The organism is Arthrobacter sp. TJ-238 (assembly GCF_058269215.1).
In genome coordinates this window covers 111,264-168,121 of the sequence record NZ_JBZCNH010000002.1, presented here as the reverse complement: position 1 = coordinate 168,121, position 56,858 = coordinate 111,264, and the positions used below count along the sequence as shown (strand labels likewise).

50 protein-coding genes (2 of these 50 cut by a window edge) are annotated in these 56,858 nt (G+C 69.4%); 23 read left to right on the top strand and 27 right to left on the bottom strand.

What is annotated here, in order from left to right:
• From AC4D2O_RS04105 to AC4D2O_RS04080, 6 genes are all read right to left on the bottom strand, one after another.
• Positions 1–313, bottom strand: the 5' end (the start) of a protein-coding gene (locus AC4D2O_RS04105; protein ID WP_490905331.1) for an NAD(P)/FAD-dependent oxidoreductase. 839 nt of this gene lie to the left of the window's left edge; only the first 313 of its 1,152 coding nucleotides appear in the window; it begins with the start codon at positions 311–313; its stop codon lies off the left edge, out of view.
• Positions 314–500: 187 nt separating this feature from the next.
• Positions 501–884 carry a hypothetical protein gene (locus AC4D2O_RS04100; RefSeq protein ID WP_490905330.1) on the bottom strand — a complete coding sequence of 128 codons (384 nt, stop codon included), beginning with the start codon at positions 882–884 and terminating at the stop codon, positions 501–503.
• A 119-nt stretch (positions 885–1,003) separates the two neighbouring features.
• Entirely contained in the window at positions 1,004–1,738 is a 735-nt protein-coding gene (locus AC4D2O_RS04095) for a glutamine amidotransferase (protein WP_490905329.1), read from the bottom strand.
• Positions 1,739–1,747: 9 nt separating this feature from the next.
• Positions 1,748–2,017 (bottom strand): Sec-independent protein translocase subunit TatA, encoded by a 270-nt coding sequence (gene tatA / locus AC4D2O_RS04090; protein ID WP_490905328.1) that lies wholly within the window; start codon positions 2,015–2,017, stop codon positions 1,748–1,750.
• Positions 2,014–4,212 (bottom strand): alpha-xylosidase, encoded by a 2,199-nt coding sequence (gene yicI, locus AC4D2O_RS04085; protein ID WP_490905327.1) that lies wholly within the window; start codon positions 4,210–4,212, stop codon positions 2,014–2,016. Before yicI ends, tatA begins: the two co-directional genes overlap by 4 nt.
• Positions 4,213–4,218: 6 nt before the next feature.
• Positions 4,219–6,288, bottom strand: a complete 2,070-nt coding sequence (locus AC4D2O_RS04080; protein WP_490905326.1) for a beta-galactosidase — start codon at positions 6,286–6,288, stop codon at positions 4,219–4,221.
• A gap of 40 nt (positions 6,289–6,328) precedes the next feature.
• Here AC4D2O_RS04080 and AC4D2O_RS04075 point away from each other — a divergent pair, with 40 nt between their 5' ends.
• Positions 6,329–7,363 (top strand): LacI family DNA-binding transcriptional regulator, encoded by a 1,035-nt coding sequence (locus AC4D2O_RS04075; protein ID WP_490905325.1) that lies wholly within the window; start codon positions 6,329–6,331, stop codon positions 7,361–7,363.
• Positions 7,364–7,386: 23 nt separating this feature from the next.
• On the opposite strand, the gene AC4D2O_RS04070 is transcribed toward AC4D2O_RS04075, so the two are convergent.
• From AC4D2O_RS04070 to AC4D2O_RS04060, 3 genes are read right to left on the bottom strand one after another with little or no spacing between them, the layout of a single operon-like run.
• On the bottom strand, positions 7,387–8,334 hold the full coding sequence (locus tag AC4D2O_RS04070) for a carbohydrate ABC transporter permease (RefSeq protein ID WP_490905324.1): 948 nt from the start codon (positions 8,332–8,334) through the stop codon (positions 7,387–7,389).
• Positions 8,331–9,389 (bottom strand): ABC transporter permease, encoded by a 1,059-nt coding sequence (locus AC4D2O_RS04065; RefSeq protein WP_490905323.1) that lies wholly within the window; start codon positions 9,387–9,389, stop codon positions 8,331–8,333. Before AC4D2O_RS04065 ends, AC4D2O_RS04070 begins: the two co-directional genes overlap by 4 nt.
• An 11-nt stretch (positions 9,390–9,400) precedes the next feature.
• Positions 9,401–11,092: an extracellular solute-binding protein gene (locus tag AC4D2O_RS04060; RefSeq protein WP_490905322.1), complete on the bottom strand. Its 1,692-nt coding sequence runs from the start codon at positions 11,090–11,092 to the stop codon at positions 9,401–9,403.
• 194 nt (positions 11,093–11,286) lie between these two features.
• On the opposite strand from AC4D2O_RS04060, the gene AC4D2O_RS04055 reads away from it, so the two are divergent.
• Both AC4D2O_RS04055 and AC4D2O_RS04050 read left to right on the top strand, forming a co-directional pair.
• A complete protein-coding gene (locus tag AC4D2O_RS04055) occupies positions 11,287–14,103 on the top strand; it encodes a glycoside hydrolase family 3 C-terminal domain-containing protein (RefSeq protein WP_490905321.1) in 2,817 nt (938 codons plus the stop codon).
• A 90-nt stretch (positions 14,104–14,193) separates the two neighbouring features.
• A complete protein-coding gene (locus AC4D2O_RS04050) occupies positions 14,194–16,524 on the top strand; it encodes a glycosyl hydrolase family 95 catalytic domain-containing protein (protein WP_490905320.1) in 2,331 nt (776 codons plus the stop codon).
• 139 nt (positions 16,525–16,663) lie between these two features.
• On the opposite strand, the gene AC4D2O_RS04045 is transcribed toward AC4D2O_RS04050, so the two are convergent.
• Entirely contained in the window at positions 16,664–18,466 is a 1,803-nt protein-coding gene (locus AC4D2O_RS04045; protein WP_490905844.1) for an MFS transporter, read from the bottom strand.
• Between the two features lie 83 nt (positions 18,467–18,549).
• Positions 18,550–19,116: a MarR family winged helix-turn-helix transcriptional regulator gene (locus tag AC4D2O_RS04040; RefSeq protein ID WP_490905319.1), complete on the bottom strand. Its 567-nt coding sequence runs from the start codon at positions 19,114–19,116 to the stop codon at positions 18,550–18,552.
• 297 nt (positions 19,117–19,413) lie between these two features.
• Here AC4D2O_RS04040 and AC4D2O_RS04035 point away from each other — a divergent pair, with 297 nt between their 5' ends.
• Positions 19,414–21,834 (top strand): FdhF/YdeP family oxidoreductase, encoded by a 2,421-nt coding sequence (locus tag AC4D2O_RS04035; protein ID WP_490905318.1) that lies wholly within the window; start codon positions 19,414–19,416, stop codon positions 21,832–21,834.
• Positions 21,835–22,014: 180 nt separating this feature from the next.
• Complete coding sequence (locus AC4D2O_RS04030) at positions 22,015–23,313, top strand: MFS transporter (protein ID WP_490905317.1); 1,299 nt, start codon at positions 22,015–22,017, stop codon at positions 23,311–23,313.
• A gap of 10 nt (positions 23,314–23,323) precedes the next feature.
• Here the strand turns inward: AC4D2O_RS04030 and AC4D2O_RS04025 are convergent, their stop codons facing one another.
• Positions 23,324–23,638 (bottom strand): DUF6457 domain-containing protein, encoded by a 315-nt coding sequence (locus AC4D2O_RS04025; RefSeq protein ID WP_490905316.1) that lies wholly within the window; start codon positions 23,636–23,638, stop codon positions 23,324–23,326.
• 218 nt (positions 23,639–23,856) lie between these two features.
• On the opposite strand from AC4D2O_RS04025, the gene AC4D2O_RS04020 reads away from it, so the two are divergent.
• A complete protein-coding gene (locus AC4D2O_RS04020) occupies positions 23,857–25,752 on the top strand; it encodes a pectate lyase-like domain-containing protein (protein WP_490905315.1) in 1,896 nt (631 codons plus the stop codon).
• Positions 25,753–25,904: 152 nt separating this feature from the next.
• Here the strand turns inward: AC4D2O_RS04020 and AC4D2O_RS04015 are convergent, their stop codons facing one another.
• Positions 25,905–26,885, bottom strand: coding sequence for a LacI family DNA-binding transcriptional regulator (locus AC4D2O_RS04015; protein ID WP_490905314.1), 981 nt, complete (start codon positions 26,883–26,885; stop codon positions 25,905–25,907).
• A 37-nt stretch (positions 26,886–26,922) separates the two neighbouring features.
• Positions 26,923–27,984, bottom strand: a complete 1,062-nt coding sequence (locus AC4D2O_RS04010) for an AraC family transcriptional regulator (RefSeq protein ID WP_490905313.1) — start codon at positions 27,982–27,984, stop codon at positions 26,923–26,925.
• A gap of 70 nt (positions 27,985–28,054) precedes the next feature.
• On the opposite strand from AC4D2O_RS04010, the gene AC4D2O_RS04005 reads away from it, so the two are divergent.
• From AC4D2O_RS04005 to AC4D2O_RS03980, 6 genes are all read left to right on the top strand, one after another.
• The gene (locus AC4D2O_RS04005) at positions 28,055–29,575 is read left to right on the top strand and encodes a flavin-containing monooxygenase (protein ID WP_490905312.1); all 1,521 of its coding nucleotides are present in this window, start codon (positions 28,055–28,057) and stop codon (positions 29,573–29,575) included.
• The gene (locus AC4D2O_RS04000) at positions 29,572–30,423 is read left to right on the top strand and encodes an SDR family NAD(P)-dependent oxidoreductase (protein ID WP_490905311.1); all 852 of its coding nucleotides are present in this window, start codon (positions 29,572–29,574) and stop codon (positions 30,421–30,423) included. The genes AC4D2O_RS04005 and AC4D2O_RS04000 overlap by 4 nt, the downstream gene beginning before the upstream one ends.
• A complete protein-coding gene (locus AC4D2O_RS03995; protein WP_490905310.1) occupies positions 30,420–31,319 on the top strand; it encodes an alpha/beta fold hydrolase in 900 nt (299 codons plus the stop codon). Before AC4D2O_RS04000 ends, AC4D2O_RS03995 begins: the two co-directional genes overlap by 4 nt.
• 50 nt (positions 31,320–31,369) lie before the next feature.
• Complete coding sequence (locus AC4D2O_RS03990; protein WP_490905309.1) at positions 31,370–31,936, top strand: dihydrofolate reductase family protein; 567 nt, start codon at positions 31,370–31,372, stop codon at positions 31,934–31,936.
• Positions 31,937–31,997: 61 nt separating this feature from the next.
• Positions 31,998–32,342, top strand: coding sequence for a cupin domain-containing protein (locus AC4D2O_RS03985; protein ID WP_490905308.1), 345 nt, complete (start codon positions 31,998–32,000; stop codon positions 32,340–32,342).
• A gap of 165 nt (positions 32,343–32,507) precedes the next feature.
• Positions 32,508–32,891 carry a hypothetical protein gene (locus AC4D2O_RS03980; RefSeq protein WP_490905307.1) on the top strand — a complete coding sequence of 128 codons (384 nt, stop codon included), beginning with the start codon at positions 32,508–32,510 and terminating at the stop codon, positions 32,889–32,891.
• Positions 32,892–32,910: 19 nt separating this feature from the next.
• On the opposite strand, the gene AC4D2O_RS03975 is transcribed toward AC4D2O_RS03980, so the two are convergent.
• Positions 32,911–33,438, bottom strand: a complete 528-nt coding sequence (locus tag AC4D2O_RS03975) for a GNAT family N-acetyltransferase (RefSeq protein ID WP_490905306.1) — start codon at positions 33,436–33,438, stop codon at positions 32,911–32,913.
• Between the two features lie 5 nt (positions 33,439–33,443).
• The gene (locus tag AC4D2O_RS03970) at positions 33,444–34,427 is read right to left on the bottom strand and encodes an alpha/beta hydrolase (RefSeq protein ID WP_490905305.1); all 984 of its coding nucleotides are present in this window, start codon (positions 34,425–34,427) and stop codon (positions 33,444–33,446) included.
• A gap of 159 nt (positions 34,428–34,586) precedes the next feature.
• Between AC4D2O_RS03970 and AC4D2O_RS03965 the strand changes: the two genes are divergently transcribed.
• Both AC4D2O_RS03965 and AC4D2O_RS03960 read left to right on the top strand, forming a co-directional pair.
• Complete coding sequence (locus AC4D2O_RS03965; RefSeq protein WP_490905304.1) at positions 34,587–36,389, top strand: bifunctional metallophosphatase/5'-nucleotidase; 1,803 nt, start codon at positions 34,587–34,589, stop codon at positions 36,387–36,389.
• Positions 36,390–36,489: 100 nt separating this feature from the next.
• The gene (locus tag AC4D2O_RS03960; protein WP_490905303.1) at positions 36,490–37,044 is read left to right on the top strand and encodes a GNAT family N-acetyltransferase; all 555 of its coding nucleotides are present in this window, start codon (positions 36,490–36,492) and stop codon (positions 37,042–37,044) included.
• A gap of 10 nt (positions 37,045–37,054) precedes the next feature.
• Here AC4D2O_RS03960 and AC4D2O_RS03955 read toward each other — a convergent pair whose 3' ends face one another.
• From AC4D2O_RS03955 to AC4D2O_RS03945, 3 genes are all read right to left on the bottom strand, one after another.
• Positions 37,055–37,375 (bottom strand): putative quinol monooxygenase, encoded by a 321-nt coding sequence (locus tag AC4D2O_RS03955; RefSeq protein ID WP_490905302.1) that lies wholly within the window; start codon positions 37,373–37,375, stop codon positions 37,055–37,057.
• Positions 37,376–37,471: 96 nt separating this feature from the next.
• Positions 37,472–39,814 carry a YhgE/Pip family protein gene (locus AC4D2O_RS03950; RefSeq protein ID WP_490905301.1) on the bottom strand — a complete coding sequence of 781 codons (2,343 nt, stop codon included), beginning with the start codon at positions 39,812–39,814 and terminating at the stop codon, positions 37,472–37,474.
• Positions 39,815–39,817: 3 nt separating this feature from the next.
• The gene (locus AC4D2O_RS03945) at positions 39,818–40,657 is read right to left on the bottom strand and encodes an ATP-binding cassette domain-containing protein (protein ID WP_490905300.1); all 840 of its coding nucleotides are present in this window, start codon (positions 40,655–40,657) and stop codon (positions 39,818–39,820) included.
• Between the two features lie 64 nt (positions 40,658–40,721).
• Between AC4D2O_RS03945 and AC4D2O_RS03940 the strand changes: the two genes are divergently transcribed.
• The gene (locus AC4D2O_RS03940; protein WP_490905299.1) at positions 40,722–41,363 is read left to right on the top strand and encodes a TetR/AcrR family transcriptional regulator; all 642 of its coding nucleotides are present in this window, start codon (positions 40,722–40,724) and stop codon (positions 41,361–41,363) included.
• Positions 41,364–41,472: 109 nt separating this feature from the next.
• Positions 41,473–42,501: an isopenicillin N synthase family dioxygenase gene (locus AC4D2O_RS03935; protein WP_490905298.1), complete on the top strand. Its 1,029-nt coding sequence runs from the start codon at positions 41,473–41,475 to the stop codon at positions 42,499–42,501.
• A 90-nt stretch (positions 42,502–42,591) separates the two neighbouring features.
• On the opposite strand, the gene AC4D2O_RS03930 is transcribed toward AC4D2O_RS03935, so the two are convergent.
• Entirely contained in the window at positions 42,592–44,448 is a 1,857-nt protein-coding gene (locus AC4D2O_RS03930) for a glycoside hydrolase family 2 protein (protein ID WP_490905297.1), read from the bottom strand.
• 72 nt (positions 44,449–44,520) lie between these two features.
• Positions 44,521–45,585 (bottom strand): LacI family DNA-binding transcriptional regulator, encoded by a 1,065-nt coding sequence (locus AC4D2O_RS03925; RefSeq protein WP_490905296.1) that lies wholly within the window; start codon positions 45,583–45,585, stop codon positions 44,521–44,523.
• Positions 45,586–45,775: 190 nt separating this feature from the next.
• Here AC4D2O_RS03925 and AC4D2O_RS03920 point away from each other — a divergent pair, with 190 nt between their 5' ends.
• From AC4D2O_RS03920 to AC4D2O_RS03910, 3 genes are read left to right on the top strand one after another with little or no spacing between them, the layout of a single operon-like run.
• Positions 45,776–47,104, top strand: coding sequence for an extracellular solute-binding protein (locus tag AC4D2O_RS03920; RefSeq protein ID WP_490905295.1), 1,329 nt, complete (start codon positions 45,776–45,778; stop codon positions 47,102–47,104).
• 15 nt (positions 47,105–47,119) lie between these two features.
• Entirely contained in the window at positions 47,120–48,085 is a 966-nt protein-coding gene (locus AC4D2O_RS03915; protein ID WP_490905294.1) for a carbohydrate ABC transporter permease, read from the top strand.
• A gap of 1 nt (position 48,086) precedes the next feature.
• On the top strand, positions 48,087–49,013 hold the full coding sequence (locus AC4D2O_RS03910; RefSeq protein WP_490905293.1) for a carbohydrate ABC transporter permease: 927 nt from the start codon (positions 48,087–48,089) through the stop codon (positions 49,011–49,013).
• A gap of 66 nt (positions 49,014–49,079) precedes the next feature.
• On the opposite strand, the gene AC4D2O_RS03905 is transcribed toward AC4D2O_RS03910, so the two are convergent.
• The 6 genes from AC4D2O_RS03905 to AC4D2O_RS03880 form a co-directional block, all read right to left on the bottom strand.
• The gene (locus AC4D2O_RS03905) at positions 49,080–49,589 is read right to left on the bottom strand and encodes a DUF3253 domain-containing protein (RefSeq protein WP_490905292.1); all 510 of its coding nucleotides are present in this window, start codon (positions 49,587–49,589) and stop codon (positions 49,080–49,082) included.
• A complete protein-coding gene (locus tag AC4D2O_RS03900; RefSeq protein ID WP_490905291.1) occupies positions 49,582–49,986 on the bottom strand; it encodes a 2-polyprenylphenol hydroxylase in 405 nt (134 codons plus the stop codon). Before AC4D2O_RS03900 ends, AC4D2O_RS03905 begins: the two co-directional genes overlap by 8 nt.
• A gap of 6 nt (positions 49,987–49,992) precedes the next feature.
• Positions 49,993–50,451 carry a DUF3817 domain-containing protein gene (locus tag AC4D2O_RS03895; protein ID WP_490905290.1) on the bottom strand — a complete coding sequence of 153 codons (459 nt, stop codon included), beginning with the start codon at positions 50,449–50,451 and terminating at the stop codon, positions 49,993–49,995.
• An 88-nt stretch (positions 50,452–50,539) separates the two neighbouring features.
• Positions 50,540–50,743, bottom strand: a complete 204-nt coding sequence (locus tag AC4D2O_RS03890) for a cold-shock protein (protein WP_026533290.1) — start codon at positions 50,741–50,743, stop codon at positions 50,540–50,542.
• A gap of 211 nt (positions 50,744–50,954) precedes the next feature.
• Positions 50,955–51,944 carry an LLM class flavin-dependent oxidoreductase gene (locus AC4D2O_RS03885; protein WP_490905289.1) on the bottom strand — a complete coding sequence of 330 codons (990 nt, stop codon included), beginning with the start codon at positions 51,942–51,944 and terminating at the stop codon, positions 50,955–50,957.
• 71 nt (positions 51,945–52,015) lie between these two features.
• Positions 52,016–52,765, bottom strand: coding sequence for a FadR/GntR family transcriptional regulator (locus tag AC4D2O_RS03880; RefSeq protein WP_490905288.1), 750 nt, complete (start codon positions 52,763–52,765; stop codon positions 52,016–52,018).
• A gap of 224 nt (positions 52,766–52,989) precedes the next feature.
• On the opposite strand from AC4D2O_RS03880, the gene eat reads away from it, so the two are divergent.
• The 4 genes from eat to AC4D2O_RS03860 form a co-directional block, all read left to right on the top strand.
• Positions 52,990–54,423, top strand: a complete 1,434-nt coding sequence (gene eat, locus AC4D2O_RS03875; RefSeq protein ID WP_490905287.1) for an ethanolamine permease — start codon at positions 52,990–52,992, stop codon at positions 54,421–54,423.
• A gap of 67 nt (positions 54,424–54,490) precedes the next feature.
• Positions 54,491–55,864 carry a glutamine synthetase family protein gene (locus AC4D2O_RS03870; RefSeq protein WP_490905286.1) on the top strand — a complete coding sequence of 458 codons (1,374 nt, stop codon included), beginning with the start codon at positions 54,491–54,493 and terminating at the stop codon, positions 55,862–55,864.
• Between the two features lie 7 nt (positions 55,865–55,871).
• Positions 55,872–56,639 (top strand): gamma-glutamyl-gamma-aminobutyrate hydrolase family protein, encoded by a 768-nt coding sequence (locus AC4D2O_RS03865; RefSeq protein WP_490905285.1) that lies wholly within the window; start codon positions 55,872–55,874, stop codon positions 56,637–56,639.
• Positions 56,636–56,858 carry the 5' portion of an aldehyde dehydrogenase family protein gene (locus AC4D2O_RS03860; protein ID WP_490905284.1) on the top strand. The gene runs 1,160 nt beyond the window's last position, so only the first 223 of its 1,383 coding nucleotides appear in the window; it begins with the start codon at positions 56,636–56,638; the stop codon falls past the right edge of the window. The genes AC4D2O_RS03865 and AC4D2O_RS03860 overlap by 4 nt, the downstream gene beginning before the upstream one ends.

Below are 56,858 nucleotides of genomic sequence, written 5' to 3'. Positions count from 1 at the left end.
TCGCCTCCTTGAGCCCGGGGATGGCCGTCCAGTCGTTCTGGATGCCGGGGCAGACGACGAGGTGGTCGTACGTGACGGCCGAGCCCGACTCGAGCAGCACCGTCCGGGAATCCGTGCTGACATCGGTGGCCTTGTCCTGGATCCAGGTGACCCCCTTGGGCATCACCGCGGACTGCAGCCGCACGGCCTCGAGGGCGTCGGCCGTTCCTCCGGCGATGTGGGAGAACAGCGGCTGGTACAGGTGCCGGCTCCGCGGCTCGATCACCGCGATGTCCTTCACCCGGTACCGGCGGAGGCGTGCCGCAAGGGACACGCCTGCATTGCCGCCACCGATGATGAGTACCTGGTGATGATGTTTCTCGCCTGCGGCGGGGACGACGGGGACCGTGCGGGCCGCCGGACTGGTGCTGGTGCTGGAACCGATGGCAGCTACCTCTTTCCGTGTCGACCTGGGCCTGTTCCTCGAACAGTACAGCGCACCACCGACGCACGACAGGCACCTACAGGACGCCGGCGTCGACCTCGACGAACGATGCGGACTGCTGGGTGGAGCCGCTGGACGTTGCTGTGACCGCATCCGCCGGGGTCCCGTTGGCCAGGGCGACGAGCAGCAGGTAGAACGCGACGAACCACAGGCCGACGGCGACGCCCCGCGTCCGCTCGCCACTCCGACGGGCCCTACCGCGGCGTACATCGGGAGCAGGAGACGATGCGCACTGCCGCGTACTCCGTGCGGCCCCGCGTTCGAAGAATTCGAGGTCGATCCGCGCCCGGGTCAGCTCGGCCCGCAGCTGTTCGGCGTGCTCCGCCGCCTGAAGAGTCTGCAGCGCCTTCAGCTCCTTCTCCTGCTGCGCCTGGCGCGCTCGGGCTGCAGTCGTCGTCATCGTTGATCCCCCACTCCACGATCGTAGGACGGCGGGGTGCCGGATGACCCTCAGGTTTGCGGCAGGATCAGCACAGGCGGGATCAGCGCAGGCGGAACGAGCGGGGGCGCCGCCCCGCGTCAGTCCCTCGCGTACCTGGTGACGAACGCCCGCAGGATGAGCTCCGGCCGGTCCACGACGGTGGCACGCGCGCGCGCCATGTACTCGTCGGCCTCCTCGGGCGGGAAGTAGCCGGCGTGACGGTAGGTGTCGATGCGGCCCACGAGTGCCTCGACGTCGAGCTCGGGATGGAACTGCGTGGCGTACACATTCCGCCCCACCCGGAACATCTGCACCGGGCACGTGACCGACGATGCCAGCAGCACAGCCGACGCCGGCAACGTGGCACATGCCTCCTTGTGCCCCACGTACGCCGCGAACGACGACGGCAGCCCGGCGAGCAGCGGGTCGGCGGTACCGTCCGCAGTCAGCGTGACCTCGACGGTGCCCACCGACTCGGCATAGGTGGTGTCGATGACGGCTCCCTGGTGCCGGCCCAGGGTGCCGACGCCGTAGCACGCACCGAGGAACGGGTAGTCCTCCGCGACCACCCGATCCAGCAGCAGACCGAGCTCCTGCTCCACCCGCACCTGGACCCCGCTCTTCGACTCCTGCGGATCCGAGGAGTTGAAGGGGCTCCCGCCGAGGAAGATGCCGGAGTAGTCCGCGAGGTCCAGCTCGGGCAGGGGCTCCGCCTCCACGCGGATCCGGCGCAGCTCGCCCTCGGCGAGCCCGCCGAAGCGCAGGAAGCTGCGGTATTCGGCGTCCGCCGCGTAGTTCTCGGCACGGGTACCCAGCAGGAGGAACGGTTTCACCCTCCGATGCTACTGGCCGGTCGGGCTGGTATCACCCCGCTGCGCCGGCGCGGGATAGGGAGGGTGCGCCTGGGGTGCAGGGCTCGCGACCCCCGGATCCGTTGCCGGGTCCGCTCCGGCGTCGGGCGTGCCGTTCTCCTCCTTCATCTGCTTCACCTCGGACCTGAAGATCCGTAGCGACTGTCCAACGCTGCGCGCCATACCCGGCAGTCTCCGAGCACCGAAGAGGACGATCGCCAGGACGATGATGATGACGATGTGCCAGCCTTCGAGCCTCACGGCCGCTCTCCTTCGGTCGGCTCGACCACGACGGCGGAGACGTGGCCGCCGCTGATCGCCACGTCGAACACGGTGGTGGAACCATCCGGCGAGGGCACGGCCATGCGGCGGGTTCCCTCTGCCGCCTCGAAGGCCTGGAACCGCATGTCCCGCGCCCAATCGTAGGTCGGGCGGTCGGATACTGTGCCGATGGGCAGCACCGCCCCCTCCCTGACCCAGGTCGCCGCCTGCATGAAGGAGTACTCCTTGCGGTGCCAGCGCGGGCCGGCGAGTTTCTCCCCGGTCTCCAGATGGGTCCAGCTGCCCTCGGGCAGATAGAAGGAGACGGATCCCGAGGGGTCCATGACGGGCGCCACCAGGAGGTCGGGGCCCAGCATGTACTGCCGGTCCAGGTGCGCGCAGCCCGGGTCCTCGGGGAACTCCATGAACAGTGGACGCATCAGGGGGATGCCCTCCGCGTAGGCCTCCTCGGCCGCCATCTGCAGGTAGGGCATCAGCCGCATCTTCTGCTCCGTGAAATGGCGGAGGACGTCCACGGACTCCTCGTCCACGAGCCAGGGGACGCGGTACGAGTTGGAGCCGTGCAGCCTCGAATGCGAGGACAGCAGCCCGAAAGCGATCCAGCGTTTGAAGATGTCCGGCTCCGGGGTGCCTTCGAAGCCGCCGATGTCGTGGCTCCAGAAGGAGAAGCCCGACGAGGCCAGGGACAATCCGCCGCGCAGCGATTCGGCCATCGCCGCGAAGGTGGACTCGCAGTCGCCGCCCCAGTGGACCGGCATGGTCTGACCGCCGGCCGTGGCAGAACGGGCGAAGACCACTGCCTCACCCTCGCCCAGTTCCTTGGACAGCAGGTCGAACACGGACCTGTTGTACAACTGCGAATAGTAGTTGTGCATCCTGGCCGGATCGGACCCGTCGTGCCAGACGACGTCGGTGGGGATCCGCTCGCCGAAATCGGTCTTGAAGGAATCGACGCCCTGCCCCAGCAGGCCGCGCAGCTTCTCCTGGTACCAGAGCACGGCTTCGGGGTTGGTGAAGTCCACCAGCCCCATGCCGGCCTGCCACATGTCCCACTGCCAGACCGAGCCGTCCGCGCGCTTGACCAGGAATCCCCGCTCGAGACCCTCCCGGAACAGGTGCGAGCGCTGCGCTATGTACGGGTTGATCCAGACGCAGACCTTGAGGCCGCGATCATGGAGCCGGGCGAGCATGCCCTCCGGGTCCGGGAAGGTAGCGGGGTCCCAGATGAAGTCGCTCCAGTGGAAGGACCTCATCCAGTGGCAGTCGAAGTGGAAGACGGACAGCGGGAGCTTCCGCTCCTCCATGCCATCGATGAAGGAGTTGACGGTCTTCTCGTCGTAGTCGGTGGTGAAGGAGGTGGAGAGCCACAGGCCATAGGACCAGGCCGGGATCCGTGACGGCCTGCCCGTCAGCTCCGTGTAGCGGCGGATGATGTCCTTGGGTGAGGGGCCGTGGATGACGAAGTACTGCAGCCGCTCGCCCTCCACGCTGAACTGCGTGCGGGAGACGACTTCGGAGCCCACCTCGAAGGACACCTTGTCCGGGTGGTTGACGAACACCCCGTACCCGTCGTTCGTGATGAAGAACGGGACGTTCTTGTAGGCGAGGTCGCTGGACGTGCCGCCGTCCTCGTTCCAGATATCGACCGACTGCCCGTTCTTGACGAATGCGCCGAAGCGCTCGCCCAGACCGTAGATGTTGGTCCCCACGCCGAGGCTCAGTTGCTCGTGCACGAACGTCCGCCCGGCGTCGTCCGTGATGACGCCGACGCTCCGTGGGGTGGAGCTGGTCAGGAGCACGCCGTCCCCGAGGAAATCGACCCCCCAGTCCCCCGAGGTGCTGACCCGCGCTGTCAGGTTTCCCGAGGTGATGCTGGCGGTGCCCTCGTCCCTGTCGAATTGAGGTGCTGAGATCGTCCGGTTCACCTCGAAATGCGGTCCGTTGTCGAGACGGCCCTGGAAGTGCTCGATGGTGACGCTGATGACGTCGGGCATCGGGGCATCGAAGGTGACCGTCAACTGGGGAAGATTGAGCGCGTCGCCACGGGAGGCGATGCGTTTGGTCGGTGCGTACACGGTCATGGTCGTGTCGTCCACCACCACCTCGGACACATCGCGGGGATGAAGCGCGGAGAAGCCCTTGCGGTACAGCCAGTAGCCATCGGTGAATTTCATGGAGTCTCAGTTTCCGTTCTCGGCGTGGTCGGCGCTGCTTTTCAGGACCAGGGCGTCATAGGGTTTCAGGGTCAGTTCGGTTCCGTGGGCGTCTCCGCCGAGCAGGTCCACGGACGGCCCGGTGAGGGTCACGGCCCGCGGCTCGGGGCTGTGGTTGAGCAGGAAGTGGTAGCCGCCCCGGGTGGCGAGCTCGACGTCGTCGGGCAGTTCGCCCGCCACCGGCGAGCTCAGTCCGGCGTCCGCCACCGCGGCGCCCACGATGCGGCTCAGGAGTGCAGGAGGCGCATCGCAGCCGATGTACCAGGCCGTGCCTTTCCCGTGGCTGTTGCGCACCGCGGCGGGCTTTCCCGCGAGGGCGCCGGAAGCGAAGGTCGCCACCGCTGTGGCGCTCGGGCCGTGGAGCCGGAGATCCTCGGACCAGGCGGAGGCCGCGTATCGTTCGGCCGGTCCTGTTTGGTCAGCGCGGCCTGCAGGGTCGAAATCCGTCACCTCGAGGCCGACCTCGGCCGCCAGGGGGCGCCACTCCTCGCCGCTGACCCCCACCACGGCGGCCAGCACCGAGGGGAACCGTCCCTGCCGCAGATGCCCCTGGGCGTCCGCGACCCCGCTGAAGGGCCCGACGACGGCGGTGCCACCCTGGTGCACCCGGTGGGCCAGCGCTTCGGCGTGGTCCTCGCGGAGGAGGAAGAGGCTCGGGACGAGCACCAGGTCGAAGCGGTCAAGGGCTGCGCCTGGATGGACCACCTCCACCGAGAGCCCCCGCCGCAGGAGCGGCCGGTAGTAGGCCTGCAGTTGCTCCAGCACGCCGAGCCTGTCGCTCGGGACGTCGGGGGCCTCGGCCGCCCACCAGCTGTCCCAGTCGAACAGCACGGCTATCCGGGACGGAGCTGCAGAACCGGCAACAAGCCGCAGGTCCTGCAGGCGGGCTCCGAGGGCCGCGACCTCGCGGAACACCCGGGTGTCCTCCCCTGCCAGCGGCACCACGGCCGAGTGGAAGCGCTCGGCACCGAAGGCGGACTGACGGAACTGGAAGAAGCAGATGCCGTCGGATCCGCGGGCGATGGCGGACAGCGAGTCCACCATCAGCGCTCCCGGCTCCTTGGCGCTGTTGTGCGGTCGCCAGTTCACGGCGGAGGTAGCGGATTCCATCAGCAGCCAGGGCCGTCCTTCGGCCAGACCGCGGCACAGGTCGTGGGTGAGGGCGCCCAGTCTCCAGCTCTCGGGCTCCGCCGGGTCCGTGTACCAGTTGTTGCCGATCAGGTCCGTCTCGCCTGCGAAGCTGAAATAGTCCGCACCGCGGAAGAAGCCCATCAGGTTGGTCGTCACCGGGACATCCGGCGAATACTGCCGGATGATGTCCCGCTCGGCCGTGTAGAGCTCGAGCAGTGCGCTCGAGACGAAGCGCTTGAAGTCGAGCACCTGCGTCGGATTGTGCAGGTACGGGGCCGTCCGCGGCGGGAGGATCTCCTCCCAGCTGCTGTACCCCTGGCTCCAGAACGTGGTGCCCCACGCCGTGTTCAGCTTCTCGAGCGACCCGTAGCGCTGCAGGAGCCAGGTGCGGAAGGTACGGGCCGTCTCGTCGTCGTAGCTGATCTGTCCCAGTTCGTTGCCGACGTGCCACAGCACGACGGCGGGGTGGCCGCCGTAGCGCTTCGCCAGTTCCGAGACGACCCGCCCGGCCGCGCTTCGATAGACGGCCGACGACGGCGAGAACTGGTTACGGGATCCGTACCAGAGTGTCGTCCCCGACGCGTCGGTCGGCAGCGTATCCGGGTGACGGTGGCCCAGCCAGGGCGGCGGGGATGCTGTCGGTGTCGCCAGGCAGACCCTGATACCCCCCTCGTGCAGGAGTGCGATGACGCGGTCCATCCAGCCGAAGTCCCATTCGTGCTCGGAGGGTTGCAGCCGGGCCCAGCTGAACACACCGAGGGTCACGACATTGATTCCCGCCTGCTGCATCAGCCGGATGTCCTCCGGCCAGCTCTCCTCCGGCCACTGTTCCGGGTTGTAGTCGGCACCGAACAGCAGCCCGGTCCGCTCGGTTACCGCGTTCATGCCGTGGCTGCGAGATTGCATGGGAATCCTTGATTCAATAGTCGGTGATTCAATAGTCGGTATGAATAATCGAAAGGCTTCAACGGCGGCCACGATCGTGGATGTGGCCCGGGAGGCCGGGGTTTCGACGAGTACGGTGTCCTATGTGATGAGCGGGAACCGCCCGATATCGAAAGAAACCCGCGATGTAGTCGAAGCGGCGATGCTCCGCCTGAAGTACAGCCCCAGGTCCAGCGCCCGCGCCCTCGCGTCCAGCCGGTCCGATGTCCTGGGTCTCGTGGTGCCGCTGCGCGCGGACGTCAACGTCGGTGTGGTGATGCAGTTCGTCACGGCCGTGGTCACCACCGCCCGCACGTTCAACAAGGACGTCCTGCTCCTCACGCAGGACGATGCGGGCGGTATCAAGCGGGTGACGTCGCAGTCCATGGTGGACGGCCTCCTCATGATGGACATCGAGGCCCGGGACCCCCGCATCGCCGTCCTGGCCACGCTGGACAAGCCCGCGGTGCTCATCGGCATGCCCGATGATCCGCGGGGCCTCAGCTGCGTCGACTTCGACTTCGCCGGCGCCTCCCGCACCGCGGTCCGCCATCTGGCAGATCTGGGGCATCGCGGTATCGCCTTCATCGGTTCTCCCCCGGCATCGCTGCGACGCCACGCGACCTACGCGGACCGCGCCCTGAGCGGATTCCAGGAGGCGTGCCGGTCGCTCGGGATCGGCCACGTCGCAGTGGCCTGTGAGGCGAATTCCAAGGATCTGGTCGAGGCGCTGGACACCGTGTTCTCCGGCCCTGAAACGATCAGCGCCCTCCTTGTCCACAACGAGGGACTGCTGCCCATCCTGCGCGAGAACCTCGCGGAGCGGGGCCTCTCGGTTCCGGAGGACGTCTCCGTCGTGGTCATCGCGCCGGAGGACGTGGCTACGGCAGCTGTCCGTCCATGGACCGTGGTCGCCATTCCCGCCATGGATATCGGCCGCGCCGCCGTCGAGATGGTGATCGACCGGTTGACCCTGGCCAAACCTGCCGAACTCCGTCTCATCGCCCCCACCCTGACGCAGGGGGACACGACCTCGGCGAGCAACGGACGGGTTTGATCGCTGGACCGGGGGCAGGGTGATCATCCCTTGACCGCACCGATCATCACGCCTTTGGTGAAGTGCTTCTGGACGAACGGGTAGACGATCAGGATGGGGATGGTCGCCAGGACGATCACGGCCATCTGCAGTGCCGGTCCGGCCGCGGCTCCCGTGCCGACATCCATCTGTCCCGGTACCGAGACCCCCTGGAGCACGTAGGACCGCAGGACCACCTGCAGGGGATTCTTCGAACTGTCGTTGATGTAGAGGACCGCGTTGAAGAATGCGTTCCAATATCCCACTCCGTAGAACAGCGCGATCACGGCCGTGACGGCCTTGGACATGGGCAGCACGATCTGGGTCAGCGTGCGCCACTCGCTCGCGCCGTCGATCCTCGCGCTGTCCAGGATCCCCCTGTCGATCCCCATGAAGAAACCGCGCAGGATGATGATGTTGAACACCGAGATGCTGCTGGGCAGGATGAGCGCCCAGTAGGAGTTGATCAGCCCCAGTCCGGAGACCAGGAGGTAGGCCGGGATGATGCCTGCGCTGAAGAACATGGTGATGAGCAGCGTGAAGAGGATGGGTGTGTGGGCGAAGGACCCCGGCCGGGACAATCCGTAGGCACAGAGGATGGAGACCACCATGCTGATGGCCGTGCCGGTCGCCGTGACCCCCACGCTCACCAGGACCGCCCGCGTGACGACGCCGCCGTTGAGGATCTGCTGGTAGGCGGCGAAGGAGATCTCGCCGGGGATCAGGACGAGCCCCCCGGCGCGTGTGATGGTCGCCTGCGAGGAGATGCTCGTGAGGACGATGGTGTAGAGCGGCCCGAGGACTGCCAGGACGACGACCGCGAGGATGATGATCTTGCCGAGCTTGCCGAGAGGTCCGAGCTCCTCGTCCCAGACGGGACGCCCCTCCGCCGGACGCCTGGGCCGGAGGTTCGCCGTGCTGCTTGCCCGCACCCTGCTGATGAGACTGCTCATTTGGAGTACACCCCGCTCTCTCCGAAGATGTGTGCGATCTTGTTGGCCGCGAGGATCAGGGCAAGGCTCACCAGTCCCTTGATGAGTCCGGCCGCGGCCCCGTAGCTCCAGTCACCGTTCTGGACGCCCGTGTAGTACACGAAGGTGTCGAGCACCTCCGAGGCCTCCACGCCCACCGCGTCCCGTTGAAGGATCATCTGCTCGAAACCGACGGTCAGCGAATCGCCCAGCCGCAGGATCAGCAGGAGCACGATCACGCTGCGGAGTCCGGGGAGGGTGACGTGCCACATGCGCTTCCAGCGTCCTGCGCCGTCGACCGCGGCTGCTTCGTACTGGGCGGGGTCGATGGCGCTGAGGGCCGCGAGGAAGACGATGATGCCCCAGCCCGCGTCCTTCCAGACGGCCTGGGACGTCAGCAGGAACAGGAACGTATCCGGATTGGTCATGATGTCCACCGCCTGCCAGCCGTTCGCGCGGAGCGACTGGTTGAGCAATCCTGCCCCTCCGAAGATCTGCTGGAAGATCGACACCACCAGGACCCAGGAGAAGAAGTGCGGCAGATAGACCACTGCCTGGACCGCTGACCGCAGGCGGGAACTGACGAGGGAGTTCAGCAGCATGGCCAGGGCGATGGGGATCGGGAAGAAGAACACCAGTTGGAACGCCGTGATGATCAGCGTGTTCCGCACCGCGTGCCAGAAGTCCGGGTCTGCCAGGACCCGTGAGAAGTTCTCGAACCCCACGAACGGGCTGTTGGAGATGCCCACGTAGGGCGAATAGTCCTGGAACGCCACCACGTTTCCGAGCATCGGCACGTAGGCGAAGACGGCGAGGAGGACCACGGCCGGCAGGGCCATGAGGACGAGCGACCGGTCACGCCTGAAGCGCAGCCGCCGGTTGGCTCGGGGCCTCGGTGCTGCCGGTACGGCGTTCGACGCCGGTCGGCCGGGAGCCGGCGATGATCCCGGCGGCCGATCTCCTCCTTTCGGCGCCGTGGCGAGGGAGCCGGCGCCCTCTCGTGGTGCGATGTGCTTGCGTTCGATCCCGGTGGCCATGCCCGTATCCCCTAGACCAGGAACTCGGCGTAGAAGTCCCTCAGTTCGTCGCCGCCCTTGCTCTTCCAGGAGGAGATCTCGGCGTCGAGGTCGTTCATGCTCCTGCGGCCCCGGATGATGTCCTTGGCGAGGTCGTCGAAGGGTGTTCCCAGTGACGCGAACTTGGAGGGCTCCTGGATCTGCATCCCGAAGAAGGCGTCCTCGACCACGTTGGGTGCCTGCCGCGCCTCCCACTCGGACTGCGCCTGCACCAGGCCGGGGTACTGGACCATGGAGTTGACGATCGGGCCGCTGACCAGGAACGCGTAGGTACTGGTGACCTCCTCCGACCCCTTCGCCGTTGCGCTGGGAACGCCCTGTGCATCACGCGAGTAGTGCACTCCCTCGACCCCGTTGACGATCAGCGCGTTCTCCTCCGTCCCGAAGGGTGCGGCCATGAAGTTCGCAAGGGCCAGCATCTCCTCCACCTTCTCGGGGCTGGTCTTCTTGATGAAGCTGAAGATCGCGGCAGGCTGGGCCCGGAAGAGGGTCGGCGCGCCGCCGTCCGGGGCGAAGTAGTCGAGGGGCTGCATGTTGAAGCTCGGGTTCGAAGGCAGGGTCCGCGCCAGCGCCTCGTGCCAGGAGCCTGTCCCGTCCGTCGTCATGAGTGTGGCACCCGATTCGAACCGCGGCTTGGCCTGCTGGGCGTTGCCGGCGACGGCGTCGGGGTGGACGGAGCCATCGGCGAACAGCTTCGCCGTCCATTCGAGAGCAGCCCTGTACTCGTCCGTCTCGAACCGGTGCTTCAGCTCGCCGTCCACCTCTTTCCACTTGGGCACGACGCCGTGCATGATCTGCGCACCGTTCCAGACGTCCTCCGAACCCCACCGGTTCTTGGACTCGTCCGTGAGTTCCTTGGCCACCGCGCGGTACTCGTCGGCCGACGTGGGCGGCTCGACTCCGAGTTCCTCGAAGATGTCCGCGCGGTAGAAGATCGCGTCGGAGATGAGGGCGCCCGGGTACGGGAGGCCGTAGAGCCCTCCTCCGAAGCAGCCCATCTTCCACGCCGCCGTGGGGATGTTCGCGAGGTTCGGGTACTTGAGCACCTTGTCGCCGGCGATGTATTCGGAGAGGTCCTGGAAGATCCCGGCGGCGGCCTGATCGAAGCGTGGCGGGAGGTTCCATCCGGGGATGACCATCCAGTCCGGCACGTCCTTCGGTGACGCCAGCACCGTCTGGACCTTGTCCGCGTAGGCGTTGCCGTCATTGACCTGGAAGTTGATGGTCGCGCCGAGCTGCTCGTTGACCGTCGAGTAGTAGGTGTTCCTGGGCAGTCCCGGCGGCACGGCCCACCAGGCGGGGGTCATGGCCGTGTAGGTGCCACCGCTGCCCGGTGTTCCGGTGACCGACTTCACGAGCGAGGGGATGGAGGTGAAACCGGGGGTGGACCCGCTGACCGAGGCGATGTCGGGCTTCACCAGCTCGAGCGGCTTGTAGGTGGGCACGATCTTTGCCAGGGTCTCCGTCAACCCGCCCGCAGTGGTGGCCTGGGGAGCGGATCCCCCGGCACATGCGGTGAGTGTCACCGGGGCCGCCGCGAGGAATACCGCGCCACCGAGCATGCCGAGGAACGAGCGGCGGTTGAAGCCGGATGCCGCTTCCACCAGCGGCGCCGGCGAGGTGCGGTGGCGGGACGAGGCCGGGCCATTGTTGGAACCGAGCATGATCAGCACTCCTTTGTGTGAGTCAGTGTTGGCGATTCTTCGACGATTCATCGAAGCGTTTCGACTGGGTTCAGAGTAGGCTACTCGAAGGTCCCCCACAAGAGCCACATGTGGCCTGCCTCACATTGGGGGTGTCAGACCAGGTCTCGCTTTCCTGTGTGTAAGCGATTCGACAGCACAGTAGATAGGACCCCGTGCCCAGCACCCCAGCTCAGACCTCTGCATCCGATGCGCTCCTCGACGGCGACACGGCGAGCCCCGCGGATCACCGGGCGCGGCAGATCCTGCGTTCCCTGTCACTGCAGCAGAAGATCGCGATGCTCCACCAGCACGCACCCGCTGTGCCCGAGCTGGGGCTGGCGTCCTTCCACACGGGCGCGGAAGCCGCCCATGGTGTCGCCTGGCTGGGTCCTGCCACCGTGTTCCCCCAGCCGGTGGGCATGGCGGCCACCTGGGATGCCGAGCTGATCCAGCGCCTCGGCGCAGCGACAGGGCGTGAACTGCGAGCCAAGAAGGCCACCGATCCCGGCGTGAGCCTCAATGTCTGGGCGCCGGTGATGAACCCACTGCGGCATCCGCTGTGGGGGCGCAACGAGGAGGGGTTCTCAGAGGATCCCCGCCTGACGGCACACCTTGCCGGCGCCTACTGTCGCGGGCTCAAGGGGGAGGACCCGGTGACGTGGCTGACCGTCCCCACCCTCAAGCACTTCCTGGGGTACAACAACGAATTCGACAGGAACCTGACGTCGAGCAACCTCACCCCCCGTGTCCTCCACGAGTACGAGCTTCCGGCCTACCGCTCGCCCATCGAAGACGGCGTCGCGGGGGCGGTCATGCTCTCCTACAACCTGGTGAACGGCAGGCCCGCCCACGTCTCCGACCTGGTGCGATCGCAGTTGCGGCAGTGGCACAACGGTGACGACGTCACCATCGTGACCGATGCGGGCGCGCCCGGGTCCCTCTTCCGGGCCGAGAAGTACTTCACCGACGGCCCGACGGCCTACGCGGCAGCTCTTCGTGCCGGCGTCGACAGCTTCACGGATGACGGCGACGACCCGGGCCCGTCGGTCGCCTTCCTCGACGAGGCGCTCGAGCGGGGCCTGATCGGTGAGGCCGACATCGATCGTGCGGTATCGCGACTCCTCGCCCTCCGTGCCAGGACCGGGGAATTCACGCCGGACGACGATCCCTACGCGTCGATCGGGGCCGAGATGATCGGCGCGCCGGCCCATGTCGGCCTGGCCCGCGAGGCTGCTGCGAAATCGGTCGTCGTACTGCGCAATGAGCACAGCGCCGCGCTGCTTCCCCTCGGAGCCAGGCCCGGCACGGTCGCCGTGATCGGGGCTCTCGGTTCCCGGGTCCTGAGCGACTGGTACAGCGGGACCCTGCAGGACGAAGTCAGCATCGCGGCAGGACTCACCAGCCGGTACGGGAGCACTGCCGGCAGCGACGTCATCGCGGAGGAAGGCGCGGATATCGTGGCCCTGCGCAGCGTCAGGACCGGCGGTTACCTGGGGAGCGACGGCGCGTCGGCCCTCACAGCGGATGCTCCGGTGCCCGGGCCCGCCGAATCCTTCGTCCTGAACGACTGGGGTGCCGGTGAGCTGACGCTCCGGTCCGCGCTGACAGGGAGATTCGTGACGGACACGGGCGACGGATACCTTCGTGCGGTGGCTGAGCGGGTAGGCGGCTGGGTGGTGCAGGAGACCCTCCGGCTGGACTACGCGCCGGACGGCACCGTTGCGCTGCGACACGTCGGGAGCGGGAAGTGGCTGCGCCTCGAGACCGGGACGAACAGCGCCGCCCTCGTCGCGGACGCGGGCACTGCGGACCGTTTCTCCATCCGGACGCTGAAGTCCGGTCACGAGGCCGCCCTGCGGGCTGCGCTGGACGCCGACACCGCTGTCGTGGTGGTGGGCAACGACCCGCATCTGGGCGGTCGGGAGACCCTGGACAGAAGCACCCTGGACCTTCCTCCGGCCGACCAGGAACTGGTGCGCCTGGTCCGGGAAGCGAACCCGCGGACCATCCTGGTGATCGTCTCGTCCTATCCCTACGCGCTGGGGGTGCTGGCAGATACTCCCGCCATCGTCTGGACCTCCCACGGCGGGCAGGAACTCGGCAACGGCGTCGCGGATGTCCTGAGCGGCGACGTGGAACCGAGCGGCCGGCTGCCGCAGACCTGGTACGGCCGGGACGAGGATCTGACGGACATCCTGGACTACGACATCATCAGCTCACGCTCCACGTACCTGTACAGCCGGGCCGAGCCGCTCTTTCCGCTGGGCCATGGGCTCACCTACGGGAACGTGCAGTACCGGTCGATGGACCTGCGGGTGGTGCCGGGTGACGGCGCCCCCGGCGCGGGGACGGCAGAACTCGCCGTCGAGGTCCACAATGCGGGAGAGCGCCCTGCCCTCGAGCTGGTGCAGGTGTATGCGGCGGCTCCCGGGCACGCCGTCGACTTCCCCCGGCGCCTGCTCGTCGGCCACCAGCGTGTGGAGATCCCCGCTGCAGGAACAGCGACGGTCACGATGAGTGTCCCCCTGGAGCGCCTCGCGACCTACAGCGTCGTGGCGGAACGGATGGTGGTGGAATCCGGCAGGTATCACCTCCTGGTCGGCACCTCCGCGGAGGACCTGCCGCTCTCGGCCCCGCTCGACGTAGAGGGACCTGCCCGGATCGGGCGTCGGACCGGCCGGTGGTTCCGCGCGGAGAATTTCGACGCGTGCAGCAATCTGGCCCTGGTCCCCGAAACACTGCTGTCGGGAAGGTCCCGAAGCAGGCTCGGCGAGCGCCGTCCTGCTGGATGTGGTGTCCAGCAGGGCCGCCCCCGCAGGCGGCAGTACGGTCCGGGTGGAGGTGCCGGGCCCCGGCGACACCTGGAACGGCATCGGCCGCAGCAGCGTGCCGGCCGGCTTCAGCGGACCGCTGAGGATCTCCGTCGATTCCGCGGCAGTGGATGGTCCTCGGGGGTTCCGCCTCAGCGTGGAAGGTGGCGTGGTCATTAGCCGGGTCCAGTTGACATGAAGGTGATCAGTCATGTCCTGCAGCGCTCGTTGACGACCGGCCTCGCGGCCGGCGGGACCCGGGGATAGCCGGTGGTCTTTCTCTCCTACGCGGCACCGGCGACGACCTGGCTGGAGGCGTTGCCCCTCGGCAACGGCAAGCTCGGCGCGATGTGCTGGGGTGACGCCTCCACCGCTCGTTTCGACCTCAATGACGAAACCGCATGGTCGGGAAGCCCGCAGAGCGAGCGCCTGCAGGCCGGACCGGATGAGGACACGGCGCGGCGCCTGCTGGCAGATGCCCGTGGGTTCATCGCGGCGGGGCGCCCGGTCGAGGCGGAGATCCCCGTCGCGGCGCTGCAGTCCGATTACACGCAGGCGTACCTGCCTCTCGGGACGTTGGAGCTGAAGGTGCCCGCGGGCGGCCCGGCCCCGGGACCCTACCGACGCGTGCTCGACCTCGAAGAAGCCCTGCACACCGTCACCTCGGGACGGATCACGCAGCGCACCGTCGTGTCACATCCGCACGGGGTGCTCCTGCACGTCATCGACGGGCTACCTGCCGGTGCAGGGGTCGGGGTATCTCTCACCAGCCCCCTGCAGGTCATCGGCCGGTCGGCGGATGCGTTGTTCCTCCGGCTGCCGTCCGACGTCGCCCCCGGCCACGAGCCCTCCTACCCTCCGGTGAGCTGGAGTGCCGACCCCCGGTCCAGCCTCGAGGCAGCGATCGTCACGCGCGTGCTGACGGAGACGACTTCGGCCGGGGAGGTACGCGTCGTCGTGTTCGCTGCAACGGCCACCACCTACGTGTCCCCGCTCCAAGCACCGCGCGGCACGTGCACGGATGCTGCGGCGGAAGCGACCGCTCGTATCGAGGCGGCCATCGACGCCGGCGCGGATCGTGTTCTCGCTGACCATAGCCACGACTTCCGGCGACTGATGGGGCGGGTCGGCATCGACCTCGGCCCGCAGGACGACACCGCCCCGACGAATACCCGGGTGGCAGCAGCAGCCGAGCACCCCGGTGGGCCACTGGCAGCCGACCCGTCCCTTGCTGCCCTGCTGTTCGATCTCGGGCGATACCTGCTGATCTCGTCATCCCGCCCGGGCGGTCTGCCGGCGACGCTGCAGGGCATCTGGAATGACAGCATGCAACCTCCGTGGAGCTCCAACTACACGACCAACATCAACCTGCAGATGAACTACTGGGCCACCGATGTCGCACACCTTCCGGAGGCGGGCGAGCCGCTCCTGGACTTCATCGAAACGCTCTCGGTGGCGGGACGTGCCACCGCGCAACGCCTGTACGGGGCTCGTGGATGGGTGGTGCACCACAACTCCGACGCCTGGGCCTACAGTTCCCCGGTCGGTGGCGGGCACGGCGATCCGTCCTGGGCGTTCTGGCCGATGGCCGGGCCATGGCTCGTGCGCCACCTGGCCGAGCGCATCAGTTTCGGGGACAGCGCGCTGGTGGAGCGGGCCTGGCACATCATGCGGGGTGCCGCAGAGTTCGCACTCGACTGGATGGTGTGGATTCCCGGCGCGGAGGGCGCTCCCGAGGTGTGGGGGACGCGCCCTTCGACATCACCCGAGAACCAGTTCGTGACACCGGGCGGTGCTTCGGCATCCCTCGGTACGTCCAGCACCATGGATATGTCGTTGCTGCGCGAGCTCTTCCAGACCGTACTCGACACCGCGGAGAGACTCGGCCGCTCTTCCGATCCCGTTGCCCGGGAGGTCGCGGCACGCGCCGGAGCAATCCCCGTCGCTCCACCCCTCGGTGGGAACGGCGGCATCAGGGAGTGGTCGGACGACGCGGCTGCCGTCGACCCGCACCACCGTCACCTCAGCCACCTCTATTCGCTGTACCCCGGCTCGGCGACCTACGACGACGCGCACCGCACGGCTGCCGCCCGGACCCTCGTGGACCGCGGCGACGACTCCACGGGCTGGTCCCTGGCCTGGAAACTCGCCCTCTGGGCCCGGCTCGGCCGTCCCGACAAGGTCTCCGACCTCCTGCGCCTCCAGTTCCGACCGGCAGGCAGCGTGAGCGGACCCTTTGCCGGCGGCCTCTACCCCAACCTGTTCGCAGCACATCCACCGTTCCAGATCGATGGCAACCTCGGGTTCGTGGCGGCGCTCGCCGAGACCCTGATCCAGAGCCACGACGAGCGGATCGTGCTGCTGCCCGCACTTCCCGGTGAACTCGCCACGGGGAGCGTACGCGGCCTCGTCGCACGGCCCGGTGTGGTCGTCGACCTCGAATGGGCTGACAGCGCACTGACCGCCGTGACACTCGTCGCCCGTGACGCACCCGTCCACGTGACGGTGGAATACCTCGACCGCAGCCTGACGATCCGCATCGACGCCGTCACGCGCACCCGGCTCACCGCTTCCGACTTCTCCGGCCACCGCGGGTCATGACAAGGGCAGGACCGGCAACTCCGCTTCGACCGCCCACGGGGAACGAGCGACGGCGGGCCACCGGGAACACCCGGTGGCCCGCCGTCGTGGAGCTTCGCCCCCAGCGGTTCGTCCTAGCGGTTCGTCCTAGCGGTTCGTCCTAGCGGTTCGCTCCCGCGCGGTCCCGCACGTCGGCATCCAGTTCGGACAGCTCCTGCGCGGCGCGGTCGAGGTCGGCCCTGAGGATCTCCACCGGGCCGGCGCTGTGCCGGCCGTGGGAGGGTTGCACGGCGACGACGTCGGAGTCCTTCAGGATCTCCGTATCGCCGCCCTGTCGACGCCCGGCCGCGGTATCGGGCTGGGCAGGCGCTGAGCCCGAGGGGGCTCCGGCGACGGCCGGCGTGGTACCCGTCGCTGCCGGTGACATCGACGCGGCGGGACCCGCGGGACCCGCGGGGGCCGCCTGGGCGAAGTCGACCGTGCGGCGCAGCGGGCTCTCCTTGATGAACAGCACGCAGACGAGGCCGACGACCGCGATGACCGCAGTGATGAGGAAGATCATGGCCGTGCTGTCGCCGTAGGCGGCACGCACGATGTCGGCGATCGGTGCGGGGAGGTCGACGAGGTCGAGCGAACCGCCCGCCGCTCCGCCCGTCGTGGGGATCCCGGCGGCCGCCAGGCCCTCGGTGGTCTTGTTCTCCACCCGCGTGCCGAGGAGGGCCCCCAGGACGGCGACACCCGCGGCACCGCCCATCGAGCGGAAGAACGCGACCGACGCACTGGCGGACCCGATGTCCTTCACGGCCACGGTGTTCTGGACCGCTAGGACCAGGTTCTGCAGCATCAGGCCGAGGCCCAGGCCGAAGACGAACGTGTAGATCCCGACGAGCCAGAGGTGGGTCAGGTGGTCGATGGTGCCCGCGAGGCCGAGGCCTGCGATGAGGAACAGGGCACCTGCGACGATGTAGCGCTTCCACTTGCCGTACTTGGTGACGAGCAGCCCGGCGCCGATGGATCCCAGCAGGTTGCCCGCGATCATGGGGAGGGTCAGCAGCCCGGCCTCGGTCGGCGTGGCGCCACGGGCCACCTGGTAGTACTGCCCGAGGTAGCTCGAGCTGGCGAACAGGGCGATACCGACGGCGATCGAGGCGATGATGGCCAGGGCCGTGGTGCGCTCGGAGATGATCTTGAGCGGGATGATGGGCTCGGCCACCTTCGACTCGACCACGAGGAGCAGTGCGAGCAGGATGGCGCTGCCGCCGACCATCAGGGCTGATTCGCGGGAGAACCACCCGTAGTAGCCCTCCTTGCCCGCGAAGGAGACCCAGATGAGGAGCAGGCTCACACCGGCGGTCAGGAGGATGGATCCGAGCCAGTCGATGCGTGCCTTGCGGCGCGTGTCGGGGAGCTTCAGCGTGATCTGCAGGAGCACCAGGGCGATGATCGCGAGGGGCACGCAGACGAAGAACGTCCAGCGCCAGCCGAGCGGGGAGTCCACGATGAAACCGCCGAGGAGCGGTCCGCCCGCAGTCGCGACGGCCATGACGCCGCCCATGTAGCCGGAGTACCGGCCACGCTCGCGCGGCGCGATGATCGTGCCGATGATGGCCTGTGCCAGTGCGGTGAGACCGCCCATGGCGACGCCCTGGATGACGCGCGCGGTCAGGAGCAGCGGGATGGTCTCCGCGAAACCGGCGAGGACCGAGCCGGCGACGAAGATGACGATGCTGGCCTGCACCAGGATCTTCTTGTCGAACAGGTCGGCGAGCTTGCCCCAGATCGGCGTGGTCGCGGCGTTGGCCAGCAGCGCGGCGGTGATGACCCACGCGAAGTCCGTCTGGGAGCCGTTGAGGTCGCTCATGATGGTGGGCAGGGCGTTGGCGACGATGGTACTGCTGAGGATCGCCGTGAACAGGCCCGCGAGCAGACCCGTGAGCGCCTGCAGGATCTGCGCGTGGCTCATGGGCTCGCCGGCCCCGGTGGGTGCGGCGGGCGGTTGCGGCTCGGCGACCGCAGCGGCCTTCGCCTTGGTGGATCGGGTGGCCATCAGCGTTCTTCCTTCATGATCTCGGTGGTGCGATTCGGATGACGGCCGTCGTTGCCCGTGCGGTGTGCGGTGGTGCGTGGTGTCCTGGCCGGTTCTGCGGGCCCGGACGGCGCCGCACCGTGGGGAGGGGCGGCGGAGCGGAGGGCTGCGGTGAGGTGCTGGACGGACTGCGACGCCGCCTCGGCCTCGGCCTCGGTCCAGTCGGAGAGGATCCCGCGGAGCGTCTCGGCCCTGCGCTCGTAGGTTTCGGCGAGGTACGTCCGCCCTTCCCCCGACAGCGAGAGCAGGCAGGCCCTGCCGTCCAGCGGGTCCGGCGTCCGCACCACGAAGCCGTACTGCTCCAGGTCGGCAAGCTGCCGGCTCAGGGCGGACGGCCCGATGCCGAGCCTCCCTGCGAGGGCCGACGCCCGCATCGGGCCGCCCTCCCCGATGAAGAAGAGGACGCCGGTGTGCGCGGGCCCCAGCTCCGAGTACTTCATCCCGGCGGCGGTGACGCCCCGCAGGGCGCGCTGCAGATCGAAGATGTGGTGCACCAGCTCTGCAGCGGTGTGCTGCGCTACTGACATGGGTACTCCTGGCCTCGTATACTTTGTTGCTCTAAGTAACTGTACGCTCCTCGTTTCGTTAGGTCAACTAAATAAATACCCCTTGATCCTGCCCGGCAACCGCCCGGAACCCCACGTACTGGGACCGCCTCGAACTGCGGGAAGGCCTTCGCACGTCCGTGGCGCCGTCAAGAAATCCCGGAATCTCCGCCTGACGCTTGCGGTTTCGACCGACACCCTGTTAGGCCTGATACACAAGGGCAGTTGGATCATCTGTCGAGGAGCGCCCATCCCGGGCCGCGGAGAAGGACGTTCGCCATGACACGCAAGGAACCTCGAGTAATCGAGCCGGACGAGAAGAACATCGAGGTCGCGGACCATCCGAAGGAATGGGCCGCAGGCCTGCCGGGCGTCTACTACTCCATGAAGCCGGCCATCGAGCACATGGGCGTCGAACGCACGCTGAAGACCGTGCTCAAGATGAACCACAAGGACGGCTTCGACTGCCCCAGCTGTGCCTGGCCCGACCCCGCCAAGCGGAAGACCTTCGAGTTCTGCGAGAACGGCGCCAAGGCCGTCACCTGGGAAGCCGCCCCAGTGGTCATCTCCTCCGAGTTCTGGGCCGAGAACTCCCTCAGCGACCTGCGCGCCCGCTCCGAGTTCTGGCTGGGCATGCAGGGCCGGCTCGTCGAGCCCGTCTACAAGCCCGCCGGCGAGGACCACTACCGGCCGGTCAGCTGGGACGAGGCCTTCGAGATCATCGGCACCAAGCTCAAGAGCCTCGACTCCCCCGACGAGGCCGCCTTCTACACCAGCGGCCGCACCTCGAACGAGGCCGCCTTCCTGTACCAGCTGTTCGCCCGCGGTTTCGGCACCAACAACCTGCCCGACTGCTCCAACATGTGCCACGAGTCCTCCGGCTGGGCCATGGGGCAGACCATCGGGATCGGCAAGGCCACGGTCACGTTCGAGGACTACGAGAACGCCGACCTGATCATCGTCATGGGCCAGAACCCCGGGACGAACCACCCGCGCATGCTCACCGAACTCGAGAACTGCAAGCGCAACGGTGGCCAGATCGTCGCCGTCAACCCGCTCCCCGAAGCGGCGCTCAAGCGCTACAAGAACCCGCAGACGGTCCGCGGCGTGGCCGGCAAGGGCACCGAGATCGCCGACCAGTTCCTCCAGGTCCGGCTCGGCGGTGACATGGCGCTGCTCCAGGCGGTGTCGAAGCGCGTCTTCGAGGCCGAGGCGAAGAACCCCGGGACGGTCCTGGATCACGCATTCCTCGAGGAGCACTGCGAGGGCCTGGACGAGCTCCGCGACTACCTGCTGACGCTCGACGACGCCACCGTCGTCGAAGCCACGGGGCTCCGGATCGAGGAGATCGACGAACTGGCCGCCCGGTACATCGCCGCGGACAAGGTCATCATCACCTGGGCCATGGGCATCACCCAGCAGAAGAAGGGCGTGGCCACGATCAAGGAGATGATCAACCTCCTCCTGCTGCGCGGCAACATCGGCAAGCCCGGCGCCGGTGCCTCCCCCATCCGCGGCCACAGCAACGTCCAGGGCGACCGCACGATGGGCATCTGGGAGCAGATGCCCGCCACGTTCATGGACGCCCTCGGCAAGGAGTTCTCCTTCGAGCCGCCCCGCGAGCACGGCGCCGACGCCGTCGAGGCGATCAAGCGCATGCGGGACGGACAGGTCAAGGCGTACATCGCCCTCGGCGGGAATCTCGTCTCGGCCATCTCGGACACGCAGGTCGCCGAGGAGGCGTTCGAGAAGACCGACATGACGGTGCAGATCTCCATCAAGCTCAACCGCTCGCACCTGATCACCGGCAAGGAGGCGCTGATCCTGCCCTGCAAGGGGCGTACGGAGATCGACCGCCAGGCCACGGGTGAGCAGTTCGTCTCGGTCGAGGACACCGTCTGCGCGGTCCATGCCTCGCGCGGCACGGTGGAGCCGGTCTCCGACAACCTCCTGTCCGAACCCGCCATCATCAGCCGCCTCGCCCGCGCCACCCTGGACGGCAGGCTCGACGCCGACTGGGAGGGCTTCGAGAAGGACTACGACCTGATCCGCGACCACATCTCGCGCGTGGTCGAGGGTTGCGAGGACTACAACCGGAGGATTCGCCTCGACGGCGGCTTCGTGATGCCGAACGGCCCGCGGGACTCACGCACGTTCAACACGCCCACGGGCAAGGCCGTCCTCACGGTCAACGACCTCGAGTACCTCGAGCGCCCCGCGGGCACGCTGATCCTGCAGTCGCTGCGCGCCCACGACCAGTGGAACACCACCATCTACAGCCACAACGACAGGTACCGCGGCATCAAGAAGGGCCGCCACGTGGTGTTCATCAACCCGGAGGACATTGCCGAGCTGGGCCTCACGGACGGGCAGAACGTGGACATCCACGGCGTGTACGACGACGGCGTGCAGCGTGTGCTGCGTGCCTACCGCGTCGTGTCGTATCCGACGGCGCGCGGCTGCGCCGCCTCGTACTACCCGGAGGCGAACGTCCTCGTGCCGCTGGACGAGGTGGCACAGGGCAGCAACACACCGACCTCCAAGCAGATCATCGTGCGATTCGAGCCCAGCAGCCACACGGCACCGACGGAGCACTACTCCGCGGCGACCGCCCCGGCACCCGAGCCCGAGGCCGACGGTTTCCCGGATGCCCGGACGGAGAAGACTCCGGCGAAGGAGGCCGCGGCGTCGAGCGTCTGACGCACGCTCCTGCCGGCACGACCGGGGACGTGCAGGACAGGGCCGGGTGGGCGACCACCCGGCCCTGCCGCATCCCGGGGAGCCGGACCGGGTGCTGCCGGGCTCTGGAGCCGGTACTGCCCGCGGGCGACGGGTCCGCGTAGACTGCTCCGGTCACGAAGACCATGAGGGGCGGAGCCGGTGGACCAGAAGGACCTGCAGGACGAGCCGCGGAACCAGCAGGACCACGAGCAGGACCACCACCACGACCAGCAGCGTCGCGTCATCCGCGTCCTGGTGGTCGCGCAGATCCTCGGCGGACTGGGCGCGGGTGCCACGCTCTCCCTCGGGGCACTGCTGGCGGCCGAGACCTCGGGCTCGAGTGCCTGGTCCGGCATGGCGGCGACGATGGCCACTCTCGGAGCCGCCGCCGCGGCAGTCCCCCTCGCCACGCTCGCCCAGCGCAGGGGCCGACGGATCTCCCTCGCCACGGGTGCTGTCGTCGCCTGCCTCGGCGCCCTCCTGGCCATCACAGCAGCCTCTCTCGCCTTCTTCCCGCTGCTGCTGGTCGCACTGGTCCTGCTCGGCGCAGGAGCAGCGACGGGTCTCCAGGCACGCTTCGCAGCGACCGACCTCGCCACCGAGGACACCCGCGGACGCAGCCTCTCCGTCGTGGTGTGGTCCACCACCATTGGCGCCGTGCTGGGCCCGAACCTCTTCGAGCCGGGCCAGGTCGTGGCCGGTGTCCTCGGTATCCCCGCGCTCAGTGGGGGCTTCGTCTTCACCGCCGGGGCGCAGGCCGCTGCCGCACTCGTCTACTCGCTGGGGCTACGTCCCGATCCCCTCCTGACGGCCCTGAGCCGCGACGCCGCGAACCGTCCGGCGGATGCGCCCGCCCCGCCGAAGCGGCGCGGTCTCGCCATCCTCGCCCGCAATCCGGTCGCCCGCTTCGCCGTCGTGGCCATCGCGGCCGGCCATGCGGCGATGGTGTCCGTCATGTCCATGACGCCCGTCTACCTGCACGACCACGGTGCGGGCCTGTCCGTCGTCGGACTGACCATCAGCCTGCACGTGGCCGGGATGTACGCGCTGTCCCCCGTGTTTGGCTGGGTCGCGGACCGTGCCGGCAAAATCCAGGGGATCCTCCTCGGGCAGGTGCTCCTGCTCGCGGCGCTGCTGACGGCATGGCAGGCCTCGGGATCCGAGGCGGGGGTGACGATCAGCCTGATCCTGCTCGGGCTGGGCTGGTCCGCGTGCATCGTGTCCGCGTCGGCCCTCCTCGCAGGAGCCGTGGAGATCGCCGAGCGTGCCCCGGTCCAGGGCTCGTCGGACCTGGTCATGAACCTGGCCGGCGCTCTCGGCGGCGCACTCGCGGGCCCGGCCCTCGTGCTCCTGGGTTACTCGGGCCTCGGCCTGACCGCAGCGGTGCTCGTGGGCGTCGTCCTGGCCTGGACACTCGCACGCCTGGCCCGGCACACCCCGACGCCCGTCCCGGCCTGATGCCCGACGGCTACTGCGCCGAGCCGGTCCAGCCCTCCTGCTCGTGCGTCTCCTCGTCCTTCTGGATCACGGTCGTCACGGTGGTCGCAGCCTTCTCGACGGCGGCGCTCGTCTCCTCCCGGCTCTTCGTGGTGACGGTGCCGGCGGCGTAACCCACCAGGAAGGCGCTGATGACGCCGGCGTGCGGTCCCACCAGGTGCGCCGAGCGGTCGGCCAGTTCCACGATCCGGGGGTGGTCCACTTCGAGGTCGAGGATCTGGAGCGCCTGGGTCAGAGTGCGGCTCCAGTCGCTGAGGGTGCGCTCTTCTTCGTCGGGCGTTGCCATGGTGTCTCCTCGCGTCGGGGGGTTCCTGGGCTGCCGACGCTCGCCGGCAACGCTCCCCAAGCTGTATCACCGCCGTACCGGTGCATCAAGGAGTGCCGCAGTTTTTCCGGCCCTCCTTGACTTCGTTCGGGTGCGGGGATGTAATTCCTTCCGGCAGGGTGACACGATTCACCTGCCGACCTCGGCAGGACCACCTCGACGGAGAGGAACCGTTCACCATGACCATCCCGTACTCCACCAGTACCGGGCGGCTCCGCCTGGCAGCAGCCCTCGCAGCCGCGATGCTCCTGGCAGCCGGCACCGGCGCCACGGCCATCGCGGCCCCACCCCTCGACCCGGCGGCCACGACGCCGATCACCATGGAGAAGACACCACCGGCGTCGGGCGTGGACTTCGGCCCGAACGTGACGGTCTTCGATCCGAGCATGCCCGTGAGCGAGATCCAGGCCACGGTCGACGCCGTCAACGCACGACAGATCGACAACGAGATGGGCACCGAACGGACGGCCCTCCTGTTCCTGCCGGGCACCTACGGCACCGACGCCGAACCCCTGCAGTTCAGGGTCGGCTACTACACCGAGGTCGCGGGTCTCGGTGCCTCACCGTCCGACGTCGTCATCAACGGCAAGATCGAGGTGTACAACCGCTGCCTCGAGGACAACGGGACGAGCAACTGCATCGCGCTCAACAATTTCTGGAGGACGCTCTCCAACCTCACCCTCGAGGTCAACGGTGCCGGCCAGGACGGCTGCCGCGCGACGGCGAACTTCTGGGCGGTCTCCCAGGCCGTCTCGCTGCGGCGCGTCGACGTCACCGGCGGAACGCTCTCGCTCATGGACTACTGCACCGCCGGGCCCCAGTTCGCGAGCGGCGGTTACCTCGCCGATTCGAGGGCCGGGGACATCGTCAACGGGTCACAGCAGCAGTGGCTGACCCGCAACAGCGAGATCGGCAGCTGGTCCAACGGCGTCTGGAACGCCGTCTTCTCGGGGACCGAGGGTGCACCCTCGGACGAGGGCTTCCCCACTCCCCCGTACACGACCCTCGACCGGACGCCCGTCAGCCGGGAGAAGCCCTACCTGGTCGCGGACTCCTCCGGCGCCTACAGCGTCCGCGTCCCCGCGGCCCAGGTGGACTCCCGCGGCATCTCCTGGAAGGACGGCCTGACGCCGGGGCGCACCATCCCGCTGTCGGAGTTCTTCGTCGCGAAGCCCGGCGATCCGGTGCAGGCCATCAACAACGCGCTCGCCCGCGGCAAGCACCTCCTCCTCACCCCCGGCGTCTACGACATCGCGCAGACCATCGCGGTGAAGCGGGCGGACACCGTCGTGCTCGGGCTGGGGCACGCCACCCTGACCGCCGTGGACGGCGCGGTGCCGATGCGCGTCGCGGACGTTCCCGGGGTCGTCATCGCCGGTGTCACGATCGACGGCGGCACCGTCAACTCCCCCGTCCTGCTGCAGGTCGGGACGAAGAACGGCAACAACGGCGCGAAGCACAGCGACCCCGCCAACCCGACGACGCTGAGCGATGTGTACTTCCGGATCGGCGGCCCCCACGTGGGCAAGGCGGACGTCAGCCTCGAGATCAACAGCGACGACGTGCTGATCGACCACACGTGGGTGTGGCGGGCGGACCACGGCAACGCGGGATCCTTCGGCTGGGACGTCAGCACCGGGCGCAACGGCGTGATCGTGAACGGCGACGACGTCACGGCCACAGGCCTCTTCGTGGAGCACTACCAGGAGTACAACGTCATCTGGAACGGCGAGAACGGCCGCACGGTCTTCTTCCAGAACGAACTCCCCTACGACCCGCCCAACCAGGCGGCCTGGCAGCACGACGGCGTCCTCGGCTGGGCCGGCTACAAGGTGGCGGACGACGTGGAGCAGCACACGCTCTGGGGCGGCGGCTCGTACATCTTCACCAACGTGGACCTGAGCATCCACGCCACCCGCGGGTTCGAGGTGCCGGACACTCCCGGCGTGGTGCTGAACCACCTCCTGACCGTGAACCTCGGGGCAGGCACCATCGACCACGTGGTGAACGACACCGGTGCGCCCGTGAGCAACGCGAACACCGGCACCCCGAGCTATGTGGAGCGCTACCCGTAGCGCATCGGGCACACATCGACAGGAGGGGCCGGAGCGATGCTCCGGCCCCTCCTGTCGATGCTCGCCGGCGAGTACCGGCTACGCCCCTGGGACGGTGCACCCAGGACGGGTTGCCCACGTGCGTGGCACCCGTGCCAGCGCGCGCACAGGGCCTAGGCCGAGTCCCGCTCCACGAGCTGCAGCCCGTGACCGGGGTGGGACGGCTTCTCCAGCCCGTCGAGGTCGGCCAGCACCAGCGCGGCGAGGTAACGGGCCTGCACCCCGATCGACTGCGACACCGTCGTGAGCGGAGGTGCCGCGAGCCGCGCCGCGGGCACGTCATCGACGCCCACCACCGCGCAGTCGTCCGGGCAGGACAGCCCTTCGGACCGCAATCCGGCGAGCACCGCGAGCGCGACGTCGTCGTTGTAGGCGGCGACGGCGGTGACCCCCTCCTCCCGCCACCGACGGACAGCGGTCGCAGCGTCGACGGCCTCGAGGCCGACCGGCAGCACCGTGGGCTCCTCGAGGGCCAGCTCGGCGCAGGCCCGCCGGACACCGAGGAGGCGATCCCCGGCGAAGACCTCGAGCCGCGCATCCGTGGGCCAGGCATAGCCGAAACGCCGGTGTCCACGGGCGGCGAGGTGTCGCACCTGCAGCGCGCCGATCTCGAGCTGGCTCTCCGCGGGGAGCCCGGCATCCGGCCGGTGCTCCTCACCGAGGGTGCCGAGCACCTGGATCCCCGCACGGCGCATCGCCAGGAGATCGTCGTCGTCGAACGGGGCGAACCCGATGACCGCGCGGGGTGTCACGGCACGCCAGAGATCGCTCAGGGGCCGTGTCCTCCGGCCGTGGTGCACCAGGACGGACAGCCCGCGGCCGGACAGTCCGTCGGCGAGCTCGTCCAGCAGCGTCTCGATCACGGAGCCCACGGGCCAGTCCGGCAGGATGCACAGCACCAGGTCGCTGCGACCGGTGCGCAGCGCGCGGGCCGCGGCCGAGGGGGCGTACCCGAGCCGGGCCGCGGTCTCGTGCACGCGGCGCCGGGTCTCCTCGGAGATGCTGACGCCGCTCCGTCCGGTGAGGACGTAGCTGACGGTGGTGCGTGAGACACCGCTCTCGCGGGCCACGTCGGCGCTCGTGATAGCCGGCATCACTCCCCCTCCCCGTACCCGTCCGTTGCCAGCCAGTCTAGGTCGGGGCACCGGACGGGAAGCCCGGGCCGTCCGGCAGGACACCGACCGGTGAACCGGGGCCGCCCACGCGGACGGCGCTCGGCGTCATCCCGCACCACCGGCGCACGCACCGCGTCAGTGCCGACTGCTCGGACAGGCCGATGAGTCCCGCGACCTGCTGGAGCGGCAGATCGGTTCGCGTGAGCAGCCGCAGCGCCGCATCACGGCGGGCGTCGTCGAGCAGCACCTCGAAGGTGGCACCCTCGGCGGCCAGTCGACGCTGGAGGGTGCGCGGGTGCACCCCGAGGAGCCGGGCCGCCGCATCGATCCGCGGCGGCGAGGTACCGAGCATGCGGTCGATGGCGTTCCTGACCTGCGGCGCGACCACCCGGCCGGGTTCGGGGTAGTGGCTGTGCAGGTACTCGAGGGCGATCTCTCGGAGCGTGCCGTCCACACCGTCCAACGGCCGGTCCAGCAGGCTCCGCGACACCCGCAGGAGCGACGCCGGCTGCCCGAACCGCACCTCCGCGCCGAAGAACCCGGTGTACCGGGTAGCCGGCACCCTGGGCTGGTGGGAGAGATGGACCGAGTGGAGGCCGTACGGCCCGTCGACGAGGAAGCGGATCATCCGGTGTGCGAAGGCGAGGATCGCGTCGGTGGCCTGGCGCGGCGGCGTCCCCTGCGAGGAGCCGTAGCAGAGGCCCAGCGCCCCGCTCCGCCCCTCCGGGTCCGGCACGATCGTGAAGCGGAGCACAGGGCTGTGGAGGAAGAGGAACTGGGACGCGCAGTCGAGCGCCGCACCGACGGTCGGTGAGTTCTGCACGGCCACCGCGAGCGGGCCGAGGATGCCGATGTCCTGGTACTCCGACATGCGCAGGCCCAGATCGGGACAGGGCAGCTGGCGGGCCGCGCCCTCGAGGAGCTTCGCCATGGCGACATCGGAGACGAGCACGTCGTCGCTGTCGATCGCCTCCAACGGCACGCGGTACTGCGCCGCGAGCGCCGCCGCGTCCCCGCCGAACTGCTCGACGACGTCGCGGAAGCCGCGCATGCCGGCGGATCGGATGACGGAGCCCATGTCGTCCAAGGGTAAATACCTGTCGCGTGGAGTCAAGCCCGGCCCCGTCGCCCGCCGGGACAATGGGAGGATGGACACTTCCCTCGAACACCTCGACGTCGTGATCGTCGGCGCCGGTCTCTCCGGCATCGGAGCCGCCTACCGGGTCTCCACGGAGCTGCCGGGCAAGAGCTTCGCCGTCCTCGAGGCGCGCGGCGCGATCGGCGGCACGTGGGACCTCTTCCGCTACCCGGGCGTCCGCTCCGACAGCGACATGTTCACCCTCGGCTACCCGTTCCGCCCGTGGACGGAGGCGAAGGCGATCGCCGACGGCTCCTCGATCCTGCAGTACATCCGCGAGACCGCGGAGGACCCCCGCATCCGCGAGCGCATCCGCTTCTCCACCAGGCTGGTCGGCGCGGCCTGGTCCTCGGCGGACGCCCGCTGGACGCTGGAACTCGACGTGACGGACGACGACGGCGGCCGTGTCACGACCGAGCGCCGGCAGCTCACCTGCGGGTTCCTCTACCTGTGCAGCGGCTACTACGACTACGACCACGCGTACGAGCCGTCCTTCCCCGGCCACGAGTCCTTCCAGGGCGAGACCGTGCGCCCCCAGTTCTGGCCCGAGGACCTCGACTACGCGGGCAAGCGCGTCGTCGTGATCGGCAGTGGCGCCACCGCCGTCACGCTCGTCCCGTCCATGGCACAGGACGCCGCGCACGTGACCATGCTGCAGCGCTCCCCCACCTACATCACGGCCGTGCCGAGCCGGGACAGGTTCTCGGACGCCGTACGCCGGCACCTGCCCGCCGGGATCGCCCACCACGTGGCCCGTGCCAAGAACGTCCTGTTCACGCATGCCTTCTACCAGCTGTGCCGCCGCCGCCCGGAGATCGCCAAGAAGCTCATCCGCACGCAGACCGCGCGGATCCTCGACGACGAGAAGACCGTGGAGGAGAACTTCACCCCCGCGTACAACCCGTGGGACCAGCGCCTGTGCGTCGCCCCCGGCGCCGACTTCTTCAAGGCCCTGAAGTCCGGCAGGGCATCCGTGGTCACGGACACCATCGACACGTTCACCCCCACCGGCATCCGCCTCGCCTCGGGGCGGGAGCTGGAGGCCGACGTCGTCGTCCCGGCCACGGGCCTGGTGATGCTGCCGCTCGGCGGTGCCACCTTCACCGTGGACGGGCGTCCCGTGGACCTCGGCGACTCGTGGGTGTACCGGGGGCTGATGGTCAGCGGCGTGCCGAACCTCGCCCTGTGCGTGGGCTACACCAACGCCTCCTGGACGCTCCGGGCGGACCTCAGCTCGCGCTACGTCTGCCGCCTCATCAAGCACATGGACCGCAACGGCCACGGCTACGGCGCCCCTGTCGCCGACGGCGACATGAAGGCCCGGCCCATCCTCGACCTGACCTCCGGCTACGTGCAGCGCGCCGTCTCGGCCTTCCCCAAACAGGGCGACCGGCAGCCGTGGACCATGCGGCAGAACTACCTGCTCGACGCCCCCACGGCGCTCCGCGGGAACCTGGCCAGGAACATGGTCTTCGACGCACCCGCCCCGCCCACCGCCCCCGCGCCCGACCTGCAGGAGATCCACGCATGAGCATCCGCCCCTTCCAGTTCGCCGGTGCCACCGCCGTCGTCACCGGAGCCGCGGGAGGGATGGGCGAGCACCTCGCCCGCGGCCTCGCCGAGCGCGGCAGCACCCTGCTGATCGTCGACCGCGACGCGCAGAGGCTCGACGCCGTCGCCGCCTCCATCCGCGCCACCTACCCCGGCGGCGGGGTCACCACGTTCGTGGCCGACCTCGCGGACCGCGACGCCGTCGATTGCCTCGCCGCCGATCTGCTGGCCGCGACCGACCGGGTGGACCTCCTGGTCAACAACGCCGGCGTGGCGCTGGCCGGGCAGTTCGACCAGATCAGCCTGGATGACTTCGACTGGGTCATGGCCATCAACTTCTCCGCACCCGTGCGGCTCACGCACCATCTGCTGCCGCGGATGAGCGCGGGCGGGCACATCGTGAACGTCTCGAGCCTGTTCGGGCTCGTGGGGCCGAAGGGCCAGACGGCCTACTCGTCCAGCAAGTTCGCACTGCGCGGGTTCACCGAGGCGCTCCGTAACGAGCTGCTGCCGCGCGGAATCGGCACCACGACCGTGCATCCCGGTGGTATCCGGACGGGCATCGCGCGCAACGCGCGCATCGGGGGGAACCTGAGGGACGTTGATGTGGAACGCGCGAAGGACGACTTCGACAGGCTCCTCACGTTCCCCGCCGAGAAGGCCGCCGAGCTGATGCTCGAGGCCGTCAAGGCCCGGCGGCCCCGCCTGCTGATCGGGCTGAGCGCCAAGGTGCCCGACGTCGTCGCCCGCCTGGCGCCGATGTCCTTCGGCACCCTCGAGCGCAGCGGGACGAGGCTCCTCCGTCTCGCCGGGAAGGCGCGGCGATGAGCGGCGCCGGACGGTCACCGGCGCGCACGTCTTTCCCGACAGCACCGGACGGCGGCTTCCTAACCGTCGACGGGATCCGCGTCCGCTACCGCGACGAGGGTACGCGGGACCAGCCTCCCGTACTCCTGCTGCACGGCATCGGGCGCAGCCTGGAGGACTGGGAGGGACTGTACGGCAGGCTCGCACCGGACCACCGGGTCATCAGCGTGGACCTCCCGGGGTTCGGCCTGTCCGAGCGGACCGCGGGCCGCTACTCGCTGGAGTCGATCGCGCGGTTCGTCATCGCGGCCCTGGACACCCTCGGCGAGCACCGGCCGCTGCACGTGGTGGGCAACTCGCTCGGCGGCGCGGTGGCCATGAAGATCAGCGCACTGGAACCGGCGCGCGTGCGGAGCCTCGTGCTGGCGAACAGTGCGGGCTTCGGCAAGGAGGTCACCCTCGCACTGCGCATCCTCGCGATCCGTCCACTCGGCCGGCGGCTCATGAAGGACAAGTCACGCAGGGTCGCGTACCGCACGGAACGCGCACTGTTCTACGACAGGAAGTTCGTCACGGAGGAACGGCTCGACCACGCACAGGCCGTCGGCGGGAACCCGGTGCACGACGAGGTACTGCTCGCGGTCGCACGGCATCTCGGCACGTTCCGCGGGGTGCGCCGTCGCTGGCGGACCGAGCTCCTGCGCACGATCGCGGCGCAGCACAAGCCGATGCTCGTGGTGTGGGGCGAGGATGACCGCATCCTGCCGGCGTCGCACCTCGAGCACGCCCGGGCAGTCTTCCCGCACGCGGAGTTCCACCTGTTCGAGAAGACCGGGCACATGCCGCAGATCGAACGCGAGGAGGAGTTCGACGCCCTCGTGCGGCGGTTCATCGGCGGGGTCGAGGCGCGGGGGTAGCCCGGCGACTCTCCCCTTCCCGCAGCGAGCGCCGGATGATGGAATGGCCCATGACTCGCGTCGTCTTCTACACGGCCTCCACGCTCAACGGCTTTCTGGCCGACGAGCACAACTCGCTGGACTGGCTCTTCGCCGTCGACCGTCCTCCGCCCCCCGCGAACTACGAGCGCTTCTTCGAGTCCGTGGGTGTGCTTGTGGAGGGCTCGACGACGTACGAGTGGGTGCTGGCGTTCGAGCATCTCCTCGAGGAGCCCGAGAAGTGGCGGACCCTGTACGCGGATCGGCCCACCTTCGTCTTCACCACGAGGGACCTGCCCGTCCCGGAGGGTGCGGACGTGCGGCTCGTCTCGGGCGACGTGCGGCCGGTGTTCGAGCAGATCCGCGAGGCAGCGGGTGGGCGGGACATCTGGATCGTGGGCGGCGGTGATCTCGCGGGACAGTTCCTCGCCGCCGGCCTGCTCGACGAGCTCGAGGTTGCCCTCGCGCCCGTCACCCTGACCGGAGGGGCGCCGCTGCTGCCCCTGCGCGTCGAGTCCGACCGGCTGACCCTCCGCTCCGTCGAGCAGCAGGGGCAGTTCGCGGTGCTGGTCTACGACATCGCGCACGAGGACACCTGAGTCCGCGCCCGGTCCGCCGTGCGGTCTGGCCGCCGCATCGGAAGCGGCGTACAGTCCAGCCATGATCAACGACGATCCGACCATCACCGACCCCGACCACTACTCGGTGCTCTGGGAGAACGACCTCGTCCGCGTCCTCGAGTACGTCGACGAACCGGGCGACGCGACGACGCTCCACGATCACCCGAACAGCGTCCTGATCGCGCTGAGCTCCTTCTCACGCCGGCTCTCCGCCGGCGACAGGGTCTTCGATACGCGACTCACCGCCGGCCAGGCCGTGTGGCTGCCGGCGCAACGCCACTCCGGGGAGAACACGGGTTCGACACCGAGCCGGGCGATCCTCGTGCAGCTGAAGGGGATCGCGGCAGGAGAAGCATCGCCGGATGTCCTCGGCCCCGATGACTGACGACCGACCTCCGGCTTCGCCCCGGCTTCGGGGGATCTTGATGAAACCTCGAGCCGTCCTGCGCTCCAGCTTCATGTTGCACGGGAAGACTGGGCACGCGGTGGGGACCCGAGAAGGTCCCTTCCGGTGACCTTCCGCCACCGGTCCTGAGTGGAAGGAGTCTACGTGCAGCCCATCATCGACAAGGCAGCCGTCTCGAGGCTCGTCGACGAACTGGGCTCGCACCGGGCCGCGTCGTCCTTCGTCTCCCGCTTCACCGATCTGCTGGACGAACGCATCCTCACCATCGAACATGCCTTCCGCAGCCCTGACCCCGAACAGTGGCGCGATGCCGCCCAGGGGCTCCGGCTCGCGGCCGCGAAGGCGGGGGCCGGCAGGCTCCAGGCGACCGCGGCCCAGCTCCTCGAACCCGAGGTGCGGGACGCCCGCTCCGCCCTCGCGCTCATCGGCCAACTGCGCTCCGATGCGAGGGTGTTCGCACTGGCCCACTCGGCGATGTGCGAGGAGTACGCCCTCGCCGAACGCCTGGCAGCACGCCGTCCGGCCTGACAGCGGCTGAGGGCGACGCTCAGGAGAGCGGCAGCACCAGCAGCGCATCCGCGGCGCCGAACCCGTGCCGCCGGTAGAGCGACCGTGACCGTTCCGTCGGGGCGGTGACCAGCCGGACCGCACCCGCGGCCCGTGCGCACCCTGCGGCAGCAGCCACGAGTTCGCCACCCGCGCCCGCGCCGCGGTAGGCGGGCAGCACGTAGACGTTCGCCAGGTAGCCCCAGCACGACGACGGCGCCCCCGGCCTCGGCATGCGTCTGAAGAACTGCAGATTGCACATCCCTACCGGGTCGCCGTCGTCGTCGCGGGCCAGGAGGAACACACGGTCCTGCGTCTCGAGCCAGGCGGCGAACTCCTCGGCGAACCCCTCGGCGAACCCCTCGCCGACCGGGGTCGCCGGTGCCGCCCCGAGCGCACTCGGCGGCGCACCGGCCGGACCGCCCACCCCGGAGCGGGTGACGGCTCCGGCGTCCTCCGCAGCCCAGGCGGCCCGCAGCGCCGCGAGCGACCGCACGCTCCCGCCGTCGTCGCGTGCGACCTGCTCCACGCGGGTCACCGCTCGGGCCCCGCAGGGACGTACGCTTCCTGCCAGCGTGCGAGCTCGGCGAAGAACGCCGACCGGGCCGGCTCCGGTGACAGCGTGAGGTCGTGGATGCCGCCCGCGATGCGCACCAGGGTGACGAGGCTGCCCAGCTTCGGGGTACGAGCGGCGATGTGCTCGACGTCGAGCACCACGTCGGTGGACGAGACCCGTGCAGGCTCCTTCGCCGGGTTCGAGGTGGCGTCGGAGCACGCGACGAACACGGGGCAGTCGATGGCGAGGCCGCGCTTGAGCTCGGCGTGCCCGCGGCGGATGCCGGCCAGCCAGGCAGCGACGACCGGGAAGCCGCTGTGCGGCTTCCACGTCAGGTCGTAGTCCCACTCCCCGCCGGTGTCGCGGTGCAGGTAGTGGCCGTAGGAGGAGCCGAGCGTCCCGACGACGGTGCGCGGCCTGAGCGTCCCTATCCGATGCAGCGCCGCGGTGCCGAGGGTGCGCTGGAACAGGCTCGCGTTGAGGTCGAACCAGGGGCTGTTGAGGACGAGCGCGTCGACGATCCCGCGGCCCCGACGCCGGTGCGCCCACAGGGAGGTGACCAGCCCGCCCGTCGAGTGCGCCATGACCACGAGGACGTCGTGGCCCTCCTCCCGGACGATGCGTGCCGCCTCGTCCAGTTCCTCGTCGTAGTCCTCGAGGGACGTGATGTAGTTCGGCGTCTGGTGGCCGCGCAGGGACCGCCCGTACTTCCGCAGGTCCAGGGCGTAGAAGTCGAAGCCGGCCCTATGCCACGCATCGGCGAGGTGCGTCTGGAAGAAGTAGTCCACGAATCCGTGGACGTAGAGCACGGCCTTCCGTGAACCGCCGGGGATCGTGCTGCGGATCAGGGTCGCCACCACGTCGCCCTCGTCGTCGGGGCGCAACGGAAGGGTCCGCACCTCGTAGCCGGGGCCGAGTACATCCTCCCGGTAAACATCCTGCTGCTCCGTGTCCATGGTCATTCGCGGTCCTCCCCGGCGTGGCTTCCCCAGCGGGCGGACCTGGAGCGGCCGCCCGGTACGCGACCCCCTCCGTTCACCCGGAGCAAGGCCAGCGTCACCAGTGTGTCACCGGTCACGGGTACGCTGCTGCCACCGCATTCCTACAGGAGCTGATTCCACGTGTCAGAAAGTTTCACCAGGGGGCACCGCCGCGCCATCGCGGCGGTCGCCATCGGCTGCATCGCAGCCATCGGATCCGCACCCGCCGCGACCGCCGCACCCGGCGGAGGCAAGGGCCCCAAGGACCCGACGGTCTCGATCACCGTCATGGGTACCAGCGATCTCCACGGCTACATCGAGAACTGGGACTACTTCACCAACGCCGAGTACGACGACGCCGCGCACAACGACGTCGGACTCGCCAAGATCTCGACCCTCGTCAACCAGGTCCGCGCGGACCGCGGCGAGGAATCCACCCTCCTGATCGACAACGGCGACACCATCCAGGGCACGTCGCTGACGGACTACTTCGCCACCGTGAAGCCCGTCTCCGAGACCGGCGAGACGCATCCGATGGCTGCCGCGATGAACGCCATGGACTACGACGCCACCACGCTCGGCAACCACGAGTTCAACTACGGGCTCCCCCTCCTGCGCACCTACGAGGAGCAGCTCGACTTCCCGCTCCTCGGCGCGAACGTCAAGGACGCGGTCACGGGCGAGGACGCCTTCACCCCCTACGTAATCAGGACGGTCAAGCTGAAGGGCCAGAAGCCCATCCAGGTAGGCATCCTCGGGCTCACCACCCCCGGCAGCGCCATCTGGGACAAGAACAACGTCGAGGGCCGGCTGGTGTTCGACGACATGGTGGAGCAGGCGCGCACGTACGTCCCCGAGATGAGGTCCGCCGGCGCCGACGTCGTCGTCGTCAGCTCGCACTCGGGCCCCTCCGGCACGTCATCCTACGGCGGGGCACTGCCGGTCGAGAACGCCTCCACGCTGATCGCCGAGCAGGTCCCCGGGATCGACGCGATCCTCGCGGGCCACGAGCACCAGGAGATCCCGGAGCGCTTCGTCACGAACAAGCAGACCGGCGAGCAGGTGCTCCTCACGGAGCCCAAGAACTGGGGCATGCGCCTGTCCGTCATGGACTTCGAACTCACGAAGGTCCGCGGCCAGTGGGACGTCACGTCGGCGAACTCGGAGCTGCTCAACACCAACACCGTGCCTGCGGACCCGAAGATCTCGGCCATCGCGGCCGACCAGCACCAGCGCACCATCGACTACGTGAACACACCGATCGGCATTGCGACCGAGACGATGTCCGCCGCCGAAGCACGCATCCGCGACACGGCCGTCATGGACTTCGTCAACGAGGTCCAGGCCGGCGCTGTGGACAGTGCGCTCGACGGGACACCGAACGCGGACCTCCCGGTCCTGTCGATCGTGGCGCCCTTCAACCGGGCGGCCGTGATCCCGCAGGGTCCCGTGACCATCCGCGACATGGCGGGACTGTACGTCTTCCCGAACACGCTCTTCGGCGTCGAACTGACCGGCGCACAGGTCAAGGACTACCTCGAGTACTCGGCGAAGTACTTCACGCAGACCGCTCCGGGAGCACCCGTCGATCCCGCCGCGCTGACCAACGCCGGGGGGACCCCCGACTACAACTACGACATGATGTCCGGTGTCTCCTACGACATCGACATCAGCAAGCCCGTGGGCGAGCGAATCGTGAACCTCAGCTATGCCGGTGCGCCGATCGACCCGGCCCAGCGCTTCGCCGTGGCCACGAACAACTACCGGCAGTCCGGCGGCGGCAACTTCCCGCACATCGCGACGGCCCCCGTGCTCGTGAACCAGACCACCGAGATCCGGCAGCTCCTCATCGATTACCTGATCGCGAAGGGCACCATCGACCCGGCCACGTTCTTCGAGGAGAACTGGAAGCTCACCCGCAACGGCGAGCCGGTCTTCGGCTAGTCCCGGCCGCTACCCGGCGCGGACCGGTAACGACAGCAGCACGACAGCAGGACGCGGACCCCGGTCCGCGTCCTGCTGTCGTTCGTCCTAGATTGGAAGCATGACCATCGACATCTCGACGGCGACGGCCGACGACGCCGCAGCGCTCGCCGCCTGCGCAGCCGTCACCTTCCCCCTCGCCTGCCCCGCGGATTCACGGCCCGAGGACATCCGGCAGCACATCGAGACGCACCTGTCAGCCGAACGGTTCGCGGCCCTCGCCGACCTGCCCGGGCACACCATCCTGTGCCTGCGCGAGCAGGGCGGGATCGCCGGCTGGAGCATGATCGTCCTGGACCAGCCCACGGATGCCGACGTCCTGTCCGCGCTGTCGATCTCGCCCGTCGTCGAGCTCAGCAAGTTCTACGTCCACCCGGGCCACCACGGCCGGGGCTCGGCCGCGGCCCTGATGACCGCGACCCTCGACCTCGCGGCCGCGTCGGGCCTGTCGGGTGTCTGGCTCGGCGTGAACCAGGAGAACGCCCGTGCCATCCGCTTCTACGGGAAGCACGGCTTCCGGAAGGTCGGCACCAAGCGGTTCCGCCTCGGCGACCGCTTCGAGGATGACTTCATCCTGCAGCAGGCACTGCCCGCGGGCGCGGGAAGCGCCGCCTGACGCGGGAGCGTCAGGCGATCGTCAGCTCGCCCATCCGGCCCCAGCCCTCGGCGCCGATGCGTTCGCTGATGATCTCCGGCGTCTCCACGAGGGCCTGCGGCATGTCCCGCATCGCCTGCGAGAAGTGGTCGCTGTTCACGTGGGCCTCCGCGGCATCGTCCTGGAACGCCTCGACGAGGACGAACTGGTTCGGGTCCTCGACGCTGCGCGACCAGTCGAACCACAGGTTGCCCGGTTCCCGGCGCGTGGCCTCCGTGAAGTCCCGCGTGAGGTCGATCCAGCGGTCGCTCCACTCGGGCTTCACGGTGAACTTGACGACGATGAAGATCATGGGATGGTGCCTTCCTGACGGGAACGGGTACCTACCCAACCTAGGCGGTCCTCCCCCGGAACGCATGCGCTCCTGGAGCCTGTGGACGCATGGTTGTCAGATCGCGAGGCTGGGGTGCAGCTTCTCCATGGACCAGGAACGGCGACGGTGGGACGCCAGCACCGAGACCACCGCTGCGAGCACGAAGAAGACTCCCAGCTGCGCGGCGGCGAGCCAGACGACGCCGACGTCACCGCCTGCGATCAGGTGGCGCAACCCCTCGACGGCGTGCGTCATGGGCAGCAGAGGGCTCAGGAACCGGAAGAAGCCCGGCGCGGTCTCCACGGGATACGTGCCGCCCGCGGAGGTGAGCTGCAGCATCAGGAGCACCAGTGCCACGAGGCGGCCGACGCCCCCGAGGAGCGCGACCAGCGCCTGGTGGATCGCCGTGAACACGAGGGCGGTGAGGACGGTGAAGGCCAGCAGCCCCAGCGGATGGGGTGTGGTCAGTCCGACGGCGGCGACCAGGACGCCGAGGAGCACGAGGGCCTGCAGCACCGCGAAGAGCGCACCCTGCAGGTAGCCGGCGGCCGAGACACGCCAGGAGGCGGCCGTCGACGCGAGCGCCCGCGGCGAGACGGCCCGGAGCACGGTGTACGTGATGATGCCGCCCACCCAGAGCGCCAGTGGGATGAAGTACGGGGCCATACCCTCGCCGTACGCGTCCACGGCGTTGGCGTGCGTCCGTTCGATCGCGACGGGCGAGGCCGCGACGCCGCTCAGCACGGAGCGTTGCGCCTCGTCGTAGTCCGGGACCTGCCCGGCGCCCTGGTCGAGCTGCCGGGCGAGGTCGGAGGATCCGGTGGACAGCGCCCCGAGCCCGTCCTCGAGCCGGGTGGCACCGTCGTACGCCTGGGCGGAGCCGTCGGCGAGGCCTGCCGCTCCCCCGGCGACCTGCCCGGCACCGCTGCTCAGCGTCGACGCTCCCGCTGCGAGCTGGTCGGCGCCGTCGGACGCGGACACGATGCCGTCCCGCAGGTCGGGTGTGCCGTCGGCGAGTGCTGCCGTCCCGGTCCGGAGCTGCACGAGCCCGTCGGCGAGGCCTGCGGCACCCTCGGAGACCTGCGCGGCCCCGCCGGCAGCGGCACCCGCAGCCTGGGAGAGGTCGGAGGCACCCGCTGCCAGCGACGCGGCGCCGTCGGCTGCGGCGGATGCACCGGCCGCAGCGCTCCCGGCTCCCGCGGAGAGGTCGGAGGCCGAGGCGGCGAGGCCCCCGGCGCCGCCTGCGATCCCCTCGCTGCCCGTGGCGGCGGCATCGGCGCCCGCGGCCAGCTGCTGGAGGGCGGCGAGCCGCTCGGCGTCGGAGAGGGAGCCGTAGTTCGCGGCGAGCCCGGCGAGGCCGTCGGCGACGGTCCGCGAACCGGCCGCCGCCTCGTCGGCTGCGGCCCGGAGCCCGGTGGCTCCCGCCGCGAGGGCGCCTGCCCCGTTCCCGACCTGCGTGACGCCGTCGGCCGCACGCCGGGTGCCGTCCGCCAGGGTGGTCGCCGAACCCGGGAGCTGCGCGGCGCCGTCGGCCACCGACTGCGTCCCGGTGGCGAGTCCGGCGGCACCATCACGCAGTGTCGCTGCGCCCGTGGCGGCGGATGCTGTGCCGTCCGCCAGCTGCTGCGACTGCGGCACGAGGTCCGCCGTCGCCGTGTCGAGTCGATCCAGGCCGGCGGCGAGATCGCCCGTCCCCGTGGCGAGGTCGGTGGCGCCGGCCGCCACCTGGGCGCTGCCGGAGGAGAGCTGGGAGCTGCCGTCGACGAGGCTCCCGAGCCCCACGACGAGCGATGCGGACCCTTCGTCCGCGCTCCTGGCGCCGTCCGCGATCCTGCCGGCACCGTCGCCGGCCTCGGTGAGCTTGCCGTGCAGCGAGGAGAAGCCGAGGTAGATGCTGTCCAGATAGTCCTCCGTGGCACCGGACTGCACCTGCCGCTGCAGGTTGGCGGCGACGGTGTTGCCCACCTGGCCCACGATGTAGCTGTCGGCATCGTCGGTGGTGATGTCGAGCATCGCCCGGGCCGGGGTGTCGCCGCCCACGGAGGCCAGGGTGGACGAGAACCCCGACGGGATGGCGAGCGTGGCGGCGTAGGTGCCGTCGTCGAGGCCCTCCTGCGCCTCGTCCCTGCCGACCTCGACCCAGGTGAAGCCTGCGTCGGCCGAGGAGGTGAGCGACCCGGCGAGGTCGGCCCCTGCCGAGATGGTGCTCTCGGCGCCGCCGGGACCGGCGGCGGTGGCAGGCCGGTCCTCGTTCACGACCGCAGCGGTCAGGTGGTCGAGGTGGCGCGTAGGGTCCCAGTTCGCGGCGAGGTAGAGACCTCCGTAGAGGGCGGGGATGATCGCGATGACCAGCAGGGCGGCCTTCGCGGTGAGGGTGATGCGGAAGCGGGAGAGTTCCGTGCGGAGCAGGGAGAACACGCGTTACCTGATTTCGGGTGCCGGGGACGGGAGTGCCCCGAGGGTGTGGGCGGTGACGGGGCGCAGGGGCAGTGCACCGAGGTGGTGTCCGGAGTCGAGGACGTCGTCGAGCTCCCGCCGGTCCTGGCAGGTGGCGACGACGGTGAGCGGCTTCCCGTGCCCGCCGGTCCGTCCGAGCGTGAGCAGTGCAGCCCAGGCGGCGCGCCGCTCGTGGACGGTGCGGAGCTGGTCCACGTCGTCCACCACGAGGATGTCCGGGTCGGAGGCGAGTGCGAGAACGAGGCCGAGCGTGAAACGCGCCGCGGGGGCGGCGTCCCGGACGAGCTGGCTCCGGTGGAGCCGGGCCCTGATCAGGGGCGTCACGGCATTCCCGTCCACGTCCTCGAACACGCCCTCGAGCACGCCGAGCAGGTCGTTGGCCGCGGTGATGGTGCGGTCCACGTGCGCGGGGGACGCCGAGGGCCTCCACCACGGGCCGGCCAGTTCCAGCGCCTCGGTCACGTGGTGCTTCACGGTGAGCGTCTCGTCGAGCGGCGTCACCGTGGCGTTGCCGGTGATACCGACCCGGCGGCGTACGGCGCCGGCGTGCCGGGGCAGGGCGAGCCCGAGCACGGTCGCGCGCCCGGCGGTCGCGGTGAGCCGCCCGGCGACCGCGAGCGCCAGTGGGCTCTTGCCGGTTCCGGACGGACCGGCGAGGACGGCGAGGGCACCGGCGGGGACCTCGAAGGTGACGTCCTCGAAGATCGTGCGCTGCCCGGCGCGCAGGGTGAGTCCCTCCACGGCGACGGCGGGCGCGCCGTCGGCCGTCTGGTCGGCGGACGGGACAGGCGGGGAGAGGGTCACGGCATCCTTCATTTCAATACCAAGAGTATTCAGTACCAATGGTATCCTAGCTCGAGGAGGTCGGATGACGACGAGCACGGACAACGGCAGCACGACGGCGGGGCGGCCACGACGGCGCCCCCGCCGCGAGGACGTCCGGGCGGGCCTGCTCGTCGCGGCCCTGGAGGTCTTCGAGGAGATCGGCTACGTCGCCGCCCGGCTGGACACCATCGCCGAGCGCGCGGGGTACACCAAGGGCGCCGTCTACTCCAACTTCGGCTCGAAGCAGGAGCTGTTCGCCACGCTGCTGAGCGAGCGCCTGGCCGACACCGCCGCCGACGTACTCAGCCAGGTGGACCACATCAGCTCCCTCGACGAGACCGTCCTGCACACCGCCCGCTACCTCGCCCGCGGCGTCCTGCGGGAGGGTCGCTGGCACGCGCTCGTGGTCGAGTTCGCCCTGCAGGCCGGCCGGGACCCCGAGGTGGGCGCCGTGTTCCGCGAGCACCGGCGCACTCGCCGCACCCTCCTCGCCACCACCCTCGCCGAGCGGGCGGGCGCCTTCGGAGCGCCGTCGGACCCCGAGCACTACACCGTCTTCGCGACCATCCTGCTGGCCACGGTGAACGGCATGGCCGTGGAGTGCGCGGCCGATCCCGAGGCCGTCACGGAGGAACAGGTCACGGGGAGCATCGCGGCGGTCCTCCGCGCAGCGCTCGCGCCCTAGGCGAAGGACGCCGGACGACGCCGAGGGGCCGCGACACGCGGGGGTCGAGCCGCAATACTGCGTAACGTAAAGGCGAACGGGCCTTTTCAACGGGCGTAACGTCCTGCGCATGCAGCACTCTCCGGGATCGATCCCCACCCTTGACCTCAGTACCGCACGTTCCGCCGATGGCTCCTTCAACCCCGCGTTCATCGACGAACTGCGCGAAGCAGCCCACACCGTCGGCTTCTTCCATGTCATCAACTACGGCGCCGCCCCCACCCAGGTGGACGACCTGTTCTCCATCACGCGCCGCTTCTTCGATCTCCCGCTCGAGGAGCGCCTGAAGCTCCACAACCGCACGAGCCCCCACTTCCGCGGGTACGCAGGCCTAGGCACCGAGATCACGCGCGGACGCCCCGACGCCCGCGAGCAGATCGACTTCTCCCCCGAGCGCGAACCCGTTGCCGACTACCCGGCCGACGAGCCCTTCTGGCTGCTCCAGGGGCCCAACCTCTGGCCCCGGCAGTCCCTGCCCGAGCTCGAGGAGCAGGCCATGGCGTGGGCGGGCCTGATGTCAACGGTCGGCGCCGAGCTGCTCTCCGCCATCGCCGTCGCCCTCCGCCTGCCCGAGGACTACTTCGCCGAACCCTTCGAGGGGAGCCCGGCCTGGATGGCCAAGCTCGTCCACTACGTGGGCGGCGTCGTCGAGGGTGCCGGCTCCCAGGGCGTCGGCGCGCACGCCGACTACGGGTTCGTGACCCTCCTGCTGCAGGACGAGGTCGGCGGCCTCGAGGTCCTCCCCCACAGTGCGAGCGAATGGGTGCCCGTCACGCCGATCCCCGGCGCGCTCGTGGTCAACCTGGGCGAGATGCTCGAGGTCGCCACCGAGGGCTACCTCGCGGCGACCATCCACCGCGTCACCGCGCCTGCGCCCGGAGTGGACCGTTACGCCGTCCCGTTCTTCTGGTCGCCCCGTCTCGATGCCGTGATCGAGCCGGTGCCCCTCGCCGAGGACCTGAAGGCTGCCGCCCGCGGCCTGTCGGACGACCCCGACAACCCCATGCTGTCCTCCTACGGCTCGAACATGCTCAAGGGCCGCCTCCGCGCCCACCCGGACGTCACCGAGATCCACTACCCGGAGCTGGCCCGGAAGTAGCCATCCGGGCGTCGGCCCCTCGAAGCACAGACGACGGCGGCACCCATCGGGGTGCCGCCGTCGTCTCCGTACGGGCCTTCTCGGGTACTGCTAGGCGTCGGCCTTCTGTGCGGCGAGTTCGATGGCGGCCACCCGGTCCTGGATCGCACGGATCCGGGGGATGTCGAGCTTGGAGGTCCGGTCGAAGTTGTAGATGCCGTTCTTCTCCTGGAACGTGTCGGTCAGCTGCGTGTAGCAGTAGCCGAACATGTCGGGGTTGTCGAGCAGCACCGTGCAGAGGCCCTCGAAGCGGTGGTAGAGGTCCTCCTCGTTCGCGACCCGCTGGCCGTAGCCCCACGACTCGGACTCGTCGTCGCCGGAGACCGCCGCGGCCGCCTCCTCGGCGTTCCACCAGATGCCGCCGAACTCGGAGATGAAGAAGGGCTGCCCGTTGTAGGGCACCGAGTAGTCCTCGTCGGCGTGGTTCCGATTCACGTAGGGCCTGCCCTCCGCGAGCCCGCCCTGCTCGAGCGCGAACGCCGCGGCGTCCTGCTCGTAGGAGTGCGAGTCGTAGATGTCCGTGGTGGCGACGCGGTGCGAGTAGCCGCTGGCGTCGATCACGGGCCGGGTGGGGTCCGCGAGCTTGGTCGCGAGGAACATGCCGTGGGTGACGTCGTCGAGCACCGTGATGCGGTCGTGCAGCTTCTGGTGCGTCTCGTTCAGCGGGCACCACCCGATGATCGCCGGGTGGTTGAAGTCGCGCTGCAGGGCCTCGAGCCACTGCGTGATGAAGCTCGCCGTCGGCGCCTGGTTGTGGCCCACGGCGCCGGCACCGGAGACGCCCCAGTCGCCGAACTCGCCCCACACCAGGTAGCCGAGACGGTCCGCGTGGTAGAGGAAGCGCTCCTCGAACACCTTCTCGTGCAGGCGTGCACCGTTGAAGCCCGCCTCCATGGACAGCTGGATGTCCCTGAGCAGCGCGGCCTCGTCGGGGGCCGTCATGAGGGAGTCCTCCCAGTAGCCCTGGTCGAGGATGAGCTTCTGGAACACCACCTCGCCGTTGATGAGCACCTTCTTCCCGTCGAGCGCCACCGAGCGCACCGCGGCGTAGCTGAGCACGGTGTCAACGGGCGCGCCGTCGGCGTCGAGCAGCTCCACCGTGAGGTCGTAGAGGTGCGGCGTCCCGATCGACCAGGGCACGAAGCGGTCCTCCGGGATCACGAGCTGCAGTTCGGGCGCGAGGTCCAGATCGGCGGCGATGCCCGCGACGACGACGGTGCCCCGGGCGTCCGCGAGCGTTGCCCGGACCGTCTGTCCGGGGCGGTTGTTGGTCACGGGGACTGTGAGGCGGATGCTGCGCGCGGCCAGGTTGGGCACCATCTGCAGGCGCCGGATGCTCACCTCGGGTACGGCCTCGAGCCAGACGGTCTGCCAGATGCCCGTGGTGCGGGTGTACTGGCAGTGCGTGTTGTCGTACCAGGTGGCCTGCTTGCCGCGGGCCTGCATGCCGTGGCGTGAATCCCTCGCGCGGACCACGATGAGGGCTTCCTCCCCGGGGGCCGCCACGCCCGAGAGGTCGGCGGTGAAGGGGGTGAACCCGCCGCGGTGTCGGGCCACCTCGACGCCGTTCACCCACACGGTCGCGTCGTGGTCCACGGCGCCGAAGTGCAGCAGCGCCTTCCTGCCGGCCCATGCCGCCGGGATGGTGACGGTGCGCCGGTACCAGACGGCCTCCATGAAGTCGACGTGCTCGATACCGGACAGGCGGCTCTCGGGCGCGAAGGGCACGAGGATCTCGCCGCTGAGTTCGCGGCCGGCGACGCCGCGCTCGAGGCCGGAATCCCCGGCGTCGATCTCGAACTGCCACATACCGTTCAGGTTCAGCCAGTCCTCGCGGACGAACTGGGGCCGGGGGTGCTCGGGCCTGGGCACCGTGGACGGGATGACGGCGGGATCGCTGTGCGGCATCGGAACTCCTGGATCGAAAAGCGTGGTACTTCCAGTGAAGCCCAGAAGACCCAGAAATGCAACGTTGTAAAACTAGGGCGCCGACTCCCGCACACGGAGTACGTAGCCCGCCTCGGTCTCGGAGTCGCCGTCGCGCGTCCCCTCGATCTCGGCGACCAGCAACGCACTGGCGACGGCGGCGATCTGCGCAATGTCCGGCGCGATCGTGGTCAGCGACGGGAAGCCGAAGGACGCCTCCGGGATGTCGTCCCACCCCGCGACGGCGATGTCCCCGGGCACCGAGATGCCACGCGACCGGAAGGCTCGCAGTGCACCGACGGCCAGGAGGTCGTTGCCGCAGACCACGCCGTCGCACGGCAGGCCCAGGTCGAGGAGTCGGTGGGCGAGACGTTCCCCCTCCTCCCGCGTGAAGTCGACCGCCGCCAGCCGCAGCTCGGCGGGCGCCTCGAGCGACGCCTCGGCGAGCGCATCGAGGAAACCGTGCACTCGCAACTGGGCCGCGCCCTCCCCGAACGAGGTCTGCGAGCCGAAGAAGGCCAGGTGCCGTCGTCCGCTGTCGATGAGGTGGCGCGTGAGCACGCGCCCGGACCCGCGGTTGTCGATCGCGACGTGCGGCAGGCCCGAGTCGACGAGGCGCTCCCCCAGCAGGACCAGCGGCGTCGTGTCACGACGGGCCAACACCTCTTCCGGGGCCACCCTCTGGGGACTGTAGATGATGCCGTCGATCAGTCTGTCCCGGTAGCCCTCCAGGACGCGGCGCTCGTCGGCGACGTCCATACCGATCTCCTCCACCGTGGTGGAGTAGCCGAGGGCGCGGCAACTCCGGATGACCTCGTGCGCGAGGGTGCTGAAGTACGGCGAGCGGATGTCCGGCAGGGCGAGGACGAGCGCCTTGCTCGAGCCCTGACGCAACTGCCGTCCCGCGAGGTTCGGCCGGTAGTCGAGCTCGATGATGGCCTGCTCCACGCGCTCGCGGAGGGCCGGCTTCACGTGCGCCTTCCGGTGCACCACGTTGGAGACGGTCTTCCAGGAGACACCGGCGCGTGCGGCGACGTCCTTCACGCTGACGGGGCGACGGCGCGACGAAGCCTGGACCGCCCCCGCCGCCCCCTGCTCCATCTCCGGCGAATTGTCCATCCCGGATTTCCCCCTCGTCGTCGTCGTCCTCCGATCATGCCACCGGAGCCGCGTGGGACCATAAGGGTATTGACAAGGTCGGCGCTAGCGCCCATATTTTTTACAACGTTAGATTTTTAATGTGATACCTCCGCAGGAACAATGAAGTTCGGCCCATCGCTCCGTGCCGGGCTGACGGGAAGGACACTCGATGGGACACGATCCCACTTTCAGGACACCGGTATCCCGGCGCTCCATCCTCCAGGGATTCCTCGGCACGGGAGGGCTTCTGGCCGCCGGCGGATCCCTGGCGGGCTGCTCCACCTCCGCGACCGCCCCCGGCGGGGTGCAGCTCTGGGACCTGTTCCAGGGTGCGGACGGCGTCAAGATGCGCTCGATGATCGATGAGGTGAGGAACTCGGTCTCCGGCCTCTCGGTCAGGGCCGTCACGCTCGCCTGGGGTTCGCCCTACTACACCAAGCTCGCCATGTCGTCGGCGAGCGGCAAGGCGCCGCAGACAGCGATCATGCACGTCTCGCGGCTCGCAGGGTACGCGCCCGGCGGCCTGCTGGAGCCCTTCGACCTCGACCTGCTCGCCGAGCAGGGCATCCGGGAAGAAGACTTCGCTCCCGCGGTGTGGGAGAGCTGCCAGTACGACGGGAAGCTGTACGCGGTGCCGCTGGACACGCACCCGTTCATCCTCTTCTACAACAAGGACCTCGCGAAGACTGCGGGCCTGCTCGGCCCCGACGGCAACCTCACACCGATCGAGACCCCGGACGCGATGATCGATGCCGGCACCAGGATGGCCGGGGCCACCGGCGCCCAGGGCATCTCCTTCGGCCACGTCACCGACACCGGGCAGTCCTGGCGCCTCTTCTGGGGACTCTACGGCCAGACCGGCGGCGACTACACGATCAGCGTGGGCAGCCCGGCGTCGATCGACCGTGACAAGGCTCGCGAGGTCATCGAGTTCGTCGTCCGCCTCATGGACGGCACGGCGATGGCGGCCACGCAGAACTACCCCGGCGCCATCTCGGCCTTCACCTCCGGGCAGACCGGCATGATCTTCTCCGGCGAGTGGGAGCTCCCGGCCTTCGCGGAGGCCATCCCGAACCTGGGCGCGGTGCCGATGCCGACGATGTTCGGCACCCCGGCCTCCTACGCCGACTCGCACGCGTGGGTCCTCCCCCGGCAGCTCGAGCGCGATCCGGAGACCACCCGGCGGACGTACGAGCTGGTGGCAGGGATCCTCAAGCAGAGCGGCACCTGGGCCGGGGCCGGTCACATCCCGGCCTATGCGCCCATCCGGGACACTCCGGAGTACGCCGCGCTCACCCCGCAGACCGAATACGCCGGCGCCGGCGACAACCCGGTGTTCGACCCCGCCGTGTGGTTCGCGGGGGCGGGCACCGAGTTCCAGAACCAGATGAGCCAGGTGCTCACCGGCGCTTTCACCGGGGACGTGACCCCCGACGCAGCCATCGACTCCCTGCTCAGCCGCATCGACGCGATGCTGCTCGCTCCGAACCCGACGTAGGACTGAGGCACCGCCATGAGTTCCCTGACCAGCAGCAACCAGGCGCAGGTACCCGCCACCACGAGTGGCGCCTCGTCCGGCCCGCCCTCCCCTTCCCGCAGCAAGAGCGCCCGTGAGCGCAGCATCCAGGGCCGCAGCGGCGTCTGGTTCGTGCTGCCCTTCACGGCCGCGTTCGCGATATTCCTGATCTGGCCGATCCTCTCCGGCCTGTGGATGTCCTTCACCAACCAGAGCCTCACCGGCAGCGGGTCCGAGTTCGCCGGCTTCGACAACTACTCCGAGGCGCTGGGAGACGCCGCCCTGTGGCAGGCGCTCGGCAACACCGTGATCTTCACGCTCCTCACCGTCGTGCCGCTGGTGGTGCTGTCCTTCGTCCTCGCCTATCTCGTGTACATCGGGTTGCCGGGCCAGTGGCTGTGGCGCCTGTCCTTCTTCGCGCCCTACCTGCTGCCCGTCTCGGTGGCGGTCGCGATTTGGCAGTGGATGTTCCAGCCGGACTTCGGCCTCTTCAACGGCCTCCTGCTACGCGCCGGATTCGCGCAGATCCCGTTCCTCAGCGAGCCGAACCTGGCGATGCTCTCCGTGGTCGTCGTCACCGTCTGGTGGACCCTCGGGTTCAACTTCCTGCTGTACCTGAGCGCGCTCAACAACATCCCGGACCACCTGTACGAGGCCGCGTCGATCGACGGCGCCGGACCCTGGCGCCGGCTGTTCTCCATCACCATCCCGATGATCAACCGCACCACCATCATGATCATCGCCCTCCAGGTCCTGGCGTCGCTGAAGGTCTTCGAACAGATCTTCCTGCTCACCAACGGCGGGCCGAACGGTGCCACGCGGTCGGTGCTCGAGTACATCTACGACGTCGGCTTCACCGGCTACCGCCTCGGCTACGCCTCGGCGATCTCATACCTGTTCTTCGCCCTCATCATCGTCATCTCCATCGTCCAGCTCCGCGTCATGAACAGAAAGTCGGCCTGACATGTCCTCGACCGCGACTCCGACCCCGACGTCGGCCCGACCCCTCGCGAAGGCCGACGAGACGCGCAACGAGCGCAACAAAACGCTCGCCGCGACCGTCGGCAGGAACAAGGGTGTCCTGACCGCCGGCATCATCGCCCTCGTCATCGCCGCAGCCCTCTGGCTCATCCCCCTCTTCTGGGCCATCCTGACCTCGCTCAAGAAGGAGTCGGACGCGTCCAACGCGGATTTCGCGATCCTCCCGCGGGAGGGCCTGACGCTCGAGTCCTACAGTGCCGTCATCGCCGCGGGCGACGTCCCCATCTGGATGATGAACTCGTTCCTCGTCTCCGTGGCGGTCACGGTGCTGACCGTGGCCATCTCGGCCCTCGCAGCATACGGCTTCTCGCGCACCACCTTCCGTGGCCGCAAGTGGCTCTACGCCGTCACGATCGCCTCGATCATGGTGCCCGGCCAGATCCTGATCGTGCCCCTGTTCCAGCAGATGAACGCCCTGCGGCTCATCGACACGTACCCGGGCATCATCCTCCCCCAGATCGTGGCGCCCATGATGGTGTTCATCCTCAAGAACTTCTTCGACACGGTGCCCATCGAACTCGAGGAGGCCGCGCGGCTCGACGGCGCCTCACGGTTCCGGACGTTCCTGACGATCGTGCTGCCGCTCTCGCGCCCCATCCTGATCGCGGTCTCGATCTTCGTGTTCATCGGCGCCTGGAACAACTTCCTGTGGCCCTTCATCGTTATCAACAACCCGGATCTGCTGACGCTGCCCGTGGGCCTTGCCACGATCCGGAACGCGTTCGGTGTGCAGTACGCGCAGACCATGGCGAGCGCCATCCTCGCGGCCCTGCCGCTGCTGATCGTGTTCATGATCTTCCAGCGCCAGATCGTCAAGGGCTTCGCCACCTCGGGGCTCGGCGGCCAGTAGCACCACACCCCGCACAGCAGTGAACGACGGCGCCTCCTTCGGGGGCGCCGTCGTTCGTCATCCTGATTACCGGGGATCTCCCGGCGTCGGTGGGTTCCTGCGCTCGTGTTCCTCGCGGAGGAGCCGCACGGCCTTCGGACCGACGCCGTGCAGACCCGCCAGGTCCTCCTCCGGGATCCCCTCGAGGTCCGCCATTGTGCGGTAGCCCGCCTCGTGCAGGGCACGCAGCGCCGGGGCGCCCACGGCAGGCAGGTCCTCGGCGTCGCTCGCGGACCGGCTGATCCAGCCGATGCGGATGGGGCCGCGGACGCCGGGCTCCACGCGGTCGCCGTGCTGGGTCACGTCCACCAGCCCTTCAGCTGCGAGCTCGAACGCGATGCGGCGTGCCGCGGGCATCAGGTCCCGCCACGCGTCTCCGCCGATGCTGCGGGCGGCATCGGACGGGCACAGCGTCTTGCCGCTTCCCCGGAGCTTGGCGATGCGCAGGATCTCGGTGCGCAGCTCGGCGTCGGACGGCCTGGAGTCCGCAGCCGGAACACCATTCCCGCCGCGCGACCCCTCCGGCCGCTCAGACACCGTCGGAGTGCGGGCCGGCCGCGTCGCGGGACGGAGCGCCTGTCGGGGGCCGGCCGGCGCCGTCCTGCCGTGGCGCGGACCGCTTGGCCTGCAGCGCGTCGAGTTCCTCGAGGGCGGCACTCCACCGCGCCGTGCGTTCCGCCGCCGACTGCTCCCACCAGGGCGTCCCCCGTTCGCCGAGGCCCTCCTTGGCCAGTTGCACGGTGCGCCGGGCGCGCGGGAGTGCTGCGCCGTCGTCGCCCCTGGCGCTGTTGCGCACGCCCGAGCGGCCGCGCCCGAGATGGGACATCAGGCGCTTCCTGACGTCCTCGGGCAGCGAGGGGTCGGTCTTTCGCCAGCGGCGCCCGCTGTGGAGGAAGAACCGCTCGTCGTCGCCGGTGTTCGCGAGGTCAGCCACGACGCCTCAGCTCGAGGATCCGGGAGGCCCGACGAGCAGCAGGACGGAGAAGACCACGGAGATCCCGACGACCGCGACGAGCAGGGCCGCGATCGGGCTCCGCAGCACCCACGCCTGCACCCTCTCGAGGGGGTTGCGGGGTGTCTCCGCGCCGGGGGCGAGCCGCCACGCGCCGGCGAGCTGTCCGCGGCGCTCGATCCACCACTCGTACGGGACCGTGGCGAACGGCACGATCGCGGAGGCCAGCCCGAGCAGGCCCGTGGCCGGCGACCAGCGCTGGTTGATCCAGACGAACACGAGGGTCACGACGAAGCAGAGGAACACGAACCCGTGGACGGCGCCGGCCGGCGGCACGAGCGCCTCGGTGGAGCGTGTGACGTACTTGAGGAACATGCCCAGCAGCAGGAAGGCCCAGGTCACCGCCTCTGCGACGGCGACGAGGCGGAACAGCGTGCGGGGATTCATGGGGAGCTCCTGGTCGGAAAAAGAAGAAGCAGGCCGGACCGGGGTCCGACCTGCTTCGTCAAGGAAGATCTAGTAGAAGATCCGAACCCTAGAGGGGCTGGATGTTCGACGCCTGAGGACCCTTGGGGCCCTGCTCGGTGTCGAAGCTGACCTTCTGGTTCTCATCAAGCGAGCGGTAGCCGCTTGCGTTGATGGCGGAGAAGTGTGCGAACACGTCTGCGCTTCCGTCGTCGGGAGCAATGAATCCAAAGCCCTTTTCAGCGTTGAACCACTTCACGGTACCTGTTGCCATTATTTTTCATCCTTCTGAAAATCAGACGCACTCCGACTTTCGGAATGCCCCAGTCGCGGCGTGCTTGTCCGCTCTTTCAGAGACGCGGCCTACCCCGCAAGGGCCAGGCCGTGCGAAATACAAATGCGCAACACTACAACTGCGTCCCACTAAACCAAACCCGGGAGGGTAATGGCAAGCAGGAGTTCCAACTCTCTTCCTTTCGTGACCTTCAGACCGTCACGGGGAGCATGGCGCCGGCCAGCAGTTCGAAGGACCGGAGCCACGTCTCGGTGGAGCCTGCCTGGGTCGCCACGATGAGTTCGTCCGCCCCGATCTGGGCCGCGAAGCGCTCCAGGTAGTCCCGGACCACCTCGGGCGTCCCCACGGCGCTGTAGCGCGCCATGTCCGCCATCTGCTGGCCTCCGGGGGATGCGAGGATCGCCTCGGACTCCTCCCGGGTGAAGGTCTGGCCACGCCCGAGGAGCAGGGTCACGCGGCGCAGCATGGCCTCGTGGAACTCGTGGTGCGCATCGCTCGCGGTGTCGGACGCGATGACGTTTACCCCGGCGATGAAATGCGGCTTCTCCGACTGCGCGGAGGGCCTGAACTCGCGACGGTAGATCGAGGCGGCGTCCTGCAGTGCCTGCGGGGCGAAGTGGGACGCGAAGGCGAACGGCAACCCGAGGGCCGCGGCGAGCCGGGCGCCGAAGAGCGACGAGCCGAGGATGTACAGCGGCACGTTGGTGCCCTTGCCGGGGGTGGCCTGGACGCCGGGGACGCGCGTGTCGCCGGTCAGGTAGCCCTGCAGTTCCAGGACGTCCTGTGGGAAGCTGTCGGCGGACATGGGGTCGCGCCGCAGCGCGCGCGCCGTGGTCTGGTCGCTGCCGGGGGCCCGGCCGAGCCCGAGGTCGATCCTGCCTGGGTGCAGGCTCTCGAGGGTGCCGAACTGCTCGGCGATGGTCAGCGGCGAGTGGTTCGGGAGCATGACGCCGCCCGAGCCGAGCCGGATGGTCGAGGTGTGCGCGGCGACGTGGGCGATGAGCACACTGGTGGCCGAGGACGCGATGCTGCCCATGTTGTGGTGCTCGGCATACCAGATGCGGCGGTATCCCCAGGTCTCGGCGTGCTGCGCCAGCGACACGCTGGACGCGAACGTCTCAGCCGGCGTCGAGCCCTCGGCGACCTGCGCGAGATCCAGGATGGACAGGGGGACGGACATGATGCACCTCTCGATTCGGGAACGACGGCGGGAGCCGCGGACCTCTTGAGGGAACGGTTGCCGGGACGCATCTATTTCCCGGGACGCCGGTCCCCGGTCTCGTCGAGGAGGAATCCCCGCAGGAGAGCGGCCGTGCCGTCCAGGTGGGCCGTCATCGCCTCCTGCGCCCGGTGCGGATCGCGCCCGAGCACGGCCCTGACGACCGCGGCGTGCTGGCGGTCCGAGTGGTGGAGGTTGACCGCGAGGAAGGGGATGCGGTCCAGCAGGTCGTCGGTGCGGGACCGCGCCTGGGCCACGGCGAGTGTCAGGGACGGCGAACCGGCGAGTTCGGCGATGGCGAGATGCAGGCGGGCATCCAGGGGTCGGTACCGCGCAGGATCGGCGCCCGTCACGGCGTGCAGCGATTCCAGGAGGCGGGTGCGTGCCCCGTCGGAGGGCGCCCCCTGTGCGGCCAGGCGCGCCGCGGCGGGCTCGACGACGGCCCGGAACGTCAGGGCGTCCTCCACGTCGGCCCGTTCCGGGGGCCCTCCGCCCCGGCCGCCGGCGCCGCTCGGCAACTCCGCGCTGACGGTCGCGCCACCGTACCGGCCGCGGTGGATGGTGAGGTAGCCGGCGGCCTGCAGGTCCGCCAGCCCGTCCCGCAGCGTGGAGCGGGACACGCCGAGGTGCTCCGCCAGGTCACGTTCCGCGGGCAGCCGCGCGCCGGCTGGGAAGACTCCCAGCTTGATGGCGTGCAGGAGGCGTTCGACGGTCTCCTCGAACGCGTTCCCTCTGCGCGCCGGCTGGATGAGCCCGAACGCCGGATCAGCGGGGCTGTTCATCGTGCCAGCTTACGCAGGGCCCGCCCGCACCCGCCCGCACGCCTCGGGCGGGCGTTTCGGGCACCTCTTGACGAACTCGGCGGCGGCGTCAATCATTGGGGCACTCAATGGACTGATATCACTCCATTGGGGTCCGCGCCATCGATCGCCTCCCCGGTACCGGTCCGTTGCACCGAGGAAGGCCGCCAACCCGCTCCATCCGGCCGTCCACCCTAGGGGTACCCGTGGCACGCAGGAACATCGACTACACCACCGTCGACGATCAGTACCTCAGGCAACGAAAGCTCAAGAGCGGTGCTGCCGGCTGGGTGTTGCTGGCAGGGCTAGGCGTCGCCTATGTGATCTCCGGCGACTTCTCGGGCTGGAACCTGGGGCTCGCTGAGGGCGGGTGGGGCGGGCTGCTGATCGCCTTCATCCTCATGGGGATCATGTACACGTGCATGGTCTTCGGCCTCGCGGAGATGTCGTCGATGCTGCCCACGGCAGGAGCCGGCTACGGTTTCGCCAGGCGCGCGCTCGGCCCTCTCGGGGGCTTCGCCACGGGCATGGCGGTGCTGATCGAGTACGCGGTCGCCCCGGCTGCGATCGCGACCTTCATCGGCGGGTACATCGAGGCGCTCGGGCTCTTCGGCCTCACCAACTCCTGGCCGGTCTACCTCGTCACCTACGTCGTCTTCATCGGGATCCACCTCTGGGGCGTGGGCGAGGCCCTGAAGCTGATGTTCGGTATCACCGTGATCGCCGTCGTCGCGCTCGTCGTCACCGCCGTGGGACTGCTGCCGCACTTCTCGGCCGCCAACCTGTTCGACATCGTCCCCGACGGCTCGGCGGGATCGTCGGCCTTCCTCCCCTTCGGCTTCTCCGGTGTCCTCGCGGCCCTGGTGTTCGGCATCTGGTTCTTCCTTGCGATCGAGGGGGTCCCCCTGGCCGCGGAGGAGTCGCACGACCCGAAGCGGGACATGCCGCGGGGCATCATCGTGGCGATGCTGCTGCTCCTCGTCTTCGGGGCGCTCATGCTGGTCCTCGTACCCGGGGCGGCGGGTGCGGAGGCCATGAGCACCTCGGACTCGCCCCTGCCCGAGGCCCTGCGTGCCGTGGCCGGCGAGGACTCCGCGCTCGCGAACTTCGTCAACTACGCCGGACTCGCGGGACTCGTCGCGAGCTTCTTCTCCATCGTCTACGCCTACTCGCGCCAGCTGTTCGCCCTCTCCCGTGCCGGCTACCTGCCGCGCTTCCTCTCCCTGACGTCGAAGCGCCATACGCCCTGGGTGGCCCTGCTGGTCCCGGGGACCATCGGGTTCCTGCTCGCCGCGCTGACCGGCAACGGCGGGCTGCTCATCAACATCGCCGTGTTCGGGGCCACGGTCTCGTACGTCCTGCTGAACCTGTCCCACATCCTCCTGCGGGTGAAGGAACCCGGCCTGGAACGGGGCTACCGGACCCCCGGGGGCGTGGTGACGACGGGGATCGCCCTGGTCCTCGCGGTCATCGCCCTCGTCGCCACGTTCTTCGTGGACATCCTCGCGGCCTCCATCACCGCCGCGGTCTTCCTGGCCGCCCTCGCGTACTTCTGGTTCTACAGCCGGCACCACCTGGTGGCGAGCGCGCCGGAGGAGGAATTCGCCCTGCTGGAGAAGGAGGGCTCGACCCTCACCTGACCATCCGCCCGTCGCCACCACCACCGTCGCCACCGTCGCCGCAGTCGCCCCTCCCCGAAGGAAGCCCATGGAACCGCATCCCCGCAACGAGCGCATGCTCACGATCGACCAGCTCACGTCAGCAATCCGGTCCGCGGAGATCGACTCGGTGGTGCTGTCCTTCACGGACATGCAGGGCAGGCTGCAGGGCAAGGTGATCCACGGCCAGTTCTTCCTCGACACGGTCCTCGGCCACGGCACCGAGGCCTGCAACTACCTGCTGGCCGTCGACACCGAGATGAACACCGTGGAGGGGTACGCGATGTCGAGCTGGGAGACCGGGTACGGGGACATGGTCTTCGATCTGGACTACGACACCATCCGCCGCCTGCCCTATCGCGAGGGCACCGTCATGATCCAGTCGGATCTGTCCTTCACGACGGGCGAGCCGGTGAACGTCGCCCCCCGGAGCATCCTGAAGGCACAGGCCGCGAAGGCCGCGGATCTCGGCCTGCGGGCCTTCTCGGGAACCGAGCTCGAGTTCCTCGTCTACAACGAGTCCTTCGAGGGCGCACGGCTCAAGGAGTACCGCGACCTCGTCCCGGCGAACCAGTACAACGTCGACTACTCGATCCTCGGCTCGCTGCGCGTCGAGCCCCTCCTGCGGGACATCCGCAACGCGATGTACCAGGCGGGGATGGTGGTCGAGTCCGCGAAGGGCGAGTGCAACCTCGGCCAGCACGAGATCGCCTTCAAGTACGACGACGTCGTCGTCACCGCCGACAACCACAGCGTGTACAAACTCTCGGCGAAGGACATGGCGTCGCAGCGGGGGCAGGCCGTGACGTTCATGGCCAAGCCGAACGAGCGTGAGGGCTCCTCGTGCCACATCCACATGTCCCTGCGGGGCGAGGACGGCGGGCTGGTGTTCTGGGATGCCGGGAAGAACGAGCGCACGCCGCTCTACGACCACTTCATCGCAGGGGTCCTGGCCACGATGCGCGAGTTCACGCTCTTCTACGCCCCGAACATCAACTCGTACAAGCGCTTCGCCGAGGGCTCCTTCGCCCCGACGGCGGTCGCCTGGGGCCTGGACAACCGCACCTGCTCGGTCCGCCTGGTGGGCCAGGGCGCCTCGGCACGGCTCGAGAACCGCCTCCCCGGCGCCGACGCCAACCCCTACCTCGCGCTGGCCGCCATGCTCGCGGGCGGACTCCACGGTGTCGCGAACGCCCTCGAGCTGCCACCGCGGATGGACGGCAACGCCTACCACTCGGACGCCGAGCACGTCCCGGCGACCATGCAGGAGGCTCGGGATCTCTTCGCGGGGTCCGCGATCGCGCTCGAGGTCTTCGGCAAGGACGTCGTCGAGCACTACACGCACTACGCCGACGTCGAACTGGCGCAGTTCAACGCCGCCGTCACGGACTGGGAAATGCGGCGCGGGTTTGAGCGGCACTAGGACAGCGGTGGCAGGCAATCCGGCGCGCGACACCTACCGGCCGAGGGTCGGCATCACCACGTACTGGCAGTCGGCGGCCTGGGGCGTCTGGGACCGGACGGCGGCGATCGTCCCGGCCGCCTACATCCGGGCGGTGGACGACGCGGGAGGAACCCCCCTCCTGCTGCCCCCCGTCGGCACCGACGCGAGCGTGCTGTCCCTGCTCGACGGGCTCGTCGTCATCGGAGGCTCGGACGTCGACCCCTCGCACTACGGCGCCCCGCCGCACCCGCGCACCGTCAGCCAGCCGGAACGCGACGAGCACGACCTCGCGCTGACCCGCGCCGCCCTGGCCGCGGACATACCGCTGTTCGCGATCTGTCGCGGTGCGCAGATCCTCAATGTCGCCCTCGGCGGCACCCTCCACCAGCACCTGCCCGACCTCCACCAGGACGCGGCACGGTACCGGCCCGCGCCAGGCGTGTTCGGGAGGGTCGACTTCACCACCACACCCGGGTCGATCGCGCGCCGGCTGCTCGGCAAGCGCGCGTCGAGCCCCTGCTACCACCACCAGGGGCTCGACGCCGTCGCGGGCGGCCTGCGGGTCACCGCACGGGCCACCGACGGCACCGTGGAGGCCGTCGAGAGCGCCGACGGGACCTCTCCGGGGTGGCTCCTCGGCGTGCAGTTCCACCCCGAGGAGAACGGGCAGGACCGGCGCCTGTTCGGCGGGTTCGTCGACGCCGCACTCGCCTACGCGCTGCAGCGCCCCGAGACCGCAAGGACCGCGTCATGAGCCCTACCCGGCAGATCCTCAACCCCGCCACCGAGGAGTCCATCGGTACCGTGTCGATGGCCGGACCCGAGGAGACCGACGCCGCGATCGCCCGGGCGGCGGCGGCCTTCCCCGCCTGGCGACAGGTGGCACCGGCCGACCGGGCCCTGCTGCTGCGCCGGTTCGCGGCGGCCGTCGACGCCGCGATCGACGACCTCGCGGCGCTCGAGGTTGCCAACG

What these genes read in the sequence shown, in the direction of transcription:
- AC4D2O_RS04100 (WP_490905330.1), bottom strand. Translation starts at nt 884, where the DNA reads ATGACGACGACTGCAGCCCGAGCGCGCCAGGCGCAGCAGGAGAAGGAG.
- yicI (WP_490905327.1), bottom strand. Translation starts at nt 4,212, where the DNA reads ATGAAATTCACCGATGGCTACTGGCTGTACCGCAAGGGCTTCTCCGCG.
- AC4D2O_RS04080 (WP_490905326.1), bottom strand. Translation starts at nt 6,288, where the DNA reads ATGCAATCTCGCAGCCACGGCATGAACGCGGTAACCGAGCGGACCGGG.
- AC4D2O_RS04075 (WP_490905325.1), top strand. Translation starts at nt 6,329, where the DNA reads ATGAATAATCGAAAGGCTTCAACGGCGGCCACGATCGTGGATGTGGCC.
- AC4D2O_RS04070 (WP_490905324.1), bottom strand. Translation starts at nt 8,334, where the DNA reads ATGAGCAGTCTCATCAGCAGGGTGCGGGCAAGCAGCACGGCGAACCTC.
- AC4D2O_RS04065 (WP_490905323.1), bottom strand. Translation starts at nt 9,389, where the DNA reads ATGGCCACCGGGATCGAACGCAAGCACATCGCACCACGAGAGGGCGCC.
- AC4D2O_RS04060 (WP_490905322.1), bottom strand. Translation starts at nt 11,092, where the DNA reads ATGCTCGGTTCCAACAATGGCCCGGCCTCGTCCCGCCACCGCACCTCG.
- AC4D2O_RS04045 (WP_490905844.1), bottom strand. Translation starts at nt 18,466, where the DNA reads ATGAGCCACGCGCAGATCCTGCAGGCGCTCACGGGTCTGCTCGCGGGC.
- AC4D2O_RS04040 (WP_490905319.1), bottom strand. Translation starts at nt 19,116, where the DNA reads ATGTCAGTAGCGCAGCACACCGCTGCAGAGCTGGTGCACCACATCTTC.
- AC4D2O_RS04035 (WP_490905318.1), top strand. Translation starts at nt 19,414, where the DNA reads ATGACACGCAAGGAACCTCGAGTAATCGAGCCGGACGAGAAGAACATC.
- AC4D2O_RS04025 (WP_490905316.1), bottom strand. Translation starts at nt 23,638, where the DNA reads ATGGCAACGCCCGACGAAGAAGAGCGCACCCTCAGCGACTGGAGCCGC.
- AC4D2O_RS04020 (WP_490905315.1), top strand. Translation starts at nt 23,857, where the DNA reads ATGACCATCCCGTACTCCACCAGTACCGGGCGGCTCCGCCTGGCAGCA.
- AC4D2O_RS04015 (WP_490905314.1), bottom strand. Translation starts at nt 26,885, where the DNA reads ATGCCGGCTATCACGAGCGCCGACGTGGCCCGCGAGAGCGGTGTCTCA.
- AC4D2O_RS04010 (WP_490905313.1), bottom strand. Translation starts at nt 27,984, where the DNA reads ATGGGCTCCGTCATCCGATCCGCCGGCATGCGCGGCTTCCGCGACGTC.
- AC4D2O_RS04005 (WP_490905312.1), top strand. Translation starts at nt 28,055, where the DNA reads ATGGACACTTCCCTCGAACACCTCGACGTCGTGATCGTCGGCGCCGGT.
- AC4D2O_RS04000 (WP_490905311.1), top strand. Translation starts at nt 29,572, where the DNA reads ATGAGCATCCGCCCCTTCCAGTTCGCCGGTGCCACCGCCGTCGTCACC.
- AC4D2O_RS03995 (WP_490905310.1), top strand. Translation starts at nt 30,420, where the DNA reads ATGAGCGGCGCCGGACGGTCACCGGCGCGCACGTCTTTCCCGACAGCA.
- AC4D2O_RS03990 (WP_490905309.1), top strand. Translation starts at nt 31,370, where the DNA reads ATGACTCGCGTCGTCTTCTACACGGCCTCCACGCTCAACGGCTTTCTG.
- AC4D2O_RS03985 (WP_490905308.1), top strand. Translation starts at nt 31,998, where the DNA reads ATGATCAACGACGATCCGACCATCACCGACCCCGACCACTACTCGGTG.
- AC4D2O_RS03970 (WP_490905305.1), bottom strand. Translation starts at nt 34,427, where the DNA reads ATGACCATGGACACGGAGCAGCAGGATGTTTACCGGGAGGATGTACTC.
- AC4D2O_RS03960 (WP_490905303.1), top strand. Translation starts at nt 36,490, where the DNA reads ATGACCATCGACATCTCGACGGCGACGGCCGACGACGCCGCAGCGCTC.
- AC4D2O_RS03955 (WP_490905302.1), bottom strand. Translation starts at nt 37,375, where the DNA reads ATGATCTTCATCGTCGTCAAGTTCACCGTGAAGCCCGAGTGGAGCGAC.
- AC4D2O_RS03940 (WP_490905299.1), top strand. Translation starts at nt 40,722, where the DNA reads ATGACGACGAGCACGGACAACGGCAGCACGACGGCGGGGCGGCCACGA.
- AC4D2O_RS03935 (WP_490905298.1), top strand. Translation starts at nt 41,473, where the DNA reads ATGCAGCACTCTCCGGGATCGATCCCCACCCTTGACCTCAGTACCGCA.
- AC4D2O_RS03930 (WP_490905297.1), bottom strand. Translation starts at nt 44,448, where the DNA reads ATGCCGCACAGCGATCCCGCCGTCATCCCGTCCACGGTGCCCAGGCCC.
- AC4D2O_RS03925 (WP_490905296.1), bottom strand. Translation starts at nt 45,585, where the DNA reads ATGGACAATTCGCCGGAGATGGAGCAGGGGGCGGCGGGGGCGGTCCAG.
- AC4D2O_RS03920 (WP_490905295.1), top strand. Translation starts at nt 45,776, where the DNA reads ATGGGACACGATCCCACTTTCAGGACACCGGTATCCCGGCGCTCCATC.
- AC4D2O_RS03915 (WP_490905294.1), top strand. Translation starts at nt 47,120, where the DNA reads ATGAGTTCCCTGACCAGCAGCAACCAGGCGCAGGTACCCGCCACCACG.
- AC4D2O_RS03910 (WP_490905293.1), top strand. Translation starts at nt 48,087, where the DNA reads ATGTCCTCGACCGCGACTCCGACCCCGACGTCGGCCCGACCCCTCGCG.
- AC4D2O_RS03895 (WP_490905290.1), bottom strand. Translation starts at nt 50,451, where the DNA reads ATGAATCCCCGCACGCTGTTCCGCCTCGTCGCCGTCGCAGAGGCGGTG.
- AC4D2O_RS03890 (WP_026533290.1), bottom strand. Translation starts at nt 50,743, where the DNA reads ATGGCAACAGGTACCGTGAAGTGGTTCAACGCTGAAAAGGGCTTTGGA.
- AC4D2O_RS03885 (WP_490905289.1), bottom strand. Translation starts at nt 51,944, where the DNA reads ATGTCCGTCCCCCTGTCCATCCTGGATCTCGCGCAGGTCGCCGAGGGC.
- AC4D2O_RS03880 (WP_490905288.1), bottom strand. Translation starts at nt 52,765, where the DNA reads ATGAACAGCCCCGCTGATCCGGCGTTCGGGCTCATCCAGCCGGCGCGC.
- AC4D2O_RS03870 (WP_490905286.1), top strand. Translation starts at nt 54,491, where the DNA reads ATGGAACCGCATCCCCGCAACGAGCGCATGCTCACGATCGACCAGCTC.